The following is a 57,671-nucleotide window of genomic DNA, read 5'->3' as shown; positions in this document are numbered from 1 at the left end:
AAACTCGCCGATCGACCGATTACTTCTTCTCGACCAGATCGCCTTTCAGCGATTCGATATAGGCGGCGATGTCCTTCATGTCGTTCAGCGACAGGCTCTGCACCTGCGCCTGCATGATCGCGTTGTTGCGACCCAGGTGCGGATTGCCGGTGCCCATCTGATACTGGCGCAGCGCCCAGTAGATGTAGTCCGCGTGCTGCCCCGCGAGCTTCGGATATTCCGGCGTCACCGGATTGTTCAGCTTCGCGCCGTGACAGGCTGCGCAATTGTGGTTTTCAACCAGCGTCTTGCCGTTGTCCGCATCGGCCGCGTGCGCCGCATTCGATGCAACAGCGAAACCGGCCAGCGCAAACGACGCGCATGCAATCTTGAACTTCATGTGGAGGTCGTGTGGGTGCTTCTTCATGAATTCTCCTGGCCCGCGTAGCGGAATGACCGAGCGATCGTGCTAAACAACTGCATCAACAGTGCGCAGCCGGTCATTTGTCGGGGTTGTTCTTCGAAGTGGGAGTTTGCGCCGCGTAGTAGGCGGCGATATCCGCGATATCCTGGTCCGACAGCGAACTCGCGACCGCGCGCATCGTGTCGAAGTGGCGGTCGCCCTTCTTGTACGCATGCAATGCGTTGCTCAGATACGCTGCATTCTGGCCGCCGAGGATCGGTACCCGGTAGACCTCCGGGTAGGCCGTCCGGTAGTCGGGGATACCGTGGCAGCCGATACACATCGCGACCTTGCCCTGGCCCGCTTTCGCGTTGCCGACGACATCCGCTGCGTGCGCACTGGCCGCGAGGCCCGCAATGCCCGACAGCGCTGCGATCACGACGTGTTTGCCGACGAATTTTTTCATAGCTCTTGTAACCTGGCTTGAGGGGAAACGGCACAAAAACGAGGGCACAAAAAACGAGAGCCCAGTGCACGGCGTGCGGCGGCGACCTTATCTGCATGGACAGGGGGCGGCGCAAAAACCTCGACCCCGGTCGACAAGCACGTGCGGCGCACAACGTACAAGCCCCGAATCATGGCCTCAAAAAACGGGCGCACAGAAAAGCGGCGACCCGCGCCATCTTTTCTTGTTGATCGCCACGCAGGCCAAAAAAATCGGCCCAATTGTACCGCGACGCCGCGCCGGACGTCCACCGGACGGGCATCGGCGGATTGTGTCACGCCGCGCGCCGCATCGGGCCGGCATCCGGGCTTACATCTGGACCCCACGCTGCGGACCTGTCCCCCCGGTCTGCAACTGGGTCTGCATGTGGGCTTGCCTGCGTCAGACACCGCGTCTGGTCTAACACGCGCCCGTGGAAATTTCGCTGCGGCGGACCCGCGGCACACCGCTGCCCGCCTCCTTTCACGCCAATCGCGAGCCAATCGCGAGCCGAGCGCCCGACACGCGCGACCGCGCCACGAGGTGTGAGGCAGCACACCCAGCGCAACACCGGTAACGCGGGCGAAACGATAAGCCCGCAGCGCCAGGGCCGCCAGCCCATCTGCCTTATACTGGGATTTTCCCCGAACGAGCGTCCCGCCATGCGTTTCGAAGGCTCATCGCAGTACGTCGCCACCGACGACCTGAAGCTCGCGGTCAACGCCGCGATGACGTTGCGGCGGCCGCTGCTGATCAAGGGTGAACCCGGCACCGGCAAGACGATGCTGGCGGAGGAAGTCGCGGCCGCCCTCGGCATGCCGCTTCTGCAATGGCACATCAAGTCGACGACCAAGGCCCAGCAAGGCCTCTACGAATACGACGCGGTATCGCGGCTGCGCGATTCGCAGCTCGGCGACGAGCGCGTAAAGGACATCCGTCATTACATCGTGAAAGGTGTGTTGTGGCAGGCGTTCGAAGCGGACCAGCAAACGGTGCTGCTGATCGACGAAATCGACAAGGCCGACATCGAGTTTCCGAACGATCTGCTGCGCGAACTCGACCGGATGGAGTTCTACGTGTACGAAACGCGCGAGCTCGTGAAAGCGAAGCAGCGCCCGCTCGTGATCATCACGTCGAACAACGAAAAGGAATTGCCGGACGCGTTTCTGCGCCGGTGCTTTTTCCACTACATCAAGTTCCCCGAGCCGGCGACGATGCAGAGAATCGTCGAGGTGCACTATCCCGGCATCAAGCAGGAACTGCTGCGCGCGGCGCTCGAAAGCTTCTACGAACTGCGCAACGTATCGGGCCTGAAGAAAAAGCCGTCGACCTCCGAACTGCTCGACTGGCTCAAATTGCTGCTCGCCGAAGACATCCCGCCCGAAGCGCTGCATTCGAGCGATCACAAGCAGGTCGTGCCGCCGCTCGCCGGCGCGCTGCTGAAAAACGAGCAGGACGTGGCGCTGTTCGAGCGCCTCGTGTTTATGAACCGCAACAACCGTTGAAGTTGAGCGGGCGCCGCACGGCGGAGAATCCGGCATGCTGATCGACTTTTTCTATACGCTGCGCGCCGCGAAACTGCCGGTGTCGGTGAAGGAATATCTGACGCTGCTCGAAGCGCTCAAAGCCAACGTGATCGCACCGTCGCTCGACGAGTTCTACTATCTGTCGCGCATGACGCTCGTGAAGGACGAACAGTACTTCGACAAGTTCGACCAGGCGTTCGGCGAGTATTTCAAGGGCATCGAACAGACGGCCGCGCTCGCGCTCGATCTGCCCGACGACTGGCTCGTCAACAAAATGAAGCGCGATCTGACGCCTGCGGAAAAGGCGCAGATCGAAGCGCTCGGCGGCCTCGACAAGCTGATGGAACGCCTGAAACAGGTCTTCGACGAGCAGCAGGGCCGTCACGAAGGCGGCGGCAAATGGATCGGCACAGGCGGCACCTCGCCGTTCGGCAATGGCGGCTACAACCCGGAAGGCATCCGTATCGGCGGCGACGACGCCGCGGGCAATCGCAGCGCGGTGAAGGTGTGGGACGCGCGCGCGTATCGCGACTACGACGACCAGGTCGAGATCGGCACGCGCAACATCAAGGTCGCGCTGCGGCGCCTGCGCCGCTTCGCGCGCGAAGGCGCGGCCGAAGAACTCGATTTGCCCGACACGATCCGCAGCACCGCCGCGAACGCCGGCTGGCTCGACCTGAAGATGGTGCCGGAGCGGCACAACAACGTGAAAGTGCTGATGCTGCTCGACGTCGGCGGCTCGATGGACGATCACATCAAACGCACGGAAGAACTCTTTTCAGCCGCGAAGGCCGAGTTCAAGCATCTCGAGTTCTACTACTTCCACAACTGCGTGTACGACTTCCTGTGGAAGAACAATCGACGCCGCCACACCGAACGCACGTCGACGTGGGACGTGCTGCACAAGTTCACTACGGACTACAAGCTGATCTTCGTCGGCGACGCGACGATGAGCCCGTACGAGGTGCTGCAACCGGGCGGCTCGGTCGAATACAACAACCATGAAGCGGGCGCGATCTGGCTGCGGCGCCTCGCCGACCATTTCCCGCACTTCGCGTGGCTCAATCCGGAACCGGAAGGTCTGTGGGAATACCGGCAGTCGGTGTCGGTGATTCGCGAGGTGCTCAGCCACCGGATGTACCCGCTCACGCTCGCCGGACTCGAAGCGGCGATGCGGGTGCTCAGCAAGTAGATCGCCGCGCGGGCAGACCGTTGCGGATGCGGGCCATCGCGGGCGCGCGCCGTTGCGGAGTCCGGTGTGACGAACAGTCCCGCAGCAGGCTTGCCGCTGCGCGATTGTGCCGACCGACGCGGGCAAACCCTCGGTCCACCGCGCGCACAAACAGGACAAAACGCGACAGAATGCGGCAGAATGCCGCACTGAATTCGCGTCAAACCGTATCAATCACGCAACACAATAACGCAACATAACAATCTCTGAGACCTCGTTCGCATGAGTTCCCCCTCTCCCAATCTGTCGCCCGCCGCGCCCGCTCCATTGAGACCGCTTGCCGATACGTCGCTATCGGCATTGGTCGCCGGCTTCGTCGCGATGATGACGGGCTACACGAGCTCACTCGTGCTGATGTTCCAGGCCGGCCGCGCCGCGCATCTGACCGATGCGCAGATTTCGTCGTGGATCTGGGCGCTGTCGATCGGCATGGGGCTTTGCACGATCGGCCTGTCGCTGCGCTTTCGCGCGCCGATCGTGATCGCGTGGTCGACGCCCGGCGCCGCGCTGCTGGTCGCGTCGCTGCCGAACGTCGGCTATGCGCAGGCGATCGGCGCGTTTATCGCGTGCGCACTGCTGCTGACCGCGGTCGGGTTGACCGGCTGGTTCGACACGCTGATGAAAAAGATTCCGGCCGGCATCGCCTCGGCGCTGCTCGCCGGCATCCTGTTCGAGATCGGCATCGAAATCTTTCGCGCCGCGCAATTCCAGACCGCGCTCGTGCTCGCGATGTTCTTCACGTACCTCGCGGTGAAGCGGGTTGCGCCGCGCTACGCGATCGTCACGACGCTGCTGGTCGGCGCGGCGGTGGCCGGCGGCCTCGGCCTGCTCGAATTCAGCCACTTCCAGATCGCGCTCGCGAAGCCGGTGCTGACCGTGCCCGCGTTCTCGCTGTCCGCGATCGTCAGCATCGGCATCCCGCTGTTCGTGGTCGCGATGGCGTCACAGAACGTGCCCGGCATCGCGGTATTGCGCGCCGACGGTTACACGACGCCGTCCTCGCCGCTGATCGCGACCACCGGCCTCGCATCGTTGCTGCTCGCGCCGTTCGGCTCGCACGGCATCAATCTGGCGGCGATCACCGCGGCAATCTGCACCGGCCGCGACGCGCACGAAGACCGTACAAAGCGCTATACGGCCGCGCTCTGGTGCGGCGTCTTCTATCTGATCGCCGGCGTGTTCGGCGCGACCATCGCGGCGCTCTTCGCCGCGCTGCCCAAAGCGCTCGTCGTGTCGGTCGCGGCGCTCGCGCTGTTCGGCTCGATCATGAGCGGCCTCGCAAACGCGATGCAGGACGGCCGGCAACGCGAGGCGGCGCTCGTCACGTTTATGGTGACCGCGTCCGGATTGACGTTGCTGTCGATCGGTTCGGCGTTCTGGGGTCTGGTCGCGGGCGTGCTGACCCAGTTCGTGCTGAACGCACGCAAGCGATGACGCCCGCGCGCCATGCGGCGGCTGCATACGGCGCAACGCTCCGGCGCCCGCCGAGCGCCTGAATACACGCGCATGGCACGCCGGATGCGGCTTTCCGGCGACGCACAAGGCTCGCCGGACGCCCGCCGCATGCGGCCCGCACCACCAATCGAACCACGGGCAGCCGATCCGCCATAAAATGAACGGATCGGACGGTATTCCGTGCGACGCGTGGCGGCCATCTATCGGGAGGCCGTTGCGCGCCGGCATCGAATGCCGCGCCGCCCCGGCACTGCGGGACCTGCGGGATGACCGGTTCGCCGGCCAGCCGGCAACAGATCGGCACCACCGGCAGCGTCATCATTTTCTGACCACGGCGCGCACGCGCCTTAAAGGCTCGACATGACTACTGCACTCGATCAACTCAAGCAATTCACGACTGTCGTCGCCGACACCGGCGACTTCCAGCAACTCGCCCAGTACAAACCGCAAGACGCGACAACCAACCCGTCGCTGGTACTGAAGGCCGTGCAGAAGGACGACTACAAGCCTCTGCTCGAAAAAACCGTGCGCGATCACGCGTCGAAGCCGGTCGGCGCGATCATCGACCATCTGCTGATCGCGTTCGGCACCGAGATTCTGAAAATCGTCCCGGGCCGCGTATCGACCGAAGTCGACGCACGGCTGTCGTTCGACACGAAAGCGTCGCTCGACAAGGCGCGCGAGCTGATCGCGCACTACAAGAAAGCGGGCATCGAGCGCGAGCGCGTGCTGATCAAGCTCGCCTCGACGTGGGAAGGCATCCGCGCGGCCGAAGTGCTGCAGAAGGAAGGCATCAAATGCAACATGACGCTGCTGTTCTCGCTCGCGCAGGCGGCCGCCGCCGCTGAAGCGGGCGCGCAGCTGATCTCGCCGTTCGTCGGCCGCATCTACGACTGGTACAAGAAGAACGCCGGCAGCAACTGGGACGAGGCGCGCGACGGCGGCGCGAACGACCCGGGCGTGCAGTCGGTGCGCCGCATTTACGCGTACTACAAGAAGTTCGGCTACCCGACCGAAGTGATGGGCGCGAGCTTCCGCACGCCGGGTCAGGTTCTCGAACTGGCCGGCTGCGATCTGCTGACGATCAGCCCGGACCTGCTGCAAAAGCTGCACGACAGCACGGACAAGGTCGAACGCAAGCTGTCGCCGGATGCGAGCAAGAATGCGGAAATCGCGCGCGTGCCGGTCGATGAGCCGTCGTTCCGTTTCCTCGTCAACGATGAGGCAATGGCGACCGAAAAGCTGTCCGAAGGCATCCGCGTGTTCGCCGCCGATGCGGTCAAGCTCGAAAAGCTGATCGAATCGCTGCGTTAAACAGTGCGTTGTGGGCGCGGCGCGGGCGGTTGTCCGCAGCGTGTCCGGCAATGCGTGTCGTGGAAAACGGCGCGTACGGCTTTTCTGCCGTACGCGCTTTTTTATGATGCATCGTGTGATGTGCCGGCGTGCCATGTGCGCCATCCGTATCGTCTTGCGCCCAGCGCGCGCCAGGCAATCAAACTTTCACAGTCTCGCGAGACACGCGGACTAGAATCGTCAGCACAGCTTGTGTTTCGCCAATGACGCGCGCGACACGCTGATCCAGGGAGACAACGATGCTAGTCCAGCCTTACCTCTTCTTTAACGGCCGCTGCGCAGAAGCGCTCCAGTTCTACCGCGAGAAGCTCGGCGCCGACGTGCTGTTCCAGAAGTATTTCCGGGAGGCGCCGCCGAACCCCGAACGCCCGATCAAGCCCGGCACCGAAGACAAGATCATGCACTGCACATTTCGCATCGGCGCGACCGAGCTGATGGGGTCCGACGGCGACTGCGAACCGGGAAACGCTATGCCAAGCGGCTTCGGACTGTCGCTGACCGGCGACGACCGCGCGTCCGCCGAGCGGCTGTTCAACGCGCTCAGCGACGGCGGCAACGTGCTGATGCCCTGGCAGCCGACTTTCTGGACCGATGGCTTCGGTATGGTGACTGACCGCTTCGGCATCCTGTGGATGGTGACGAGCCCGCACTACGCCGGTCAGACGAATTGATTACCCTTTGGAGGGGGCCGTTGCATCGGGAATCGCTGAATCGAGATCGCCGACTCGGGGATCGTTGACTCGAGATCGCCGACTCGCGATCGCTGGCTCCGTTTGCTGAACTGGTCCGCTCAATCTCTCGCATGAATCAACCCGCCGCGGCGGCGCGTCATCACACCACGCGCCGCCGCGTCAATGCTGTTCCTGATGTTCGTGCCGGTGCGCGACCCGCGTGCGCCGTTCGATGTTCCAACCAGGCTCGGTTTCAACGAGCAGCGCACGCAAGCGCTCCACCTGTTCCGCGACCCGTTCGTTCAACCAGCACGGTCCTTGCAGCTCCGCGGCCGCGCCGGCGAATGCGGCAGGGTCCAGCAGCGCGGGCGGCAGCGCGTCGGGCATCCTGAAGTGCGGCATATTCGTAAAGCGCAGTGCACGCGCGAGGTCGAGCAGCACGGCGCGCACTGCGCTCGCATCCCGTCCGCACTGCCCGGCAAACCCGGCGCGCAGCGCCGCATCGCCACGCGTCAGCACACCGTTCGACATGATCTCCAACGCACTCAATAGCATGCGGTGCAGTTGCTGGATCTGATCGAGCCGCCCCGGCGCGACCTCGATCTCCTTCGCGACCCACGGCATCACCGCGCGCAATTGCACGAGCCGCCGCCCCATGCGCAGAAACGCCGCGTTCTGTTCTTCAGCGGAAAGCCAGTCGCCATGCGCCATCCGCGTATAGATGCGCGCGCATTCGCGCAGATTGTCGGAAAGCAGGTAGCGCCACGTGTAGGTCGCGTGCAGCGGCAGCGCGAATGAAAACGCGAGCGCGATAACCGTGCCGATCGCGACATCGGCCGCGCGCCACAAGCCGTCGGCCACCTGGTTGTCGCCGAAGCCGCCGACGATGCACATCGTGATCGCGGTCAGCAACGCCATATAGCCGTACGCGCCGATCGCAAACGACCCGCAGATGGCCGCGACCGCCGACATCAGAAGCGCCGTCGCGACGAACGAGCCGAACAGCGTGTGCTGGACGATCAGCGCCAGGCCGAGCGCGGCGCCGAGCAGCGTGCCGATGGTCCGCTCGAGCGCCTTGCGGCGAATATTGCCGTGATGCTGCAGGCCGCCGATTACGATCAGCACGGTAATCGATGCCCAGATGCCGTGCGGCACGTCGGTCGCGTAGATCAACACGATCGATACCAGCATCGCGATGCCGACACGCAGGCCGTGCAGCACTTTCGCGTTCCGGTAACGGTAGTACGGCGAGGTCAGCGTGCGCAGCAGACGGGCGACGCTCGAGCGTCGCCGCGCGCCTTGCGCGATGGCCGGGCCGCCGGGGGCGTGTTTCGAATCGTCCAGAGCCATAGACGCCTCGCAGTCGTTCGAATGGGGGGGCGCGTCAGTGCATGCTTGACACCGCACAGTATCGCGCACGTCGACGCAGCCCGGAAAGTGCCACGCCAAAGAAAATCGCCCGGCTAGCGCGCGCCGGGCGATTTTCCAGAGGTCGACCCGGCGTCGCCGCGCACCTTCACGCAGTGGCGCCGGGAAAAGCTGCACATTTCATCGGACCGTCGAAACTGCCCGCGGCGTCACATCGCACCGTACTGCCGGCACTGCACCGCACTGCTTTACTTTGCACCGCGCCACGGCACGGCACCGCACGGCGCCACAGCACCGCACTCCGCCACGGCACGCCACGGTATGGCACGGTATGGCACGGTATGGCACGGCATGCAAACAGCATCACCGGCTGCCGTTGCGGATGCGCCGCACCGCGTCGGCATCGACCGGCGGCGCCTGATTACCCCACGCACTGCGAATGAACGTGACGACGTCCGCAACCTGCTGATCGTTGAGCCGCTCGCCGAACGCGGGCATCGTGAACACGGTCGGCGCGCTCTGCGTGCCGGGCATCGATGCGCCGTGCAGCACGAGACTGATCAGCGAAGTCGGATCCTGCGCGTTCACCGTTGCGCTGAGCGCGAGCCGGGGAAAGACGCCGTCGTAGCCGTTGCCGTCCGAGCGATGGCAAGCCGCGCAATTGTCGAGGAAGGTTCGCGCACCCGGCGCGCCGGTCTGCCCCGCATGCAGCGCGAGCGCCGCCGTATCGTCGTACACCAGCGACGCCCGCTGACCAGCCGGCGCAAGCGATTGCAGATAGTCGGCGATCGACCTGAGGTCCGTGTCGCTCATGTACTGCGTGCTGTCGAGCACGACGTCGTGCATTCCGCCGAACGCGGCCGAGTGCGCATTGCGGCCCGCCTTCAGGAACGCGACGATATCCTCGCGGCTCCAGTCGCCGAGACCGTCCGCGCGATCGTCGCGCAGATTGTTCGCGAACCACTGCTCGACCACGCCGCCTTGCAGGAAGGCCGGGCCGCCGGTGTCGTTGAGCGCCCTTTCCTGCAACAGCATGCCGCGTGACGTGTGACACGCGCCGCAATGCCCGAGGCCTTCGACGAGATAGCGGCCGCGTTCGAGCGAGACCGTCGCATCATCCGCGGCTTGCGCATTCGCGCCGGCCGCGACGCCGGGCGCGAACGCGATGCGCCACAGCGCGAGCGGCCAGCGCATCGACAACGGCCAGCGAATACCGTTTGCCGTGCGCGGCTGATGAACCGCCGTGACGCCATGCATGAAGTACGCGTAGAGCGCCTTCACGTCATCCGGCTGGATGCGCGCATATGACGGATACGGCATCGCCGGATACAGCGTATAGCCCCCCTTCGACACACCGTGCCGCAGCGCGTTGTCGAAGTCCGCATATGTGTCGCCGCCGATGCCGGTTTGCGCGTCCGGCGTGATGTTGGTCGAGAAGACGGTGCCGATTGGCGTCTGCAGTGGCAGGCCGCCCGCAAACGGCTTGCCGCCCTCCGCGGTATGGCACGCGGCGCAGTCGGCGACGCGTGCGAGGTATTCGCCTCGTTTGATCAGTGCCGCGTCGTCAAAGCCGGTGCTCGTGCTCGTGCCGGTGCCGGTGCCGGTGCCAGTGCCAGTGCCAGCGCCGATGCTCGCGCTCGCGCCGCCGCTGATACCAGCGCCAACCGAAGCGCCAACCGAAGCGCCACCGGAGGACGCCGCCACCGCGAGCGCGCCAGCCCCACCAAACAATGTGAACGCAACGGCAAGCGCCGCCGCGCCCACCGCCCAGGAGCGAAGTTTAGTCAGCGCGCGTCTCATGCTTGCACCATCGGGCCGGGGTTCTTCAAATACTGTTCGCGAATCGCGCGCGCCGCCCAGTAGCTGAGCGCGCCGACCAGGCCGGTCGGGTTGTAGCCGAAGTTCTGCGGGAACGCGGACGAGCCCAGCACGAACACGTTGTGCACATCCCAGCTCTGCAGATAGCGGTTCACGACGCTCGTCTTCGGATCGCCGCCCGACACCGCGCCGCCCGTCGTATGCGTGCTCTGATAGACGCGCGTATCGAAGTGCGAGCCCAGTTTGCGCGCGTTCACATCGACGTGATCGGTCAGCACGCGCGCAACGCGTTCAGCCTGCGCGACCGTGTACTGCGTCATCTTCAACTCGTTCTCGTGCCAGTCGAACGTGACGCGCAACAGCGGCTGGCCGTAGGCATCCTTATAGTTCGGATCGAGACTCAGGTAGTTGTCGCGATAGGACATCACCGAGCCTTGCGCGACGATCGTCATCATCCGCTGGTAGCTGTCCTGCACAGCGGCCTTCCAGCCGCTGCCCCAGCCCTTCGTGCCTTTCGGCACGCCCGCTTGCCCGATCGGGCGGCCGCCGGTTCGATTGTGGCGAACGTTCGCGCCGCCGATAAAACCAAGCGGACCGTGATCGAAGTTGTCGCCGTTGAAATCGTCGATCGACTGACCGCCGCCGCCCGCGCCGATAAACGGATTGAGTTGCGTGCCCTGCGGCAGGAACGCATTCACGCCGCCGTTCATCTGATACGCGAAGTTGCGGCCGACCACGCCCTCGCCGGTCGCCGGATCGTACGGCTGGCCGATGCCCGACAGCAGCAGGAGCCGCACGTTGTGCATCTGGAACGCGCTCAGAAACACGATGTCGGCCGGCTGCTCGATCTCGCGCCCTTGCGCGTCGATATAGGTGACGCCGGTCGCGACCTTGCCGCTCGCATCGCGATTGACGCGCAGCACCTGGCAGCGCGTGCGCAGCTCGAAGTTCTTCTTCTGGTACAGCGCCGGATGAATCGCGGTCTGCGGCGACGACTTCGAATACATATAGCAGCCGAAGTCTTCGCAGTAGCCGCAGAAGTTGCACGGTCCCAGACGCACACCGTACGGATTCGTGTATGGCGTCGAGACGTTCGCGGCCGGAATCGGGAACGGCTCGTAGCCGAGCTCGCGCGCGGCACGCGCGAACAGCTGCGCACCGTAGACGTCCTTCAGCGGCGGCGTCGGATACTCCCTGCTGCGCCACGACTCGTGACGGTTACCGCCCGGCACGAGATTGCCGTTCAGGTTGCCCGCCTTGCCCGAGATGCCGGCCACTTCATCGAAGCGCGTGAAATACGGCTCGAGCTCGTCGTAGCTGACGCCGAAATCCTGAATCGTCATATCGTCCGGAATGAACGACTTGCCGTAGCGCTGCTCATAGTGGCTGCGCAATTGCAGGTCCGACGCGTGCGGACGCCACGTCAGTCCGTTCCAGTGAAAGCCCGCGCCGCCGACGCCGTTGCCAAGCAACATCGCGCCGTGCTGCCGGTAAGGCACCGCGAGACCGTCCGGCGCATGCCGGAACGTGAGCGTCTCCTTCGACAGATCCTGATACAGCTTGCCGCGAATCGCATACGAGAGTTCGTCCGCGATATTCGGGTATTTCGCGGTGTTCGCCGTGTCCTGCATCTCGCCGCGTTCGAGCGCGAGCACGTTCAGTCCCGCTTCGGTCATTTCCATCGCCATGATCGCGCCGGTCCAGCCGAACCCGACCATCACCGCATCGACCTTGTCTTTTTTGATCGCCATCGTTATGCCTGCTCTCCGAGAATCGACACCGGACCGAGCGGGTATTTCGCGCCCGGCTGATCGATCCAGTCCGCGTAGTCCGCGCGAGCGCCGGGAAAACCGATCATCTTCCAGCCGGACATGCCCTTGTTGCCGCCATACATCGGATCGGCGAAGTAACCCTCTTTGGTGTTCTTCAGCAGCGTGTTGAAGAAGAGCTTCGGCGGTACCGCGTCCAGTTGCAGCTTGCCCGCTTCGAGTTGCTCGAGCACCTGCACGCGCGTGTCGCGCGACAGCTCGGCAAACACCTTGCCGTGATCGCGCACGCACGCCGCGTTGCACGCTTCGATGCCATGCCGGTAGATATCGCGCGGCACGAGACCCAGCTGATAACCGAGTTCGGGCACCGCCTCCGGATGAAACGGGCCTTGCATATACCAGAGCCGGCCATGACCGTACGGCGTCTCCATCTGCCGGTCGATAAATTCCGGCACGCCGGCTTCGAGTGCGCCCGCGCCGGTGTGATCCGCGGGAATCAGTTCGTCGACCGCCGCATGCACGAAGTCCCACTCCGCGGCAGTGAAAAAGATCGGCGAGTACTTCGCGGCGGCGGCGGTGGCCGTGGCTGTGGCAGCCGGGGCCGTGGCGCTCGCGTTGTCCGTCGCGTGCGACGGGGTGCAGCCTTCTTGCGTGACGATCACCGGCGCAATGGCCGTGGCGGGAAGAATCGTGAATACCTGGCGCAGAAACTTTCTGCGTGGCTGGTCGTCGTTTTTCATCGGGGAACGGGGTTCGTCAATAGACAGGGAAAACGCACCGGTGCGTGGCCGATGCGTGTTGTTCGAATGAGGCGCGTCACATGAAGCGCCGCGAAGAAGCGCGCAGCACGCGCTGGATCGCAGCGCGCGTCGCGCGGATACAGCCGCGCCGAGGGTACGGCTAGAAGGTGGTCCAGTCGTCGCCGGCCTTGACCGGCTTGCTCGCGACAGGCTGCGGCGCGGCGGATTCCGCGGCAGCCGCAGGCGTGGCTGTCGGCGCGGCTTCAGCGGGTTCAACGGAAGCGCGGACCGTGGACGGAGCCACGCGGCGCGCCGCGCGCACGGACGAAGCGGCAGCCGGGGCCGAACCCGCCGGCACCGTGCTTGCCGCACGAGCCGGCGCCACAGCAGCAGTAGCAGCGGGACGCGCGACGCGTTGCACCGCCAGCGCCGCCGTGCCGCCCTGCTCGACCTTGAAGCTCACGACCGCCGCGCGCAGATGACCTGCCTGCTCTTCGAGCGACGTGGCCGCCGCGGCCGCCTCTTCGACGAGCGCGGCATTCTGCTGCGTCACGTGGTCCATCTGCGAGACGGCCTGATTGACCTGTTCGATACCGCGGCTCTGTTCAAGCGACGCGGCCGAGATCTCGCCGACGATATCGTGCACGCGCTCGATCGACTGGCTGATCTGCTCCATCGTGCTGCCCGCGCGCGCGACGAGCTCAGTGCCGCTGCGCACCCGGTCCACCGAGGTGCCGATCAGATCCTTGATCTCCTTGGCGGCCGAGCTCGAACGCTGCGCCAGCGAGCGCACTTCCGCGGCGACCACCGCGAAGCCTCGGCCGTTTTCGCCGGCGCGCGCCGCTTCGACCGCCGCGTTCAGCGCAAGGATATTCGTCTGGAACGCAATGCCTTCGATGATGCTGGTGATCTCGGCGATCTTGCCGGAGCTGTCGCCGATGCCGGTCATCGTGTCGACCACCTGGCCGATGATCTGATTGCCCTCCAGCGTCACGTGCCGCGCGGTCGCGGCGAGCTGGCTCGCCTGCTGCGCGTTGTCCGCGTTGTGCTTGACCGTCGATGTCAGCTCTTCCATGCTCGCCGCCGTTTCCTGCAGCGACGCGGCCTGCTGTTCGGTGCGCGCGGACAGATCCGCGTTGCCGGCCGCCATCTGCCGCGTCGCGGTGGCGATCGCCTCGCTGCCGCCGCGCATGTTGCGCACGGTCTGCAACAGACGCTCCTGCATGTTTGCGATGCCTTGCAACAGCTGGCCCATTTCGTCGCGCGACTTCACGTGAATCGAGCGTGTCAGATCGCCTTGCGCGATCCGCTCGAAATGCGACAGCGCGTCGGCAAGCGGACGCGAAATCGCGCCGCGCAGGCTCGCGAAGCTGCCGATCGCGGAGATCACGCCGAACACCATCGCAACCATCGTGATGATCCGGAACAGCGCAAACGTATGCTCTTGCGCGTTGAAGCTTTCCTTCGCCGACGAGTACTGATATGCCCTCAGCTTCGCGCTCGCATCGTGATACGTGGCATACAGATCGTTGTTCGTCAGCGCCGCCTTCATGATCTGTCCGGTGTCGCCGCCGAGCAGGGCATTGCCGAACGCGTCGAGCCCTTCGTCCATCGCAGTGCGCCGCTGCAACAAATCGCGCGCCAACTGATCTTCGTCAGACATGCGCGGCAGCTTCATGTAGTTGTCGAGCGCGGCGCGCGCTTCGGTGCGATAGTCGCGCGAGTGGCTGACGATGTCGCGCAGATCCGGCGCGGCCGGATTCAGCGCCGCACGGAACAGCGCGGAACGCTCGCGCTGCAAGCTGATCTCCGCGTCGCCAATGTACGTCGCGCTCGGCAGATCGTCGCTGTACGTCTCGCGGTTGGCATCGTTGCTGCTGGTCATCCCCGCGATACCCAGTGCGCCGATCACGAGCAGCAATATGGAAAGCAGCCCCAACGCCAGCGCGAGACGCGATTTGATCGAAACATGCATGTGCTAAACCCCGAAGCTTTATATGTATTTCTGCGATGCTTCTATTTACGGCGCATAGAAGAGACTTCTTTAGCAAATGCTTCAAACTGTGAGAAATGATGGGCGAATGAAATTGAAACGTAGGCTTTGTGTCGGCTGATGTTCCAGAAGCCGTCAGGCGCGCGGATCGCTCGTGACGATCGCGTCACGATAAAAATAAAAAGCCCGCATGCGCTTGCTGCGGGCTTCGGGTACTTCGGATTCAAGGTAAGGCGGATTCGATCTGCCGCGCTGCTAACCCTCGACCGGGTCAAGATAGTCTTCCGGCCGCGTGCGGTCTTCCGCGTGCTTCATGCCGGTCACGCGCACGAGCCAGCTCACCACCACCGCCACGACGAGGTTCACGACCAGCGACCACACGGCCGCGTAGCCCGGAATGGCGTACCCGCCAATATGAATCGTGTAGATCGAGCCGGCCAGCTTCAACGATACGGCCATCCATGTGCCGGTCGCGATACCCACCGCCCAGCCTAGCAACAGCCCGCGATAGTCGAGCATACGTGTATAGAGGCCGAGCACGATTGCGGGCAACGTCTGGATGATCCAGATGCCGCCCAGCAGCTGCAACTGAATCGCGTACGTGAGCGGCAAACCGAGAATGAACGCGACCGCGCCGACCTTGACGATCAGCGACACCAGCTTCGCGATGTTCGTCTCCTGCTCGTGCGTCATATTGCGATTCACGAACTCCTTATGGATGTTGCGCGTGTACAGGTTGGCTGCCGCGATCGACATGATCGCGGCCGGCACCAGAGCGCCGATGCCGATTGCCGCGAACGCGACGCCGACGAACCACGACGGGAAGAAGTGCAGGAACAGCGCCGGCACCGCGAAGTTCGGGCCGAATGCCTGGAAGTACGGCGCGAACTCGGGCATGTCCTTCACGCCAGCCGCAAGCGCCATGAAGCCGAGCAGCGCGAGCAGGCCCAGCACCAGCGAGTACGCGGGCAGCATCGCCATATTGCGGCGAATCGTATTGCCGGACGACGACGACAGGATCGCGGTCACCGAGTGCGGATAGAGGAACAGCGCGAGCGCGGAGCCGACCGCGAGCGTCGCATACGCGCTGTAGCCGTTCAGGCTCGACACGTCCGGCGCCTTCAGCAGCAGCTTCGCAGGCGGCACGGCGCTGAAGATATGGCCGAAGCCGCCGAGTTGCGGCGGAATCCAGATGATCGCCGCGCCGATCGTGACGTAGATCAGCACGTCCTTGACGACCGCGATCATCGCCGGCGCGCGCAGACCCGATGTGTACGTATACGCGGCCAGAATCGCGAACGCGATGATAAGCGGCAGGTCGCCGACAAAGCCTGTCGTATCGAAACCGAGCGCGCCGATCACCACTTCGATACCGACCAGTTGCAGCGCGATATACGGCATCGTCGCGACGATGCCGGTGAGCGCGATCGCAAGCGCGAGCATGCGGCTGCCATAGCGCGCATGGATAAAGTCGGCGGATGTGACGTAGCCGTGACGCTTCGCGATGGTCCACAGCTTCGGAAACACGACGAACGCGAACGGGTAGATCAGGATCGTGTACGGCAACGCAAAGAAGCCGGTCGCACCGGCGCCGAATACGAGCGCCGGCACCGCGACGAATGTGTAGGCGGTGTACAGGTCGCCGCCGAGCAGAAACCACGTGACGATGGTGCCGAAGCGCCGGCCGCCCAGACCCCACTCTTCGAGATGCGCGAGATCGCCGCGGCGCCAGTGCGCGGCGATAAAACCCAGAATGGTGACGCCGATAAAAAACAGCACGAAGACAAAGGTGGCGATGGCGTTCATCGTGCGCCCCCTTGCGGATGCGATTTCGTTTTTGTTTTTGATTTCGTCTTCGTCTTGAAGTAGACGAGCGCCGTGATGACGGCGCTGATCAATACCCACAGCAACTGGTACCAATAGAAGAACGGGAAATCGAACAGCTGCGGCTCGACCCTGTTATAGGACGGCACCCAGATCATCGCGATCCAGGGCAGCAACAATAGCCATAGCCAGCGCTTGCTGGACTTGTTGATGGTCGCGCTGGCGTTGGGGTCGGCGTCGTGAGCCATGACGTCTCCTCTTTTTGAATTTGTAATGTGGCCCGTGTTCGACGGGCGATGCCCAGCTAGAAGCGGCCATGTGCGGCCGGCCGCGGGCGCTCCGAAAGCCTCGAAAGAGTATAGGAGCGTTGAATGACCGGTCAAGCCGGGCGGACCCGAAGCACTGAACGGCATATCGACAAGGCAACGCTCAGGTGAGACGCATGCGCGGGGCGCGTCGCAGACGAACCAGGCACGTTACCGCGTGTGCCCGGCGCGTCTGCGAGCCTTGCGTCGAGCGGTCAGATGGTGAACGCTGTGCCGTTCTGCCCAGTCGAGGCTTGCAGTCCTTTCAGCCACTCGCGGGCTGGCAGGCCGAGAGACTTTTCGATCAGCTTCGCGCGCTGCTGCAGCATCGCAAACGACACGTGCAGCGACGGTCCCGAGAACGCGATGGCAATGCGGTTGCCCTCGTGCACTTCGGGCAGCGCGACGACGCGGCCGTCGAACGCTTCGTTCAGGCGCTTCATGTTGCGCACGAAGCTTGGATGGTCGCCGAACAGGTTGACCGTCGCGATGCCTGCGTGCGTGAGGCACGCGCGCACTGCGCGATAGAAGGCGACGCTATCGAGCACCGGGCCGCGTGCGGTGGCATCGTAGACGTCGATTTGCATCACGCCGATCGTGCCGTGATTCGCGCGATCGTTGACGAAGTCCCATGCATCGGCTTCGCGCACGGAAAGGCGCGCGTTGTCGGCCGGCAACTCGAACATCGTGCGGGCCGCGATGACCACCGCGGGGTTCAGTTCGACGGCTTCGACTTTCGCGCGCTTGAGGTAGCGATGCGCAAACTTGGTGAGCGATGCCGAGCCGAGACCCAGTTGCACGATGCGCTTCGGGGTTTCGAGAAACAACAGCCAGGCCATCATTTGTTGCGCGTATTCGAGTTCGATGTGATCGGGCTTGCGCAGACGCATCGCGCCCTGAACCCATTCGGTGCCGAAGTGCAGGTAGCGCACGCCGCCCTCTTCCGAGAATGTGACGGGGGCGAAGCGCGGTTTGCGCGGGGCGTCGATTTGCGGCGCGGCGTCGAGATAGTCGTCGGTGTCGGACGTCGCGTGGCGGTTCTTGCGATGCAGCTTTTGCCGCGACGCCTGTGCTGCGTCGTCACGGTCGTGGCGGAAGGCGCGCGCTTCGGCCGAGGCGCGTTTGATCAGTTTCGTCATTTACCTGTATTGCGCGGGAACGCGCGGGGGTTGGGGCGAACGAGAGGATAGCATTGGTGGGAGGGGCGAATGCGATAAGCGAAGCGGCCCCATGCAACATCAGACTAGCGTCTAATCCTTCGCTCAACAAAAACATCAATCAAGCAGTTGTTGCCAAAGCACCCGCTTCTTCTCAAACGACAACGTCGCATTCGCCGGACTCGACGACGGCAGCACGAGCGTGTCATACCCTGCCGCCGCAATGACCGGCGCAAACCGTCCCGAGGTCTTCCCGTTGAAGCACACCTTCCTGAGCTCCGGCGCGTGCTCGCGCAGCGAATCGAAATCGTTCGGCTGCGCATGGCGGATCGCCGAATCGAGACTGCCTTCGCGATGACACGCATCGAGCACATCCCAGATGCCGATGCCATGCGACAACACGCGAATCAATCGTTCGTCATACGGCGATTCGTGCAGCAACGGTTCTCCGATCACCGCACCGAGGAGCCGCCAGAACTGATTACGCGGGTGCGCGTAGTACTGTCCCGCCGCAAGCGATGCTTCGCCCGGAAAACTGCCGAGAATGAGCGTATGCGTATGAGCCGCGATGACCGGAGGGAACCCGCGCAGCATCAGCGTTTTGCCCCGCTGGCGGGACGATCGCCCGCACGGCTTGCAGGGGTGTCGCGCGAAGTATCACGTGAGGTGTCACGCCCGCCATGCGTGCCGACATGATGCGACCGCGCCGCCGCCGTATGCTCGAGCGGCCGCCCATGCTCGCGCGGAACCGGATGCTGCTGCGCCGCCGGCACGTCCGACCGCGCAGCAAGATGCGCCCACAGCGCGGGCAACATGCATTCGGTCACCATCAACGGCTCGCCGCGACGCGCGAACACCGAACGGCGTGCAAACAACGCATGCGGACGCCTTTCATCACGCGCGTCGATTTCCCGCACCGCAAGCGTGTACAACGGATGTCGCGCGGTGAGCCGCCGGTTCACCAGCGGCGAGCGCGCGACGCCGCTATCGCTGTACAACAGTTCGGCCAGCGGCCGCGTGCGCAAGCGCCGCATCGCCTGCCAGACGCCCGTGCTCGCGGCGACCGGCGCGATGCTATGCGCCGCGACGAACGGCACGCCGTCCACCGACAACACGACTTCGCGCACCCACACCGGCGCGCGCGGCGCGATACCGAGTGCGCGATGCTCATCGGCCCACGGCAACGCGACCGCCTCGCGGGTCACCCGCACCGCCACCGCACCGAGCGTGCGCAAATGCGCGGTCAGCGAGCCGCCGCGGGTCAGCCAGTCTTTCTGGCCGCAGGAAAAGCCGGGGAGTGGCGCGACGCGCCAGTGCGCGTCGGTGGGATCGAAACAGATAGGCATGCGCCAAATTATAGGGTGCGCGGAAAACCGGCGCAGTCACGCCGGCGGGATGCCACCTGACGGTTTCTGTTCACTTCACACAAGCGGCGCCCAGCCGGCACCGCGCGCCAGCCGCGCCGCGACCCGCTCGACCACCGGCGCCCACGCGCCTGCAAACGGCTGCCGGAACACTTCAAGCGAGTCGTACCAGCGCTGCGTCTCCGCGACGCCCCAGCACCAATGCGACACATGATCGAGCATCGCCAGCACCGGCTTGCCTAGCGCGCCGGCCAGGTGCAACGGCGCGCTATCGATGGTCACCAGCACATCGAGCGCCTCGATATGCGCGGCGACGTCATCGAAGCCGCGCTGATATTGCGCAGTCAGATTGCAGATGTTGAAACCCAGTTGGGCAAGCGATTCGGTTTCGACTTCCCTGCCAGGCGTCAGCGGATAGAACACGACGTTCTGCAACGCACGCAACGGCAGCAACGCTTCGAGCGGCATCGATCGCTGCGCATCGCGCCGATGCGTCGGACTGCCCGACCACACGAGGCCCGCATGCAGCACCCGCTCGCCGGCGCGTCCGCTTGCGGCCGCCGCGGCGCGCACACGTTCGCGCCACGCCGCGATCAACTCGCCGTCCGCCTGCAAGTACGCCGCGCCATTCACCTGCTCCGGCTGCAGACCGAGCGCGAACGGCACGCTCATCATCGGTAGCGCGTAATGCGCGGCGGCGGGCAGACCGTCTTCGATCGCGATACACGCATCAACGAACCGCGCGAACAGCGGATGCAACGCGCGCCGGCAGGCCAGCACCACGCGCCCGCCGTCATCGCGCACCTGCGCCGCAAGCCGCGGCAGAAAGCGCACCATCTGGATGTCGTCGCCATTGCCCTGCTCGCTATGCACGAGCAGCGTCTTGCCCAGCAACGGTTCGCCGCGCCAGCGGCGATAGTGCCGCTCGATCACCTTCACGATATTGCGCGCGTCGCGGTCGCCGCGCGCGAGCCGCACTTCATAACGTGGCCATGCGGCGGTCCAGTCATCGCGCCGCAATTCGAGTTCGGCGAGATCGACGGCCGCTTCCACATTTGCGGCGTCGAGCGCGAGCGCCGCGCGCAGCGCCGTTTCGCTATCGCGGTAGCGAGCCTGCTCGGCCAGATACATGCCGATCGCGGCCGCAACGGCGCTATTGCCGGGCGCGGCCGCGTCGACCGCGCGCATGGTCGCTTCGGCCGCCCGCGCATCGCCCGATTGCCATTGCGCGTGACTCAGTTGCCACGCCATTTCCGCATCGGCCGGGTTGCGCGACAGTGCCTCGCGCGCCATGTGCGCGAGCGCGTCCCAATCACGCATTTCCCGCAGCGCAAGCGCAACCTGCAACGGCAATTCCGGGTGCAGCGCCGGGTTCAGCGCATAGGCTCGCAGCAATGCCTCGCGACGCGCAACGCCCGCGCCCTCTTGTTGCGCGCCGGCTCCTTCACGCGCTTCGCGCGGCAGCAACTGCGCGAGCCACCACAGCGCACGCGCATCATCGGGCACGCGCTTGCCGTACGCTCGCAAAAGCGGGACCACGACGGCCGGCGCGTCGCATTGCTCGATCATCCACGCAATCCACGCGATCGCGCGTTCCGGTGCGCACGCCGCCAGCGCCTCGTCAGCCGCCGCGGCAGCCGCGGCGTGATGGCCCAGCGCGTCGGCAAACAGCGCGAGCCGCATAAAACGATCACCGGCGTCGGCCTCCGCGTTTGCCGCCGATGCGCTGTGATACGCGCGCTCGAACTGCCCCGCACTCGCGCACAGGTCCGCGTGGATTTGCGGCGAAACGCCGTCTTCGACCCATGCGCGGGCGCGCACCTCCGCTTCGCCGAACCCTCGGTCGCGCAACAGCGCCCAGACGGTCCGTAAGAAATCGCCAGCCAACGGCAACCCGGATGACAACATCAAAACACTCCCAGCTTCAAATTCAATTCAGACCGCACCCGAATCGCGCCGATCCGGCGACACATTCCTTAACATTGACTGACACAATTCATTGAAACCATTTACTTAGCAAACCATAATTAACCGGCGTTCAGCGTGGCCAATTTGAACGCACCCTCCCGAAATCAAGAAAAATCCCAAGGAGTATCAATTGATTAAGAATTCAAAAGAAACGTCCGATCGAATTGCGCATCTCGCCGCCGTGATACTAGCAAAACTAAGCGCATCGTCTATCGAAAAAGAGCTTGCCGGTTCCGCTCTCGCCCAGCATCACACGTCGAAGCACACCAGTGCCGCGATCGGCAAAGTGGCAGGCAAGGTGCTTGCCAGTCCGCAAGCATGCGAGGAAGCCAAAGAGCTGGCGGGCTCGGTGCTCGCGCAGGTGCGCAACCTGCACGAGCAGTCGCCGGCGAGATGACGGCGCGGTAGCATCCCGCGTACGAACTCGCTGCATCGCCCGCCGTCAAGGCGAAAAAAATGCGCTGCGAAAGCAGCGCATTTCAGTCTTCCTTCAGGTTGCTTCAAGCGCCGCGCGGCGCCCTCCCCGCTTTAACCGCCGCGTGCCAGCAGCAGCGCGTTGGTCCGCTTCACGAAACTCGCCGGGTCTTCGAGCGCGCCGCCTTCGGCCAGCAACGCCTGATCGAACAGCAGATGCGCCCAATCGTCGAAGTTCGCGCTATCGGTGTGCAACCCCTTGACGAGCGGATGCTCCGGATTCACTTCGAGAATCGGCTGCATGGCCGGCGCTTTCTGCCCCGCGGCCTTCAGCATGCGCTGCAGATAGCCGCTCATATCGCCTTCGTCGGCCACGAGGCACGACGGGGAATCAGTCAGCCGGAACGTCAGGCGCACATCCTTCGCCTTGTCCTTCAGCGCTTCCTTCAGGCGTTCGACGAGCGGCTTCAGTTCTTCGCCGATCTTCTCCTGCGCCTGCTTTTCCTCGTCATTCAACTCGCCGAGATCGAGATCGCCACGCGCGACGCTCGCGAGCGGCTTGCCGTCGAACTCGTTGAGGAACGACAGCATCCATTCGTCGACCCGGTCCGTCAGCAGCAGCACTTCGACGCCCTTCTTGCGGAACACTTCGAGATGCGGGCTGTTCTTCGCGGCCTGCCACGTATCGGCGGTCACATAGTAGATTTTCGACTGCTCGGGCTTCATGCGCTCGACGTACTGCGCAAGCGATACTTTCTGCTCATCCGTATCGTGATGCGTCGACGCGAAGCGCAGCAGCTTCGCGATGCGGTCCTTGTTCGCGAAGTCTTCGCCGATGCCTTCCTTCAGCACCTGGCCGAATTCCTTCCAGAATGCCGCGTACTTTTCCTTGTCGGCATCGGTTTCCGCTGCCGTTTCAAGATTCGCGATTTCTTCGAGCATCGACAGCGCGCGCTTGGTCACGCCTTCGCGGATCGCCTTCACATCGCGGCTTTCCTGCAGCAGTTCGCGCGACACGTTAAGCGGCAGATCGCTCGAATCGACGACACCCTTCACGAAGCGCAGGTAGACCGGCAGCAGTTGCTCGGCGTCGTCCATGATGAACACGCGCTTCACGTACAGCTTCAGGCCGCCGCGATGCTCGCGGTTCCACAGGTCGAACGGCGCATGCGCGGGCAGATAAAGCAGCTGCGTATACTCGCTGCGGCCTTCGACGCGGTTATGCGTCCATGTCAGCGGATCCTGATGATCGTGCGACAGGTGCTGATAAAACTGCTTGTACTGCTCTTCGGTGATGTCGTTCTTCGCGCGCGTCCACAGTGCGCTCGCCTGGTTGACGGTCTCGTCCTCATCCTGCGTGACCATCTCGCTCTTTTCCGCATCCCACTCTTCCTTTTTCATCAGAATGGGCAGCGCGACGTGGTCCGAGTACTTCTGGATGATCGACTTCAAGCGATGCGACGACAGCAGTTCGTCCTCATCGGCGCGCAGATGCAGCGTAATGGTCGTGCCGCGCGGTGCACGCTCGATCGTGTCGACCGCGAAGTCGCCCTCGCCCGCACTTTCCCAGCGCACGCCTTCCGCTGCGGGCAAGCCGGCACGCCGTGTTTCTACGGTGATCTTGTCCGCGACGATAAAGCCCGAATAGAAGCCGACACCGAACTGGCCGATCAGCGCCGCGTCCTTCTGCTGGTCGCCGGAGAGCTTGCCGAAGAATTCCCTGGTGCCCGAGCGTGCGATCGTGCCGAGATTCGCGATCGCTTCGTCGCGGCTCATGCCGATGCCGTTGTCGTCGATCGTCACCGTGTGCGCGGTCTTGTCGTATGACACGCGAATGCGCAGGTTCGGATCGTTTTCGTACAGCGCGTTGTCGCCGATCGCTTCGAAACGCAGCTTGTCGGCCGCGTCGGACGCGTTCGAAATCAGCTCACGCAGGAAAATTTCCTTGTTGCTGTACAGCGAATGGATCATCAGATGCAGAAGCTGCTTCACTTCTGCCTGAAAGCTCATGGTTTCTTGTGCCATGGTCGGACGTCCTCTCTATTTCGGGTTGATTCAATATTCGGGCGGCCGGCGGACCGCGCCGATCGCCCGCCGAAGTGGGGGCGCGGCGGAAAATTTCAAGGGCGCTCAGGATGCGCGGCGGATCACCGTATCCAGATACTCGCCGAGAAACGCGGGCAGCGCCGGGTCGCCGCAATTCGCCACATTAAAGCGCATCCAGGTGGTCGGCGACTGCTGCGGCGAAAAAAGACTGCCGGGCGTCAGCAAAAAGCCCGCTTCGTGGCCGGCGGCCGCGAGCGCATCCGCATCGACGCCGGTGTCGGCCCACACGAACATGCCCGCGGCGGGCGTCTGGAAGAGCCGCAAACCGGTCTTCTCGAGCATCCGGCACGCCTTGTCGCGCACGCCGTCCAGACGCGCGCGCAAGCGTTCGACGTGACGCCGGTAGTGGCCTTCGGTCAGGATCTTGTACAGCACGCGCTCGTTGAGCTCGGGCGTCGTCATGTTGACGAGCATCTTCTGGTCCGCTACCGCTTGCGCAAGTTGCGGCTCGCACGCGATAAAGCCGACCCGCAGGTTCGCGGCGAGCGTCTTCGAAAAGCTGCCGAGGTAAATGACGCGCTTCAGTTGATCGAGACTTGCGAGGCGCGTGGCCGGAAAGCCGGGCGGGCACAGGTCGCCGTAAATATCGTCTTCGACGACGACGAAGTCGTACTCCTCGGCGAGACGCAAAATGCGGAACGCCTGCGCGGCGGTCAGCGACGTGCCGGTCGGGTTCTGCAGCACCGAGTTGATGACGAGCATCTTGGGCCGCCAGGTTTGCACGAGCGCCTCGAGCGCGTCGAGGTCCGGGCCGTCCGGCGTATACGGCATGCCGACCAGATGCGCGCCCTGCGACGCGATGCGCCCGAACATCTGGAACCATGCCGGGTCGCCGACGACCACCGCGTCGCCCGCTTGCAAGTAGAGCCGCGCGAGAAGATCGATGGCCTGCGTGATGCCGGATACGAGCACGATGCTTTCCGGCGACGCGCCGATCTCGAGCTCCTCCAGGCGCGTCTGCAGTTGCTGGCGCAGCGGCAGGAAACCCTGCGGCGTGCCGAAACCGAGCATCTGCGCGCCGCTTTGCCGGCCGAGCGTGCGCAGCGCGCCGGAGATCAGCTCGCCGTCCAGCCAGCGCGACGGCAGGTAGCCGAGGCCCGGCCCGCGCTCGGGCTGCGTCGACGTATGCAGCATGTTGCGCAACAGCCAGACCACGTCGATCGTGCTCGGCGCCGGCGCCGCGTCGCTCGTCGCGCGGCGCTCGCCCGGCATCGGTGCGGCGAAGCGCTCGCGCACATAGAAGCCCGAGCCGCGCCGCGAATCCAGATAGCCCTGCGCGACGAGCCGCTCATACGCCTCGACGACGGTAAAGCGCGAGACGCCCTTGTCGATCGCGAGCTTACGGATGGACGGCATGCGCATGCCGGGACGGAACACGCGTTCGTCGACGCGGCGGCGCGCCCATTGGACGAGCTGGTCGACGAGTGTCAGCGCGGACGCATCGTGCGGCGCGGGGATCTGTTCGAGTGGAAACGACATGGCTGGCTCCAACTGTACCGAAGACTACCTGCGCGATTGTACCGTTACTGTGCCGGTCGCAGACGATACATTCAACCGGCCAGGGGTGGGCGCCAGGTGGGGCGATGTCGCATCGGCCAGGCGCCCGTGTGTTGCGACAACGCGGGCGCGTGCGCGGAAATACCGAAGCGGCCACGCCACGCCACGCATGGCGCGGCCGCGATGCCAGCGGGTATTCTTAAGCATTTCACCGCCAACGCGTGCGCAGGATGGCAACGCGCTGCGACGGCCCCCTCGCCGCTCAACTGTTTTTTCGATCTGACATGACTGTCCACTCGCTTCGCCTCGATCATCTCGTCGTCTCGGCCCGCACGCTCGACGAAGGCACGCAATATGTCGCCGATGCGCTCGGCGTCGCGCCGTCCGGCGGCGGCTCGCACCCGCTGATGCGCACCTGCAACCGGCTGCTGAATCTGTGGGACGGCGTCTATCTCGAGGTGATCGCGATCGATCCGGACGCGCCCGAGCCCGCGGCCGGCGCCGCCCGCCCGCGTCTTTTCGCACTCGACGATCTCGCCGTTGCCGCGCGCCTCGCGAACGGCCCGTATCTGTCGCATTGGGTCGCGCGTGTCGAGCGGCCGAAAAACCTGATGCGCTGGCAAGCCCAGTACCCCGAGCGGATCGCCCCGGTGGTACCGATGACGCGCGGCGATTTCACGTGGGGACTGTCGGTGCCCGACGACGGCGCATTCCCGAGCTGGCAGCACGCGGGCGACGGCATTCTGCCGACGCTGATCCAGTGGGACAACGCGTTGCATCCATCGGCGCGCCTGCCCGAAACGGGCATCGCGTTGAAGACGCTGAGCGCGGTGCATCGCGAAGCCGATCTGATCGCCGCGCAACTCGACTGGCTCGGCGCCGCGCATCTGATCAAACTCGCCGGCACCGACGGCGCGCCCGCGCTCGTCGCCGAATTTGAAACGCCAGACGGTATGCGCACGCTCAAATAAGCCGCGCCACCCGCTGCATGCTTGCAATCGAACATTAGAAACCGGAGACACCCACGCCATGAATTCGCGCGAATCCCAAGGCATGCTGCTCGGCCTGATCGGCGTGATGGTCTTCAGCCTCACGCTGCCGATGACGCGCATCGTCGTCGCCGAATGGCATCCGCTGCTCAACGGCCTGGGCCGCGCGCTGGTCGCCGCCGTGCCGGCCGCCGCGCTGCTCGCGTGGCGCCGTGAGCGCTGGCCGAACTGGGCGCAACTGAGGAGCCTCGCGGTCGTCTCGCTCGGCGTCGTGGTCGCGTTCCCGGTGTTTTCCGCGTGGTCGATGAAGTACGTGCCCGCCTCGCATGGCGCGGTCGTCAACGGTTTGCAGCCGCTGTGCGTCGCGATCTACGCGGCGTGGCTGTCGCATGAACGGCCGTCGAAGCTGTTCTGGACATGCGCGCTCGCCGGCAGTGCGATCGTCGTCGCGTTCGCGTTGCAGGCGGGCGGCGGCGCACCGCAGCCCGGCGATCTGCTGATGCTGGTCGCGGTCGGCATCGGCGCGCTCGGTTATGCGGAAGGCGCGCGGCTCGCGAAGCAGATCGGCGGCTGGCAGGTGATCTGCTGGGCGCTCGTGGTGTCCGCACCGTTTCTCGCGCCGCCGGTCGGCTGGCTCGCCTGGCATCAGCACGTGATGCACCCGGGGCCGGTCGCGCTGAAGACATGGCTCGCGTTCGCATACGTCGCGTTCTTTTCGCAGTTTCTCGGTTTCTTCGCGTGGTATGCGGGCCTCGCGATGGGCGGCATCGCGCGCGTCGGTCAGGTGCAGTTGCTGCAGATCTTCTTCACAATGGCCTTTTCCGCGCTGTTTTTCGGCGAGCACGTCGCGCCGTCGACATGGCTCTTCGCCGCCGCGGTCATCGCCACCGTGATGCTCGGCCGCCGCGCCACCGTACACGCGGCGCCTCGCGTGATGCGAGCGGGGTAACGCGATGCGGCGGCCGACGCGTTCCGTCAGCAATCCTTCGCACATCGCAGCGACGCTTTGCACCGACGCTTTGCATTGATCACATCACATCGATGCATCACGCCAATGCATCACGCCAGCGCATTGCATCAATGCATCACATCGACGCACTGCATGGCATTAAATCAATACAAGCAGACGAGGAGACGACCATGGACCGAAGCGACCCGCCCCACATGAGCGCACGCTCTTGGCAACTGTCCGCCCGCGCGCGCAAGCTGACGAGCTCCGCCATTCGCGAAATTCTCAAGGTAAGCGAACGGCCTGAAGTGATTTCGTTCGCCGGCGGTTTACCGGCGCCGTCCACGTTCCCCGCTGAACAGATGCGCGCGGCCGCCGACCGGATCTTGCGCGACACGCCGGCGGCCGCGCTTCAATACAGCGCGACCGAAGGCTATCTACCGCTGCGCGAATGGATCGCGGCGCGCCATTCGCAAGGCGGCACAACGATTCGCGCGACGCAGGTGCTGATCACGACCGGCTCGCAGCAGGCGCTCGATCTGCTCGGCAAAGTGCTCGTCTGTGCGCAAAGCCCGGTGCTCGTCGAAACGCCGACTTACCTCGGCGCGCTGCAATCGTTCTCGCTCTACGAACCGCACTACGTGCAGGTGCCGACCGACGACGCCGGCCTGATCCCCGCCGCGCTCACGCCCGAGCTGACCGCCGGTGCGCGGCTGTTGTACGCGCAACCGAATTTCCAGAACCCGACCGGACGGCGCCTGCCGATCGAACGCCGGCGCGAACTGGTCGCGTTCGCGCAGAACGCGGCATTCCCGGTGATCGAGGACGATCCGTACGGTGCGCTCGACTACCGCGGCGAGCCGCTGCCGACGATGCTGTCGATGGCGCCGGATCTTATCGTGCACCTCGGGTCGTTCTCGAAGGTGCTCGCGCCCGGCTTGCGGGTCGGCTACGTCATCGCGCCCGAAGAGCTGCACTTCAAGCTCGTGCAGGCGAAGCAGGCGACCGATCTGCATACGCCGAGCTTCACGCAGCGCATCGTGCACGAGGTCGTCAAGGACGGTTTCCTCGATACGCACGTGCCGACCATCCGCGCGCTGTATCGCGACCAATGCGCGGCGATGCTCGCGGCGCTCGAGCACTTCATGCCCGAAGGCGTGACGTGGAACCGTCCGGAGGGCGGCATGTTCGTGTGGGTGCAATTGCCGGCGGCCATCGATACGATGACGCTGCTCGAAGAAGCGGTCGCGCAGCATGTCGCTTTCGTGCCGGGCGCGCCGTTCTTCGCGCACGAACCGCAGCACAATACGCTGCGCCTGTCGTTCGTCACCGTGCCGCCCGAAAAAATCGAGGCCGGCATCGCGCAGCTTGCGGCGCTGATCCGCGCGCGACTCTGAACGCGGTTTCGGGCGCGGCTGCGGGCGCGGTTCCGGGCGCGCATCCGTGCCGCTGCGCGCAACCGTGTCCGGATCTCGCGGCGGCGCTACCATTCAGGTTTTCCACTCGCAAAAAGGACCCGTCATGGCTCAAGCAAATGTATACGACACACTCAAGGAACTCGGCATCGCACTGCCGTCCGCCGGCGCACCGGCCGCCGCTTATGTCATGAGCGCGCAAAGCGGCAACACCGTGTATCTGTCGGGACACATCGCGAAGAAAGACGGCAAGCCATGGGTCGGCAAGCTCGGCGACAACGTCACCACCGATGAGGGCAAAGCGGCCGCGCGTTCAGTCGCGATCGATCTGCTCGCGACGCTGCACGCGCATGTCGGCGACCTGAACCGCGTGACGCGTATCGTCAAGGTGATGAGCCTCGTCAACTCGACGCTGTCGTTCACCGAACAACATCTTGTCACCAACGGCGCGTCCGAGTTCCTCGTCGAAGTGTTCGGCGAGCGCGGCAAGCATGCGCGTTCCGCATTCGGCGTCGCGCAGATTCCGCTCGGCGCGTGCGTCGAGATCGAGTTGATCGCCGAAGTCGCTTGACCCGTCAGACAAGCCGTCGCGTCGCGCGTCGCATCAATCACGCGTGACGCGCGCGAGCGGCCTTCCGTGCGCCGCTCCGCTTGTCGCAGTTTCACGCCGCGCCGTGCGTGCGCCCCCGCCCTTTCCGAGGAAGCCCGATGCCCGCTCGCACTGTCCGCTTCAAGCAAGTCGACGTCTTCACCGCCGTGCCTTTCAAGGGCAATCCGCTGGCTGTCATATTCGACGCCGACGATCTCGACAGCGCACAGATGCAGACGATCGCACGCTGGACGAATCTGTCCGAGACCACGTTTCTTTGCAAACCGACCGACCCCGCGGCCGACTATCGCGTACGCATCTTCACACCCGGCCGGGAGTTGCCGTTCGCCGGCCATCCGACACTCGGCACCGCGCATGCGCTGCTCGAAAGCGGCTATCGGCCGCGGCAAGCGGGACGGCTCGTCCAGCAATGCGGCGTCGGCCTCGTCGAACTCGTCGCACTGAGCGCAGCCGGCTCAGCCGATGCCAGCCACGCGTCGCAGCGCAACGCATGGGCCTTCGCCGCACCGCCCGCGCGCGTCACGCCGCTGCCCGACGCGCAGTACGCGGCGCTCGCGGCCGCGCTGCGCACCGATGCCATCGACTTCAGCGCGCCACCGTGCGGCGTCGATAACGGTGCGCCGTGGCTCGTCGTACGGCTTGCGTCGGCTGACGCATGCCTTGCGCTCGATCCCGATGCCCGCGCCGTTGTGGAGATCGCCCATACCATCGGCGCAAATGGACTTGCCGTTTACGGTGCGCATCCGGCGGGCGGTCCCGCCACCTTCGAGGTGCGTTGCCTGATGCTGGGCGGCGCATTCGGCTACGGCGAAGACCCGGTGACCGGCAGCGCCAATGCCGCGCTTGCGGGTCTGCTCAGCGCGCAACAGCGGCGTCCAGGCGAACGCTATTCGGCCCGCCAGGGCACCGTGCTCGGCCGCGCCGGCGACGTCGCGGTCCACTATGACGACGCGGCCGGCAAGACATGGATCGGCGGCGCATCGGTCACGGTCGTCGACGGCACGTTCAGGCTCGACTGAGCCGCATCACGGCGGCAGCCCATCATCGCGCCTGCATGCGCATGCATCGATGCGAACGCGCGTCGACGCTGCGCTTGCGAGAAGCGAGGCCGACCCATCGCCGCGGGCGCGTGCCATCACGGAATTGAAATAAATCGAGGTACGTCCGGTACGGCGAATACGCATAGCACGCGCATGCAAAGGGCATCGTTTCCTTTCGTCTCATGCAACGTGTAATCGATCGTTCGCGGCACAAAGCAGACTTGTGGAGGCAGCCCTTCCTATTCATGCAAGCGGCTGGAATCGAGCCGTTCGAGCGCGCTTCAACCGCACTTCCCAACCTCGCTGAAACACCTGTCCATCGTGGCTTTCCACACGCCTCGTTCCATCAGTCGGAACACGCGACGCCGTGTGCCCGAAACCCGCGTATACCCGATGCCACAACTCTTTCGCAATCCCCAGGCATTCAGTAATATCGAACGGTAACCGATGACCACCGGATGGTTCGGCACGACGCACGCCGCTCTGCGCAGCACTTGCGGTACTTCGCTTACCATGCAGCCTGGCTGACGAAACAGCGCTCCCGTCGATCGACAATCAATCATTGCCGCAAGGCACAGCGTCACGGTCTACCCGATGAATCCGTTCCCTCACTCCAGCACACGCGACGCCCGGCACCGGCTCGATCCGGCCTCGTCGCGCCGCCGCGCGCTGCTCGCGATCCCCGCGCTCGGCGTGCTGGTGCTCATCCTGTTGTGGACGGTGATCTTCGCGCGGCTGTCGGTTGAAAAGGAATCCACTTACCGGGAGACGATGGCGTCGGCCGGCATCCTTTCAGCCGCGCTCGAGCAGCATACGGTGAAGGCGATTCACCAGGTCGATCAGATCACGCGCTTCGTCAAATACGAATTCGAAAAGTCGCCCGGCCGCTTCGATCTGGCGGGCACCGTCGAGAAAGGCGTCGTGCAAAGCGAGACGCTCGTGCAGGTGTCGTTGATCGACGAGCACGGCACGCTGATCGCCACGACCGCTGAAGCGAATCCGCGGCCCATCGATCTGTCGGACCGCGAGCACTTCAAGGTGCACGAGCACGAAAACGACGACCAGCTCTACATCAGCAAGCCGGTGCTCGGCCGCGTGTCCGGCCACTGGACATTGCAGATGACGCGCCGCCTCAATCACCCGGATGGCTCATTCGCGGGCGTCGTGGTGGTCTCGGAAGATCCGAGCTACTTCACGAGCGACTTCTATAACAACGCGGCGATCGGCCACGACGGCGTGATCTCGGTCATCTCCGACAACGGCACCGTGCTCGCGCGCCGCACGGGCAACGGCGAGCGTGCATCGGGCGTCTTCACCGCAAGCGGCACGTATCCGACCTCCGAGCACGTGTCCGGCACGTATATCGATCCGATCGACAACGTCACGCGCATCGTGTCGTACCGGCATATCGACGGCTATCCGCTCGGCGTGCTGGTCGGCCTTTCGCATGCCGAAGAATTCGCCGACTACAACCATACGCGCAACGTCTATCTGCTGATGGCGACCTTCATCTCGCTTGCGATGCTCGGCTTCTTCGCGGTCGCGACCGGGTTGATCGGCAAGCTGCTCGGCCGCGAGCGCGAGATGACGCATCTGGTCGAATACGATCTGCTGACCGGTCTGCGCAACCGCTACTCGACGCTGCAGATTCTCCATCATGAGGTTGCGCAGACATCGAATGTCGGGCGCCTCGCGATTCTGTTTATCGATCTGGACAACTTCAAAACCGTCAACGACACGCTCGGCCACAACGCCGGCGACATCGTGCTGCAAATGACCGCGGCCCGCCTCGCCGATGCGGTAGCCGAGATGGGCACGCTGTCGCGCATCGGCGGCGACGAGTTCGTCGTGATCGTCAAGGGCGACGACGTCGAAGAGCGCGCGGTCGCGGCGGCCGAAGCGGCGTCCGAAGTGTTCGCGAAACCGTTCGAAGTGCGCGGCAGCACCTTCGTGCTGCATGCGAGCATCGGCATCGCGCTCTATTCGATCGCCAACGAAAGCGAGATCGACTTGCTGAAGAAAGCCGATCTCGCAATGTATAGCGCAAAGGACGCGGGCAAGAACTGCTATCAGTTCTATTCGCCGCAGTTGTCGCACCGCGCGGACCATCTGATGAAGTGGGAGCAGCAGTTGCGCATCGCGCTCGCCGATGGGCAGCTGTTTCTCGCCTATCAGCCGAAAATCGACCTGACGCGCCGCTGCATTACCGGCTTCGAAGCGCTGGTGCGCTGGAACCATCCGCAGCACGGACTGATTCCGGCAAACGAATTTATTCCGGTGGCCGAATCGACCGGCCTGATCGTGCCGATCGGCGACTTCGTGATCCAGACCGCGTGCCGCCAGCTTGCGCTGTGGCAGCAGCAGGGTTATGAATCGCTGTCGCTCGCGGTCAATATCTCGGCGGTGCAATTCTGGCGCGGCGATCTGTTCGACACGATCGCGCGCGCGATCGAAGATAGCGGCATTCCCGCGCGCCGCCTCGAACTGGAGATTACCGAGACCGCGATGATGGAGTACCCGGATCTCGTCTCGGAGAAAATTTTCGCGTTGAAGCGCCTTGGCGTACGCATCGCGCTCGACGATTTCGGCACCGGGTACTCGTCCCTGTCCTACCTGAACCGCTTCTCGGTCGACACGCTGAAGGTGGACCGCTCGTTCGTCCAGGCCATTCCGGGCGACCGCAGCGTATGCGTGATGGTGACGGCGATCGTCAATCTCGCGCGCTCGCTCGGCTTGACGGTGGTCGTCGAAGGCACCGAGACCGAGGAACAGATTGCGTGGCTGGCGGCGCTCGGTCATATCGAAGCACAAGGGTTCCTGTTCTCGCGGCCGGTTCCGAGCGACGGCATTCCGGCGCTGCTCGAACGCTTCGGCGTATGCGGCACGCGCACGCGGCAACCGGCGCGTGCACGAAGCGACGACGACACCAGCGACGCACCGAGCACGAGCGGCCAGTCCGCCTGATATCCGCTTACCGTCCTCCCTTTCGAAACATCGATCGTTTTGCGCCCTCGCGCCTGGTCAGCCGCGATGACCCCATCGCGCGCGGGGCGGCAACAATGAACCGATTGCGCTGGTCAACGCCGCGTGGCTGATGGCGATGCGCACGCGCCCGAGCCCGCGTGCCGTGCGCGCAGGTTGCACGGCGCCGCACAACCGCCGCACAACCGCCGCACAACCGCCGCACAACCGCTGCACAACCGCCGCACAACCATTACGCAACAGGCGCACGACAGACGCACAGCCGGCCGACAGGAATAAGCGACCTCTTCAGGTGTTGTCAGGAAGACACGCCTGAACGTCCGAGGGCCGCTTATGAACGATTCGATTACCAGCAGCCGCGCGTCGATCCGACCCGGCAAAACGTTGCGCACGCTAGGCGTATTCGAAGAGTACTTCTGGCTGCTGCAGCAACGCGTGCCGCGCACCGTCGTGGTAGCCGCGGAAATACAAGGCCGAACCACAGTCGAGCAATGGCACGCCGCGCTCGATGCGGTGCGCACGCATCATACGATTCTATCGGCGCGGATTCATCAGAAGCCGGGCTTTCGGCCATGCTTTGAACTCGCCACCGATGTTCCGCTCGCGTTGCGCGTGGTGCCGGGCGAATCCGGCATGCGCGTTTTCGAACTGATCTCCGACGAACTGACGACCGCTTTCGCACCCGGCGATGCGTTGCTGCGCGCATCGATCCTGTATGGCCGCGATCGCACGACGCTCGTGCTGGGCGCCGATCACGCGGCGCTGGACGGCACCTCCCTGATCCTGCTGATTCGCGACCTGCTGCGCGCGCTGGGCGCCGAGCCGCTCGGCGGTGTGCGCGCGATGCCGCCTTCGCACGATGGATGGCTCGGGCTGCATACGAACGAACGATATGCGCCGTTCGCCATGCCGCTGCGCGTCAACGCGGATAACCGCGGTCCGGCGCTGGGCGCCGTGCTCGGCTCCGCAAGCGGGTCGTCGCTTGCATCGGCCGACGAACAGCCGCTGCTTCAGCAGATCTGGCTCGAGCCTTCGGTGACGTCGCTGGTCGCAAGACGCGCTCACGACGAACAGACGACCGTGCATGGCGCACTGAGTGCAGCGGTGATGCTCGCGGGCCGCGCGTTGTCGAAGTCGTGGCGGGATCATACGGTGCGTTGCGCGACCTCGATCGACACGCGCGCGATGCTCGGCGCGAGCGAGCGCCTCGGGCTCTTTCCCGCGCAGCGCCACACGGAGCTCGAGCCGTCTTATACGCCGTCGTTCTGGGATCTCGCGCGCGCGGTCAGACAGGCGCTCGCGGTGCGATGTACCGCGGCTGAAGCGGCCGGCGGATTTTCGTCGCCGCTGCTCGAGATGATCTCCGCCGGCACGGACCCGGACCGGCTGGTGATCGGCAGCCGTCAGCGTGCGCCGACGCTGTGGATCGACAACCATGGCCCGTTGCCGATTCCGACGCAGTATGGGCGCCTGCGCATCAGGTGGGTGACGCCCGTCGCGATGAACGGCGCGCCGCATACGCAGAGCCTCTCCATCGCGACCACGGATGGCCTGCTGTGCATGACCAATGTCAGCGCCGAGCCGGTGCCGTCGCTGCTCGGCAATGCGCGGCGTCTGTTGCTCGCGCAACTGGAATGAACGCTTCTTGCGCGCCGTCGGGCCGATCGATCGCGGCTTGCGGCGCCGTTCATCCGGCGCGCGCCGCGCTCAGGTCAATACGTCAGTAGCTGAATGCCGGCCGACGTGCCGCTCAAAACCCGCGCGACATCACCGCGACGCCGATCGTCACGACGCCCAGCACGAGATTCACGACGACGAGCCGCCGCACGGTCGCGACCGCATTCGCGCCGTCAGGCCACTTCTGCGCCTGCACCGCGCGGCGGATGCGCGGAAACACCGCGAAGCGGATATGCCCGAAGATCAGCATCATCACGATGCCAAGGCCTGCCATCGTATGCAGTTGCCACGTCGCGTGCGCGCCGCCGTATTGCGACAGCAGGAAGCCGCCGGACAACAGAATGACGATCACGGACGCGCTGACCCAGTTGAAAAACCGGCCGAACACCGACTCCCACAACGGCAACCGCAGTTGCGGAGACAGGTCGCCGAGCGCCGGCCGCAGGCAGAAATGAGCGAACACCATGCCGCCGATCCAGACGGCAACGCCAAGCAGGTGGAGAAAGAGCGCGATTTCGATCGCTTTGGTCACGGTTGTGTTCCTCTGTCGTATAGGTGCGGCGATGGGTGCGGCGGCGGCCGGACTGCGCATTCGACCGCCTGCGCGCCGCGCAGTTCATCGCTTGATCGCCTGAGATGATTGGTTGTCGCGCCGGCAGCGGGCCGCGCCGGCTTGCGGCAGGTGACGTCGCCTCGTGCCCGCATGAGGCTTCATATCGAACGGCACCCGAGCGACGTTAACAGTTGCGGCGTGCCGCGCATTCCGTCGGATGCGCATGACACGCCGCCTGATTGCCGGTTCACCAGCCGGCTCATCGATTCACCGGTTCACCGATTGGCCGGTCCCGGCCACCCACGCCGGAGCCGTTCGCCGTCAGCCTTCGAGCGCCGGCCGCAGCCCCACGACCTTCAGCTTCGTGTCCGGCTTGCGGCCCTTGCGCGCACGCTTGCCGACGTGCTCGGCGAGCGCCGCGCGCGCGAGTGTCTCCTCGCCGGGTTTGCCGCCGCGGCCCGTGCCGAGCAGCACGACGCCGGCGCGGCCGATGGCGAGCGCCTGGGTCAGCGTTTCGTTCGGATCGAGCGCCATCAACGTGACGCCGCGGCCGCCGCCGGACAGCGTCTTCATCTCGTCGAGACCGAACACGAGGATGCGCCCGGTGCTCGACAGACACGCGACCTGCGTCGCATCCGGCAGCATCGGCATCGGCACGAGCGGCGCCGCGCCTTCGTCGATCGTCATGAACGACTTGCCCGCCTTGACGCGGCTCACCATGTCGCCGAGCTTCGCGATAAAGCCGAAGCCGTTGCTCGACGCGAGCAGCAGCGCCTGATCGGCGCTCGCCGCGTAGTAATGCATCAGATGCGTGCCCGATTCGAGCTCGATCATCGTGGTGACCGGCACGCCGTCGCCGCGGCCGCCCGGCAACGGGCCAACCGCGACCGAGTAGACGCGCCCATTGCTGCCCCACGCGATCAGCGTGTCCGGCGTGCGGCACTGGAACGCCGCATAGAGGCCGTCGCCCGCCTTGAACGTGAAGCCGGCCGGATCGAGCCCGTGGCCCTTCAGCGCGCGCACCCAGCCCTTCTGCGACACCACCACCGTCACCGGTTCGTCGACCACGCGCGCTTCGAAGACGGCGCGCTTTTCCTGCTGGATCAGCGTGCGGCGCTCGTCGCCGTACTGCTTCGCATCGGCTTCGATTTCCTTGATGATCAAGCGCTTCATTGCGCTTTCGCTGCCGAGCAGTTCCTCGAGCTTCGCCTTTTCGTCGCGCAGCTCGGCCAGTTCCTTCTCGATCCTGATCTTTTCGAGCCGCGCCAATTGACGCAGCCGGATATCGAGAATGTCGTCGGCCTGGCGCTCCGACAGGCTGAATGCGGCAATCAGCGCGGCCTTCGGCTCGTCCGACTCGCGGATGATGCGAATCACCTCGTCCAGATTCAGGAAGACGATCATCCGGCCTTCGAGAATATGAATGCGGTCGTCGACCTTCGTCAGCCGGAATTGCGTGCGGCGCGTGACAGTCGCGAAACGGAAGCCGACCCACTCCTGCAGAATCTCGCTGATGCCCTTCTGTCGCGGCCGGCCGTCGGCGCCGACCATCACCAGATTCAGCGGCGCGTTCGATTCGAGGCTCGTATGCGCGAGCAGCGTGTTGACGAATTCGGTCTGGTCGATGCGGCTCGACTTCGGCTCGAACACCACGCGCACCGGTGCGTCCTTGCCCGACTCGTCGCGCACCGCATCGAGCAGCGCGAGCAGCGTCTGTTTGGTTTGCAACTGTTCGGGCGTGAGCGACTTCTTGCCGAGCTTGATCTTCGGGTTGGTCTGCTCCTCGATTTCCTCGAGCACTTTCTGGCACGACGTATTCGGCGGCAGTTCGTTGATGACGAGCTGCCACTGGCCGCGTGCAAGCTCTTCAATCTTCCAGCGCGCGCGCACCTTCAGGCTGCCGCGGCCGGTTTCATACGCGGCCGCGATTTCCGCTTCGCTCGAAATGATCTGGCCGCCGCCCGGGAAGTCGGGCCCCGGCACAAGCTGCATCAACTCCGCATGCGTGATCTTCGGATGACGGATCATCGCGACCGCCGCGGCGGCGACTTCGCGCAGGTTGTGCGACGGAATTTCCGTCGCGAGGCCGACCGCGATGCCCGATGCGCCGTTGAGCAGCACAAACGGCAGCCGAGCGGGCAGCAGCTTCGGTTCTTGGAACGAGCCGTCGTAGTTCGGCATGAAATCGACCGTGCCCTGGTCGATTTCGTCGAGCAGCAGTTTCGCGATCGGCGTCAGGCGCGCTTCGGTGTAGCGCATCGCCGCGGCGCCGTCGCCGTCGCGCGAGCCGAAATTGCCCTGGCCGTCGATCAGCGGATAGCGCATCGAAAAGTCTTGCGCGAGACGCACCAGCGCGTCATACGCGGACTGGTCGCCGTGCGGATGGTACTTGCCGAGCACGTCGCCGACCACGCGCGCCGACTTCACCGGCTTCGCGTTGTCCGACAGGCCCATTTCGTTCATCGCGTACAGGATGCGGCGCTGCACGGGTTTTTGCCCGTCGCTCACATCGGGCAGCGCGCGGCCCTTTACGACGCTCACCGCATAGCCGAGATAGGCCTGCTCCGCGTAGTTGCCGAGCGTCAGGAAATCGCCCGGCGGGGATGCCTGCTCGAAAAGATCGGGAGTGTTGTCTGCCATCTATGTTCCGTGTCCGTGATCGCTGTGCACGCCGCGCCGACCGCCTGGCCGGGTCTTACCCGGCGCGGCGGCGCGCTTGCAAAGCTCAGATATCCGCTTCGACTTCGTTGCCCTTTTCTTCGAGCCAGCTGCGCCGCTGCGCCGCTTCGCCCTTGCCCATCAGCATCGTCATGCGTGCGACGGTCCTGTCGAAATCGAGTTCGCCGAGCGCGATCGGCGACAGGCGCCGCGTGTCCGGATTCATCGTGGTGTCCCACAACTGCTCGGCGCTCATTTCGCCCAGGCCCTTGAAGCGACTGATCGACCACTGCGATTCGCGCACGCCGTCCTTGCGCAGCTTGTCGAGAATCGCTTCGAGCTCGCCTTCGTCGAGCGCGTATAGCTTCTGCGCGGGCTTCTTGCCGCGCGCCGGCGCATCGACGCGAAACAGCGGCGGGCGCGCGACGAACACGTTGCCGCGTTCGATCAGCTGCGGGAAATGCTTGAAGAACAGCGTGAGCAGCAACACCTGGATATGCGCGCCGTCGACGTCGGCATCCGACAGGATGCAGATCTTGCCGTAACGCAGGTTCGACAGATCGACGGTGTCATCCGGGTTGTGCGGGTCGACGCCGATCGCCACCGAGATGTCGTGCACCTCGTTGTTCGCGAACAGACGGTCGCGCTCGGTCTCCCACGTATTCAGCACCTTGCCGCGCAACGGCAGGATCGCCTGGAATTCCTTGTCGCGGCCCATCTTCGCGGAACCGCCGGCGGAGTCGCCTTCGACGAGGAACAGCTCGTTGCGATCGATCTCCGTCGATTCGCAGTCGGTCAGCTTGCCCGGCAGCACCGCGACGCCCGAGCTCTTGCGCTTTTCGACCTTCTGACCCGCGCGCGTGCGCGCCTGCGCCTGCTTGATGACGAGATCGGCGAGCTTTTTGCCGTGCTCGACGTGCTGGTTCAGCCACAGCTCGAGCGCCGGCCGCGTGAACGACGACACCAGTTTCACCGCGTCGCGGCTATTCAGCCGTTCTTTGATCTGGCCCTGGAACTGCGGGTCAAGCACCTTGGCCGACAGCACGAACGACACGCGCGCGAACACGTCTTCGGCGAGCAGCTTCACGCCTTTCGGCTGCAGGCTGTGCAATTCGACGAAGCTCTTCACCGCCTGGAAGAGACCGTCGCGCAGGCCGGCCTCGTGCGTGCCGCCCGCGGGCGTCGGGATCAGGTTCACGTACGACTCGCGCGTAAGCGGCCCTTCCTCGCTCCACGCGACGACCCACGCGGCGCCTTCGCCCTCGGCAAACGTCTCCTCGTTCGAGCGCGAGCTTTCCGCATAGCGCGCGCCTTCGAAGAGCGGGATCAGCAGATCGCTGCCGGCCATCCCTTCGAGCAGATAGCCGCGCAGACCGTCTTCGTATTTCCAGCTTTGGCGCTCGCCGGTCTTTTCGTTGACGAGCACGACTTCGACGCCCGGCAGCAGCACCGCTTTCGAGCGCAGCAGACGTTGCAGCTCGCCGATCGGCAGATTCGGCGAATCGAAGTATTTCGGGTTCGGCGCGACCGTTACACGCGTGCCGGACTTCTTGTCGCCGCGGTCGGCCGTGCGCACCTTCAGCGGTTTGACGACGTCGCCGTTCGCAAAGCCCAGCTCGGCGAGCTTGCCGTCGCGCCAGACGGTCACGTCGAGCCGCGTCGACAGCGCGTTCGTCACCGAGACGCCGACGCCATGCAAGCCGCCCGAGAACGTATAGGCGCCGCCGGCGGCCTTGTCGAACTTGCCGCCCGCGTGCAGCCGCGTGAACACGATTTCGACGACCGGCACGCCTTCTTCGGGGTGCAGGCCGAATGGAATGCCGCGGCCGTCGTCTTCGACGGATACCGACTGGTCGGCGTGCAGCGTCACGGTGATCTGTTTGCCGAAGCCGCCGAGCGCCTCGTCCGACGAGTTGTCGATGACTTCCTGAATGATGTGCAGCGGGTTCTCGGTGCGCGTGTACATGCCGGGCCGCTGCTTGACCGGCTCGAGGCCCTTCAGCACCTTGATCGACGCTTCGCTATACCCAGCGTTTGCAGCGTTTGACTTCTTCGTAGACATGGCTTGCTCGGGTCCGTCGGTTCATCGTTGTCCACAAGTCCTGTGGACATCTACGTGGACAATGCGTTGAATTTTCAAAAAAAGCGAAACGAAACAACGGAATGGAACGTTTGCTCGCCGCACAGGCAGTGTGCCGGCAAGTGCCGCGGCCCGCCCGCAGCGCCTGCCGACGCCTGCGGGGCGGCGCCTGCGGCCTGCGAGGGTCCGCAGCAGATTCGCGGGTATTGTACTGATTTCGATGCGCGCGGCAATTTGGCGTGGGCAGGGTTGGCTGATTGGGGGATGTTTCGGGTCCTACATTGGGTGGTTCGGCGTGCGCAAGCGAGGCCGGATCGTTGCCATGGCCCTGTCGTCGGCTGGCCTCGCTGGTTACGCATATATAATCGACTTCATTTCCCAGTCCCTTGCCGGAGTGCGGTTGTGAGACCATCCGAAGCGCTGGGCGCCCATCGCGCCGAAATCAGGAAGATCGTTGCAGATCATCACGCGGCGAACGCACGCGTGTTCGGCTCGACCTTGTCCGGCGAAGACGTGGAAGGCAGCGACCTCGATCTGCTGGTCGACCCGACGCCGCAAACAACGCTGTTCGATATTGCTCGCATTCAGCGGCGCGTTGAAGCGTTGCTGGGCGTTTCGGTCGATGTGCTGACGCCGCTCGCTCTACCGGAATCGTTCCGCGCAAGAGTCGTTAGTGAAGCGGTGCCTGTGTGAAGAGAAAGAATGAGCTTCGGGTCGCAGACTACCTCGACCACATTGCACAAGCGATAGAACGCATCCAACGTTATACCGAAGGGATGACCGGCGACGCTTTGCGCTCGACTCGCTCGTGCAGGATGCGGTGATACGCAACCTCGAAATCATCGGCGAAGCCGCGCGCAATATCGAACGCGATCATCCGGAATTTGCGGCAGCGCACCCGGAGATTCCGTGGGAAGACATGTATCTGATGCGCAACCGTGTCTCGCACGGCTACTTCGCGGTGGATGCGGGCGTGGTATGGCAAACACTGTGACGCGACTTGCCGGAACTGCAAAGCCAGCTGGCCCGGATACCACGGCCTCAATGAATGTCCGGGCCGACCGCTCGCTCGTATCGCCACGCCTCACTTCCCCTTGCTCTCCAGCTCATCCCACCGCTCCAGCGCCGCGATCAATTCTTCATCGATCTGTGCGTAGCGCTGCGTGAGACGCGTGCCTTCCTGCGCGTCCTTCGTGAAGATCGAGCCGTCTTCGAGTTGCGCGGCGATGGTTTTCTGCTCGCCTTCGAGCGCCGCGATGCGTTCGGGCAGCGCCTCCAGTTCGCGTTGCTCCTTGTACGACAGTTTCACCGACCGTTGAGCATTGCGGCCCGCGGCGCTGTCCTTCGGCGCCGCGTCCTTCAGCGGCTCCTTCGGCGCGTCGCGCTGCGCGAGCTGCCCGGCACGCTCGCGCTGCGTCTGCCAGTCGGTGAAACCGCCGACATACTCGCGCCACATGCCGCCCTCGCCCTCCGACGCGATCACCGACGTCACGACATTGTCCAGGAACGCCCGGTCGTGGCTCACCAGCAGCACGGTGCCGTCGTAATCGGTCAGCAGTTCTTCGAGCAGTTCGAGGGTCGGGATATCGAGGTCGTTGGTCGGCTCGTCGAGCACCAGCACGTTCGCGGGCCGCGCAAACAGCCGCGCGAGCAGCAGGCGGTTGCGCTCGCCGCCCGATAGCGACTTCACCGGCGAGCGGGCGCGCTCCGGCGCGAACAGGAAATCGCCGAGATAGCTCATCACGTGCTTCTTCGCGCCGTTGATCTCGACCCAGTCGCTGCCCGGACTGATGGTGTCCGCGAGACTCTTGTCCTGATCCAGTTGCGCGCGCATCTGATCGAAGTACGCGACCTGCGGATTCGTGCCGACCCGCACGCGCCCTTCATCCGGCTGCAGTTCGCCGAGGATCAGCTTGAGCAGCGTCGTCTTGCCCGCACCGTTCGGGCCGATAAAGCCGATCTTGTCGCCGCGCATCAGCGTCGCCGAGAAACGGTCGACCACCGTGCGCGCGCCGAAACGCTTCGTCACGTCGGTCAGCTCCGCGACGATCTTGCCGGACTTCTCGCCCTGCGCGACGTCGAGCTTCACGTTGCCCTGCACATTGCGCCGTTCCGCGCGCTCGTTGCGCATCTGCACGAGCCGCGCAATGCGGCCGACACTGCGCGTGCGGCGCGCTTCGACGCCCTTGCGAATCCACACTTCTTCCTGCGCGAGCAGCTTGTCGAACTTGTCGTTCTCGACGCGCTCCACTTCGAGCTGTTGCGCCTTGCGGGTCTGATACGCGGAGAAGTTGCCGGGGTACGACAGCAACCGTCCGCGATCGAGTTCGACGATGCGCGTAGCGATGCGATCGAGAAACGCGCGGTCGTGCGTGATGAACAGCAGGCCCGCGCGTTGCGCGAGCAACAGTTCTTCGAGCCAGCGGATGCCGTCGAAGTCGAGGTGGTTGGTCGGCTCGTCGAGCAGCAGCACGTCCGGTTGCAGCACCAGCGCCCGCGCAAGCGCGACACGCTTTTGCATGCCGCCCGACAGCGCGTCGACCTGCGCATCGCCATCGAGGCCGATTTGCGCGAGCGTGGTGGACACACGCGTGCGCCAGTTCCATGCGTCGGCCGTGTCGAGCGACGATTGCAGCGTGTTCATCCGCGCGAGCAGCGTATCGTGCTGCGCGCCCTCCGGCGTTTCCGCGAGCGAGTGCGCGACCCGGTCGTATTCGTCGAGCAATTCACGCGCATGGGCGAGCGCGCCCGCAACCGTGTCGAACACCGACTCGCCCGCTTCGAACTCGGGCTCCTGCGGCACATAGACCGTCACAAGATTCTGTTGACGCGTGACAAGCCCGTCATCGGGTTTCGCGAGGTCCGCGACGATTTTCAGCAACGACGATTTGCCCGCGCCGTTGCGGCCGATCAGACCGACGCGCTCGCCGGCTTCGAGGGAAAAGTCTGCGTGATCGAGCAATGCGACGTGACCGAACGCCAGTTGCGCGCCGGTGATGGTGTAAAGCGACATAAGGGAGTGAACGACCCGCGATAAGGCGAAGCGCTCATTGTACCGGGCGGTTTGCGCGACGCTGGGGCAGAAGGACGGAATGCGGGGGGATCGGGCGCTCGCTACGTGCCGCACGCGCGTGTGCGGCACGTAGCGCACGGCGACGTGGCCGTGCCGCGTGCGTTACTTGACATGCACAGTGATCGTCTGGCTCCACTCGGGACCATACGAGCGATGCGCGCCATCGCCGAATTGCAGCGTCAGCGTGTGGTCGCCGGGCGGCAGCGTGAGCTCGGTTTCGGTTTGCCCTTTGCCGAAGTGCAGCGACTTGTCGTTCGCCGGAATCACGGTGCCCTTCGGCACCGGCTGGCCGTCGATCAGCAGATGATGATGGCCGGTGCCTTCGGTCATCGTGCCGGCTGGCGCGATTTTCATGCCTTCGACCGCGAATTTCACATGCACCGGATTGGTTACCGTCGCGCCGTCTTTCGGCTCGATGAACGACACGCCCGCTGCTCGCGCCACCCCCGACGCGAGCAGTAGACCCGCGCACAGCGCGCCGGCCATCCATCTGGACCCTCTGTTCGTGAACATCGTGCTCTCCTTGAGAAAGCGGCCCGATACACGGCAACGTGGCGCGGAAGGGCCGCGCCGTAGAGCATACACCGGCGATATGTCGGCGCCATGCGCGGCTCCTTGCCCGCGGATTTGCCCGCGGATTTGCCGATTGTTGCGGTCGTCGCTCGCGGAGGTCGACTTGCTGCTGCGCGATGGTGTCATGGCCGATGTGCGACGCTATGCCGGGCGGCGCGCGAATGATTTCCGGTAAAATTGCATGTTTTCCGCGCATCACCTCTTTCGAACAAAGGGACAACGCGCGGCTCGAGTGTTTTGAACCGATGGATGAGTGCGTCGTGAGTGAAGTCGTCGAATATAAAAGCTGGGTGTGCCTGATCTGCGGCTGGATCTATAACGAGGAAGAGGGGCTGCCCGAAGATGGCATTCCCGCAGGCACACGCTTCGCCGCTATTCCGGAAGATTGGCGTTGCCCGTTGTGCGATGTAAGCAAGGCGGAGTTTGCTGTCGTGGAGTTTTGAGCGGTTCTGGGCGTGCCGGGTTCTGAGCGTGCATTAAGGTTCACACTGCGGGTTCACACCGCGGGTTCGCGCCGCGCGTGATGCGGCGGTGGCCGGTCACACCCCGGCCCGATCGGCTTTGTTATACTCTGCCCCCTGCGGCGCGCAATGCGCCGTCAATGGTCCTCTCCCCGTAGTTCAATGGATAGAACAAGTGCCTCCTAAGCGCTAGATACAGGTTCGATTCCTGTCGGGGGGACCAGCTTTCACGCTCCGTCATTCGGCTCGGCGGAAATTCACCGCCCCGTCTTGTGCGCCATATGCGCATCGATCGACGATATGGCGTGCGTGATTGACTTCGCGCCAACTTCGCGCGAGTTGATGAATGCGCAAACGTCATCGCAATCCAGATGTTCCAAATGCAAAGAGACCCGCACCGTTCAATCGATGCGGGTCTCTTTTTCTGGCCGACGTGTCGGGCGCTTTTCTCAAGCAAAGGCGAAGTTCATTGCTCGACTTTCGCGCTCGACTTCATCGACTTACGAGCGAGCGTACGGCGAACCCAGAAACTGGTCATACACCGGCCCACGCGCGCCCGATTGCGACGTACCAGCCGTCGAAGGACCATAACCGGTGGTGTTCTGGATCACACGCGCTTCGGCTTTCTGCACGCCAGCCGGATAATGCGCGTCGCTCGAATCGAACGGGCTATAGCCTGCCTGTTCCAGTTGCACCAGTTCCGCACGCACTTCAGCGCGCGTCACAGGCTGGTTCGATTGGGCGAACGACACGGCGGGCACAGCCAACACAGCGGCGAGCGCAACAGCCTTGATCAGCGATTTCATGATCACTACCTCCAGGATTGGTTTCGATTTGCGACGGCCTGATAAGTCAGCACCGTTGAAAGCAGTTTAAGTATTAAGCGCCTTAGTAGAAACCCTGATCAGAGGAAATCATTGTTGCCGCACCCGTGACAATCGTTTGGGAATACGCCGCTTCGGCGCACGAGGCTAAAGTTCAGGCCGCAGACTGCCGACAACCCGGCCATGGAATCCGATGAACAACACCTCCCGCTCAGGCGAGGCACGTCCCGCTACGACGAAGCCATTGCGCTTGAAAACTCCGTGCGAGTGATCCGTAAAGCGCGTGGCAGATCCAATCCGGAAGATTTTGCCGAAGGCACGCCAGAGTGGCATGCCGTCGTCGAAAGCTTTCTGATCGATTTATTGTGGGCATCCGGTAACGATCTGCACGATATCGGCGAATAGCCATCGCGGTTCGTGCCCGCTTCGTACGCGCGAGGCACGCACTAGAACCGTATCTTGCGCGCGCTGCCGCGCACATCGTCGACCACGGGTACGACCGCCAGCGTCAACAACACGATTGCGAGCGGCAACGTCGCCACGAAGCCCAAGTGCTTGAAGCCCGCCGCGCCCGCCAATGCTCCGGCCAGAAACGACGCGAGCAGCGATCCCAGCAACGCGAGCTTGGGTCGATCGGCACGCACCGCGTCTGCGTCCGCGTCGGCCGCAGTCCGACGGCCGTTCCAGTACAACAGCTTGCCCAGTTCGATGCCGATGTCGGTGACGAGTCCGGTCATGTGCGTGGTGCGAATTTCCGCACGCGAGATCTTCGTGATCATCGCGTTTTGCAGGCCCATCACGAAACACAGCAAGCACACTGTCACCGGCAGGAAAAACAGCCGGTGATGCTCGAGGTTCGAACCCAGCAAGCCGAAACACAGCAGCAAGGCCGCTTCGATTGCGAGCGGTGTCGCGTACACGCTGCGCAATCCGTGCCGGCGTCCCCAATTGATCAGAATGGCGGATGACGCCGCTCCGGCCATAAACGACACGAGCGAGCTCAGCCCCGCAACGACCAGCGCGATGTCGCCGAGCGCGAGGTTGTCGGCGAGCGACGAAACGACGCCCGACATATGCGATGTGTACTGCCCGACCGCGAGGAACCCACCGGCATTGGCCGCGCCCGCAACGAACGCAAGCGAACGGCCAAGGCGCCGGTTGGTCGCGTCGGTTCGTTCAGGTGCGGTGAAGCCGCGCAGATAGTTGATCGGCATGCTGGCAGAGCGGTCGAGGGAAATGCGTGCGATCGGCGCACTGACTGGCTGCGCTTTCGTCCATCCAGTATGCGTCGAGGCGCGCATGGAATCGTAGCATGCTGCGCACTGTGCGCTTCGCGTGCGAAAAAACGTCGCAGCGGCAGCCGTGATTCTGCCGGCACATGGTGGGCCGTGCGAGAAAAAATGCCCAGCGGTGCGGCTGGGCAAAATCGCCGTGGGGCCCGGCGATGGAGGTTCTATTCACTAATGGGTCGCGACGGATGAGCCAGATATGCGGGGCGGCCAATCCGTCGCGTGCGTCGCGATACCGGTACGGGCGCGATTCGTCTGCGCTTCGTCCGATACGCGCCCAGTTTAGTGGTGCTGGTAGATCGGCGGCGAATACGTGCTCAACGTGATGTCGTGATGGCCCGCGTCCGATGTGCCGGCCGTCGCGGAGCCGTAGCCGCCGTTTTGCGCGACCTCGTTGCTGGCGCTCACGCGCGCCTCAGCTTGCTGGACCTGTGCCGGATAATGCGCATCGCTCGAATCGAACGGGCTGTAACCTGCCTTTTCCAGTTGTACCAGCTCGCCGCGCACTTGCGCGCGCGTGATCGGCTGATTCGGATTCGATTGGGCGAACGACAAGGCGGGAACCGCAAGAACAGCAGCAAGCGCAACAGCTTTGATAAGCGATTTCATGATCTCTACCTCCGTAATTGATTTCGATCTGGTTGCGTCGTTTTGCGTGCAACCGTTGAAAGCAGTCTAGAGGCGAGAGAGTTTAGGGTAAACGCCTAAAACCCCAATTCATTGTTTCGCAAGATGGGTTAAATAGAAGGGAGTGAATCAGCAGACGTGAACCGACGCGCGCCGTCCGACGCGCGCAAGAACGCCGGCACACGCGAACGCCGTCCGGAAAGCAGCGGCCGCAGGCCGAGTGTCGTTCAATGGCGGTGGCGCCAGTCCCCGTGATACGTGTCGAGCCAGCGCAAGCGTCGCGCGCGCGAATCGCGATGCCCGGCTTTGTTGTGATGATGCGCGGCGATCCATAGCACGGCGCACACGAAAATCATGACTGATGGCCCCAGCAGATAGGCCAATGTCGACTCGCTCATCGCAGCCTCCATCCCGACAACACTCTCTTCACTCATTCTAGGCAATGCGCGGCGATGTTTCGAAGCCGGAAATCATATTCCTGACCGCGATCAATCCAGTAGGCGCTCTGCCACATTTGCCGCGTGATTTGCGCGGTATTTGCGTTGTGCTGCCGGTCTATCCGACGAATCGTGCGGCGCCCGCAACGCGTGCGACCCGACTCGCGCGCCGCCACGCTTACGCATCCCCGACGGCCTGTGTGCGCCCGCCCACTCACGCGCACAAGTCGGATGCGCCAGACGTATTCCAACCTTTTATTATTGCGTCACCGCCCAGCCTCACCCGACTGCCATGCCCTATCCGTACAACATTGCGCTCGCCGCAGGCCTCATGTTGATCGTGCTGTCGTCCGGTCTTGCGCTCGTTCTGACCTGACGAGGCAATTCACTCCACCGTCCGCGCACGTCCCGCATCCGAGCCGTTCGCACGCGCCCGCGAGAATTTTTCGCACCTTGGCTAAAGTTGTTCCGGTCCGCGCCGTTAACACGACGTATGGACCGCCGCCCGCACACTCCACCCGCCCTCTCGATGTCGATGCTGATCGACCAGGAGATCACGCATATCGGCCGCGTCATGCGTCCGTCGCTGCACGGCGACCTGGGTGGTGCGATCCTGCCGGCCTCGTACTGGCGCAAACGGCTGAATGAACTGCTCGCGCGCGAGCATCTGTCCAGGCCGCAGCTTTGCGCGATCGACAGCCTGCTGTTGCTGCTCGATCAGCTCGACGCGACCGAGCTCGAGCCGCTGCCGTTCGCGAACACCCCGACGAATCGCACGCCGTCGCCGAAAAGCCGCGCGACCGTGCGTGACCGTACGCGTCACGCCAGTTGACACGGTGCGGCCCAGCGGTCCGCTGATCCCTCACGCGCTGACGTCTCGCGCCACCCGCTAACAGGTCACCCGCGTTCCCGATCAGGCGTCAACCCCTCGCCGCCACTGTCGCGCCGATGCGCCACCGGCGGAAATAGGGCGCGCGATACGTCATAATGTCCGCAAAAATACCCAGCAAGGACATCCTGTGACCCAGGCCTCACCGCTTGACCTGTTGAAACAGGCGCGCACCCGCTTCACACAACGAGAAATCGCCGCGCATATCGGCAAGGACATCAAGACGGTACGCCGCTGGGAAAAGGGCGAAACACCCTGCCCCGCGCGCATGGCGCCTACGCTGCAGGCGTTGCTGCAAGCACCCGCGCCGGCTGGCGACATGCAGCGCGAGACCGCGTCGCGCTTTCGCTTTATCGATCTGTTTGCGGGCATCGGCGGCATCCGGATGGGTTTCGAGGCGCACGGCGGCGCATGCGTGTTCACGAGCGAATGGAATCCGTTTTCGCAGAAAACCTATCGTGAGAACTTCGGCGGCGACTTCAGCGCAAGCATCGCCGACGTGATCGACGCCGATGTCGCCACGCGAGTGGCGTCGGCCGGCCACACGCTGATCGGCGATATCGTGTCGTTCCCCGAACACGCAATCCCCGCGCACGACGTGCTGCTCGCAGGCTTTCCGTGCCAGCCGTTCTCCATCGCCGGCGTCAGCAAGAAAAATGCGCTGGGCCGCCCGCACGGCTTCGAATGCACGACCCAGGGCACGCTGTTCTTCGATGTCGCGCGCATCATCGCCGCACGTCGCCCGGCCGCCTTCGTGCTCGAAAACGTGAAGAACCTGCTGTCGCACGACAAAGGCCGCACGTTCGATGTGATCCTGCAGACGCTGCGCGACGAGCTCGGCTATGAAGTGCACTATCGCGTGATCGACGGCCGGCATTTCACGCCGCAGCATCGCGAGCGGATCATCATCGTCGGCTTTCGCGGAGCGACGTCTTTTTCGTGGGACGACCTGCGCTTGCCGGACGAGAGCCCGCGGCTCGCGTCGATCCTGCACCGCACCGACGGCAGCGAACCGTTCCTGCCGTGGGACGCCGAACGCTTTTTCGATCATCGCGCGCGCGCGGTGCAGCCGAAGTACACGCTGACGCCGAAGCTCTGGGCGTACCTGCAAAGCTACGCGGAAAAGCATCGCGCGGCGGGCAACGGGTTCGGCTTCGGACTCGCGTTTGGCGACAGCGTGACGCGCACGCTATCCGCGCGCTACCACAAGGACGGCTCCGAAATTCTCGTGCATCAGGGCGACGGCCTGCGGCCGCGCCGGCTCACGCCGCGCGAATGCGCGCGTCTGATGGGCTTTCCCGACACCTACCGCATTCCGGTCAGCGATACACAGGCGTACCGTCAGTTCGGCAACAGCGTCGTGATGCCGGTGATGCGCGAAGTCGCGCGCATCATGCTGCCGCACGTGCATGCGTTACACGCGCCCGGCGTCGCGCCGTTGTCCGCGAAGATGCAGCCGCAGGCGAACAGGCCCATGCAGCCGCCAGCCCGCGCGCGAGTAGCCTGATGGTCGACATCGTCGATGCGGCCACGCGCAGCCGGATGATGTCCGGCATCCGCGGCCGCAACACGAAACCCGAGATTCTGATCCGCAGCCTGCTGCACCGGCGCGGCTTTCGCTTCCGCCTCGATGCGCGCGACCTGCCGGGCCGACCCGATATCGTGCTGCCGCGCTATCGCGCGGTCGTATTCGTGCACGGCTGTTTCTGGCACGGTCACGATTGTCATCTCTTCAAATGGCCGCAAACGCGCGTCGAATTCTGGCGCGAAAAAATCGGCCGCAACCGCAGCAACGATGCCAAGGTGACCGCCGCGCTGCGCGAGCGCGGCTGGCGCGTCGCAACGGTCTGGGAATGTGCATTGCGAGGCGCTAACCGGGACCTCGACGGCGTGTTGCAACGCCTCGTCGACTGGCTGCAAAGCGACGCACCCACGCTCGACGAACGCGCATGACGGCACTCGCGGCGATATCTTTCAGCTGTCCGCAGACCTGTTTGCATGGCCGTTTCACGCGCTTTCACACGCGCAGCGACGCGAAGCCTGTAAGCATGCGGTGATAGACTCGATTGGCTAGCCGGCATGTGTCTGCGGCGCCCGTCCTTCTCCTGAACTCACATGAAGGAGGCATACGATGGCTGATTTCCGAATCTGGTCGGACGACTTTCCCGCGAACGGCTTTATGCCGAAAGCAACCGAGTTCAACGACAAATCGTTCGGCGTCGACGGCGAAAATATCTCGCCCGCGTTGCAGTGGGACGCACCGCCCGAGGACGCGCAAAGTCTTGCGCTGACCGTGTACGATCCCGATGCGCACACCGGCAGCGGGTTCTGGCACTGGGTGATCGTCAACCTTCCGCTCGACGCGCGCGCGCTGCCGCGCAACGCGGGCAAGGCGGACGGCAGCCTGCTGCCGCATGGCGCGGTACAGGTGCGCAACGACTACGGCACGCCGGGCTACGGCGGCGTGGCGCCGCCACGCGGCGACAGGCCGCACCGCTTTATCTTCAGGCTGTATGCGCTCAGGGCGCCGCAACTGCCGGTCACGCCGGATACGACCCACGCGGTGGCGCGCCTGCTCATGCATCAGAACGAGATCGACTCGACGATCTATACGGGGCTGTACGAATTGAAGTAGACGGCCCGCAGCATCAAGCCAGCGCGTCGCATCGCCCCGGATGCGCATGCATATGGCGTAGCGGCGTCGCGCAATTCACGGCAAGGCCGGCTCGCCAGCCGGCCTTGCCCTTGTTCAAACGTGGTTTGAGCGGCCGCAAGGCCGTCAAACCAAACCGGACGCAATACCGCTACCGCCGATGCGCGCACATTCTTCCCGCGAACCCGCTTCCCCCGCCTCCGTTACTCCCGCTTCACGCAGCCCTGCTCCACACGACAACGAACTGGGCCTGCCTTTGCCGCAACGCTATTGGGCGATCCTCGTCGTCGCGTTAGGCATTTCGATATCGGTGCTCGACAGCGCAATCGCAAACGTCGCGCTGCCGACCATCGCCCGCTATATGCATACGAGCGCGGCCAATTCGATCTGGGTGGTCAATGCGTATCAGCTGGCGGTCACGATTTCGCTGCTGCCGCTGTCGTCGCTCGGCGACCGGATCGGCTACCGGCGCGTCTATCAGAGCGGCATCGTGCTCTTCACATTCGCATCGCTCGGCTGCGCGCTCGCCGATTCGCTGCCGACGCTCGCGCTTGCACGCGTGATCCAGGGTTTCGGCGCGGCGGGCATCATGAGCGTGAACACCGCGCTGGTGCGGATGATCTATCCGCCCGCCTCGCTGGGCCGCGGCGTGTCGATCAACGCGATGGTGGTCGCGGTGTCGTCGGCGCTCGGGCCGACCGTCGCGGCGGGCGTGCTGTCGATCGCGCCGTGGCAGTGGCTGTTCGCGATCAACGTGCCGATCGGCATCGCCGCGTTCTCGATCGGCATAAGGGCGCTGCCCGGCAATGTGCGGCGCGACTCGCCGTACGACTACGTGAGCGCGGTGATGAACGCATTCGTATTCGGTCTGCTGATCTTCGCGGTCGACGGGCTCGGTCACGGCGAGCGGCCCGTATACGTCGCGCTCGAAGTGGTCGCGGCGCTCGTGGTCGGCTACTTCTTCGTGCGGCGCCAGTTGTCGCAGCCCGCGCCGCTGCTGCCGGTCGATCTGCTGCGCAATCCGCTGTTCGCGCTGTCGATCGGCACGTCGGTATGTTCGTTTACCGCGCAAATGCTGGCGTTCGTGTCGCTGCCGTTCCTGATGCAGAACGCGCTCGGGCTCACGCAGGTGCAAACCGGCCTGCTGATGACGCCCTGGCCGCTCGTCATCATCGTCGCCGCGCCGATCGCCGGCGTGCTGTCGGACCGGATGTCCGCGGGCCTGCTCGGCGGCATCGGTCTCGCGCTGCTGACCTGCGGCCTGCTGCTGCTCGCGGCGACGCTCGGCACTCACCCGCAGCCGTTCGATATCGCGTGGCGCATGGCGCTATGCGGCGCGGGCTTCGGCATTTTCCAGTCGCCGAACAACCGCACGATTCTCTCGTCGGCGCCGCGTTCGCGCAGCGGCGGCGCGAGCGGCATGCTCGGCACCGCGCGCCTGACCGGCCAGACGCTGGGGGCCGCGCTTGTCGCGTTGATCTTCGGGGTCGTGCCGCAGCATGGACCCGTAGTCGCGCTATATGTCGCCGCGTGTTTTGCCGCGGTCGCGGCGATCATCAGTTCGCTGCGCGTCACGCGCAGCGGCGCGCCGGCTTCGGCGTAGCCGACCCGGCGCTGCATGCGTGCCGTTCACGTGATGCCGGGCTATCCGCATATCCGCTCGACGCGGCACAGCCGACGCGCGCGGCCGGTGACGCCGATGACGCCGATATCGAGCGAGCGCGAGAGCGGTCACCTGCGCCAAGGCGGCTTGACTGACCCAGCCGCCAGCCTGACGGACGGCAGCGTAAAACGAAAACGGCAGCCTCGGCTGCCGTCGACGATTGCGTGCACAACGATATGCTGGCTGACAGGCTGTGCTTCTGAGGCTGCACGTCCGTGCACGCGCGAGATCTCCATGCCGACCACGGACAGGCCGGCGACTACACGCCGCGCCAATCCGCGCGCCGCAGCACACAGCACAAAAGACCAACACGCGACGACGTGACAGCCGGCTGCTAGACCGTCACGTCAACGCGCTTTACCGCTTTTTCGGTCACCGACGACGCGGTCGACACATGCCGCAAATCGGCGAGGAACGTATCACGCCACACGGACAGATTGTTCTCGCGCAGCGGCGCCATCATGTCCGCATGACGCGCCTGCCGCTCGGCGAGCGGCATCGACAGCGCGCGCTCCAGCGCTTCAGCCATCTGCGACAAATCAAACGGATTGACCACCAGGGCGCCCGGCAACTGCTCGGCAGCGCCCGCGAACTGCGACAGCACGAGCACGCCCGGGTCCGCCGGATCCTGCGACGCGACATATTCCTTCGCGACCAGGTTCATCCCGTCGCGCAACGGCGTCACGTAACCCACCTGCGACTGGCGGAACAGCGCCATCAGCAGATTGCGCTCGTACTTGCGGTTCAGATACTGGATCGGTGTCCAGTCGAGCTGCGCAAACCGGCCGTTGATGCGGCCCGCCTCGCCTTCGAGGTTCTGGCGGATACGCTGATAGGTCTGCACATCGGAACGCGTCGGCGGCGCGATCTGCACGAGCGACACGCGGCCATGCCAGCCGGGTGCGTTGAGCAGCAGCCGCTCGAACGCCTGGAACCGCTCGACCAGTCCCTTCGAATAATCGAGCCGGTCGACGCTCATGATCAGCTTGCGATTGCGCATCGCATCGCGCAGGCTTTTCACCGCCTTGCGGTCGGTGAATTGCACGGATGCCTTTGCAATCGCATCCGGATAGATCCCGATCGGATACGCGGCGACCTTCAGGAAGCGGTTGTACGCATGCACCATGTTGTCGTCGCTCGCGGTGCCGTGACGGCCGCGCTCGATATAGTCGACGAACGACTGGCGATCGGCATCGGTCTGAAAGCCGACCACGTCATAGCTGCACATGTCCTTTACGAGTTCTTCGTGCGGCGGCACGGTAAACAGCACCTGCGGCACCGGAAACGGAATGTGCAGGAAGAACCCGATCGGGTTCTTCACACCCAGTTCGCGCAGGCAACGCGCGAACGGCAGCATGTGATAGTCGTGCACCCAGATGATGTCGTCCGGGCGAATCATCTCTTTCAACTGCTTCGCGAGCGACGCGTTCACGCGCAGATAGCCCGCGTATTCCTGCCGGTCATAGCGCGACAGGTCGTTGCGATAGTGGAAGGTCGGCCACAGCGTCGCGTTCGAAAAGCCGCGGTAATACTGGTCGTAGTCGCGCTTGGAAAGCGCCACGGTCGCGTAGGTGACGTTGCCCTGCTTTTCGATCACAGGGGCCGACGGCTCGCCGGCGATCTCCCCGCTCCAGCCGAACCAGACACCGCCGGTTTCCTTCAGCGCGTCCAGCACGCCGATCGCCAGTCCGCCCGCGGCGGGACGGCCTTCCTGCGTCGGCGCAACCCGGTTCGACACTACGATCAATCGGCTCATACAGCTCCCCCTTCTTTCAGTTGACGTTCCGTGCGACAGTGCGCCGAAACAGTGCATGCAAGACCTATGCCGCATTGCGGCAATTTCGAATGGAAAAATGTATGTAAATGTGACAAACGAGCGAAAACGCTCACGCGCGGCCGCCGGGCGGAGTGTTTCCTTCTACTGGCGCATCGAACGGGAGAACTCAGGCGTCCTGTTCGGAACCGAGGTCGCGCTGGTAGTCGAGACTTTCCTTGCGCGCGCCACCCTGGTTGTGCTCGCCGTCCGGCGGGGTATCGGGCGCGGCACGGTTTTGCGCTGCCGGGTCCGGTGCATCGGGCGAGCTGGCTGGAACACTGCCGGGGCGCGGTTCGCGCTTCGAGTGGCGCGCGGAGCGCCGCAATGCAGGGTGTCTCATGTCGATGCCTCCAGGGGAAGGCCGCCACCGAGTGGTGGCATCACAACAGTCTAGGCTTCGGCAACGTAAATTGCCGGTAAAAAGTTCGTCGGTTTTGTAACGAGTACATCAAGCTGAACGGGAAGCCGTGTGGCGCGCCGATTTATATGATCGATACGCGCAAGGCCTGCGGCGGGCGCGGTATGAACATGACACGACGCGACAATACGCGCCCAACCGGGCCGGCGAATGCGCGCGGCGAATGCACGCGCATGAGTCGCGCAATGGGTCCGCAATGAGTCGCGTAGCGGATCGCGTCGACCGTCGCAGACGTCAGCATGTCAGCGCTCTGTGGCGCGTGATCTGGAGGCGGGTCGCCGATCGGCAATGGAGTCGGCTCGCCCGGCAACCGTTCGGGGTCGGGCGGCGCATCGTCATCTTCATCGGGTTGGTCCGGTCCGGGTGGTTCGTTCGGCTCCGGACGATGCAGCGAGACGTCGATCGCGCAGGCGCGCCCTGGCGCCTGCGCGGCTCGCAAGATTGATACAGCGACCACGTCGCGTTCCGGCATGAAGGCCTCCTCATTGCGTCCGTTGGAGACGCAGCAAAGGCTGTGCCGTTTCTGGCTGCAATCTGCTGGCTGCAATTTGCCCGCTGCAATTTGCTGGCTGCGATGCGGTTCGCTGGCTGCGGTTTTGCCGGTCGCGATGCAGTGCTTGCGATTTGCCGTCGCGCTTTCCAGCAGTGTTACGCGTCGGCCTTGCCGAATGCCTGCGGCTCTTCCGCGCCGTCGCCGTCATCGGCACGGCCCGCAGCATCGTTGCCGTATTCGACGAGCCGGTTGTACAGCGTCTTCAGGCTGATGCCGAGAATCTCGGCGGCGCGCGTCTTCACGCCCGCGCATTGTTCGAGCGTCGCGAGAATCAGCTGACGGTCCGCCTCGGCGAGCGACGTGCCAAACGGAATCGTGATGGCCGTGCCCGCAGCCGGCTTCGACAACGTGATCTGCAGCGGCACGGTCGCCGTGCTGTCCGAATCCGTGCCCGACATGATGTGCGCGCGCTGCACGTAGTTCTTCAGTTCGCGCACATTGCCCGGCCACGGGTACGTCAGCAGCATTTCCTTGACCGCCGGCGGAAAGTGCTTGCGCGAGCCGTGCGTTTCGTTGAGCTCGTCGAGAAACGACTGCGCGAGCAGCTCGACATCCTTGCCGCGCTCGCGCAGCGGCGGCAGGCTGATCGGGAACACGTTGAGCCGGTGATACAGGTCCAGACGCAGCTTGCCCTCGAGCACCGCCTGCTCCGGATCGCGATTGGTCGCGGCGATCAGGCGCACGTCTGTCTCGATCTCTTTGGTCGTGCCGACGCGCATGAACATGCCGGTTTCCAGCACCCGCAGCAGCTTGACCTGCAACTCGATCGGCATCTCGGTGATTTCGTCGAGAAACAGCGTGCCGCCGTTCGCGCGCTCGAAATAGCCTTTGTGCTGACGATCCGCGCCGGTGAACGAGCCGCGTTCGTGACCGAACATCTCCGATTCGATCAGGTTCGGCGAAATTGCACCGCAATTCACCGCGAGGAACGCATGTTTGCGACGCAAGCTCAGCTGATGCAGCGTCTGCGCGGCAACTTCCTTGCCGGTGCCGGATTCACCGACCAGCATCACCGACGCCGCGGTCGGCGCGACCCGGCTGATCTGGTCATACACCTGCTGCATCACCTGCGAATTGCCAAGCATCAAACCGAAGCGGCCCATGCGTCGCAACTCGCCGCGCAGCGTGCCGATTTCGGCTTTGAGGTCGCCCGCGCGCGGCAGGCGGCTCAGAATCGCCTTCACGCGTTGCAGGTTGATCGGCTTGACCAGGTAGTCGGCGGCGCCCATCTTCAGCGCGCTGACCGCGGACTCGACCGTCGCATGTCCGGTGATCACGATGAATTCCACGCCGGAGCGCGGATCGAGATCTTCGAACAGATCGACGCCGGTGCCGTCCGGCAGCTTCAGATCGGTGAATACGACGTCCGGCATTTGCCGGACGAGCTGGATGCGGGCCTCGCGCAAATCGCCTGCGGTCGCAGTGGTCAGTCCATCTTCAGCGATGATCGCGGCTAGCGCTTCGCGGGTACCCGGATCGTCATCGACAATCAGTGCATGTGGCATCGCGTTTCCGAAAACCTAAAGTGCGGGTGGTCGACAGCCCCGACGGGCACGCAACAGGGTCTGCCGCGCCCGGCCGTCAACGAAGCCTCGAGTGGCACCGATCACGGTCCGACAGCGCGCCTGCCCCGCTACCGCGCACGGTCGCGAGCGTACGTCAATGCTATGCGCGAAACGGCCGCTGAGGGCGGCCGCTTATGAAAAAATTACCAACTTAGCGCAATCTCGCAACAATTGCCGTTCAACCAAGCGCCGAAACGGTCTATTGTTGTCGATTTGCTTATTATACGGCCTTATTGAGATAAAACCATACTCAGGCCACTGCTTTTGCCCAGACGCGCTTCGGCATAGCGTCGTCCGCCACGCGTCGTGCAAATCGCGATACCCGCGATATCTATACCTGGCGACGCATTCGTCAACTGCGCCGTCAACTGCGCGGAAACGGCCACGCGCCGCCGGCTGCGCCGTGATCGGCGCCGTTGGCCCCGCGCGGCTGCGTGCCGCCCGGCAGCGCC

49 protein-coding genes and 1 tRNA gene are annotated in these 57,671 nt (G+C 64.4%); 23 read left to right on the top strand and 27 right to left on the bottom strand.

Annotated elements, in window-relative coordinates:
- Window positions 1-19: 19 nt before the first annotated feature.
- Window positions 20-379, bottom strand: a complete 360-nt coding sequence (locus HV675_RS22240) for a c-type cytochrome (RefSeq protein WP_246270477.1) — start codon at window positions 377-379, stop codon at window positions 20-22.
- Window positions 380-479: 100 nt separating this feature from the next.
- Window positions 480-848, bottom strand: coding sequence for a c-type cytochrome (locus HV675_RS22235; RefSeq protein WP_175113253.1), 369 nt, complete (start codon window positions 846-848; stop codon window positions 480-482).
- 680 nt (window positions 849-1,528) lie between these two features.
- Here HV675_RS22235 and HV675_RS22230 point away from each other — a divergent pair.
- From HV675_RS22230 to HV675_RS22210, 5 genes are all read left to right on the top strand, one after another.
- Window positions 1,529-2,371, top strand: coding sequence for an AAA family ATPase (locus HV675_RS22230; protein ID WP_175113252.1), 843 nt, complete (start codon window positions 1,529-1,531; stop codon window positions 2,369-2,371).
- Window positions 2,372-2,405: 34 nt separating this feature from the next.
- The gene (locus tag HV675_RS22225) at window positions 2,406-3,584 is read left to right on the top strand and encodes a vWA domain-containing protein (protein ID WP_175113251.1); all 1,179 of its coding nucleotides are present in this window, start codon (window positions 2,406-2,408) and stop codon (window positions 3,582-3,584) included.
- A gap of 261 nt (window positions 3,585-3,845) precedes the next feature.
- A complete protein-coding gene (locus tag HV675_RS22220) occupies window positions 3,846-5,057 on the top strand; it encodes a benzoate/H(+) symporter BenE family transporter (protein WP_175113250.1) in 1,212 nt (403 codons plus the stop codon).
- A 381-nt stretch (window positions 5,058-5,438) separates the two neighbouring features.
- Window positions 5,439-6,392, top strand: coding sequence for a transaldolase (gene tal, locus HV675_RS22215; RefSeq protein ID WP_175113249.1), 954 nt, complete (start codon window positions 5,439-5,441; stop codon window positions 6,390-6,392).
- 278 nt (window positions 6,393-6,670) lie between these two features.
- Entirely contained in the window at window positions 6,671-7,102 is a 432-nt protein-coding gene (locus HV675_RS22210; RefSeq protein WP_175113248.1) for a VOC family protein, read from the top strand.
- A gap of 180 nt (window positions 7,103-7,282) precedes the next feature.
- Here HV675_RS22210 and HV675_RS22205 read toward each other — a convergent pair whose 3' ends face one another.
- The 11 genes from HV675_RS22205 to HV675_RS22155 all read right to left on the bottom strand — a co-directional run bounded on the left by HV675_RS22205 (window position 7,283) and on the right by HV675_RS22155 (window position 21,348).
- A complete protein-coding gene (locus HV675_RS22205) occupies window positions 7,283-8,452 on the bottom strand; it encodes an FUSC family protein (protein ID WP_175113247.1) in 1,170 nt (389 codons plus the stop codon).
- Between the two features lie 381 nt (window positions 8,453-8,833).
- Window positions 8,834-10,270, bottom strand: a complete 1,437-nt coding sequence (locus tag HV675_RS22200; RefSeq protein WP_175113246.1) for a cytochrome c — start codon at window positions 10,268-10,270, stop codon at window positions 8,834-8,836.
- A complete protein-coding gene (locus tag HV675_RS22195) occupies window positions 10,267-12,039 on the bottom strand; it encodes a GMC family oxidoreductase (RefSeq protein WP_175113245.1) in 1,773 nt (590 codons plus the stop codon). The genes HV675_RS22200 and HV675_RS22195 overlap by 4 nt, the downstream gene beginning before the upstream one ends.
- 2 nt (window positions 12,040-12,041) lie before the next feature.
- A complete protein-coding gene (locus tag HV675_RS22190; protein ID WP_175113244.1) occupies window positions 12,042-12,797 on the bottom strand; it encodes a gluconate 2-dehydrogenase subunit 3 family protein in 756 nt (251 codons plus the stop codon).
- A 160-nt stretch (window positions 12,798-12,957) separates the two neighbouring features.
- Complete coding sequence (locus HV675_RS32795) at window positions 12,958-14,772, bottom strand: methyl-accepting chemotaxis protein (protein WP_175113243.1); 1,815 nt, start codon at window positions 14,770-14,772, stop codon at window positions 12,958-12,960.
- Between the two features lie 273 nt (window positions 14,773-15,045).
- Window positions 15,046-16,596 (bottom strand): monocarboxylate uptake permease MctP, encoded by a 1,551-nt coding sequence (gene mctP, locus HV675_RS22180; protein ID WP_175113242.1) that lies wholly within the window; start codon window positions 16,594-16,596, stop codon window positions 15,046-15,048.
- Window positions 16,593-16,862 carry a DUF3311 domain-containing protein gene (locus HV675_RS22175; RefSeq protein ID WP_175113241.1) on the bottom strand — a complete coding sequence of 90 codons (270 nt, stop codon included), beginning with the start codon at window positions 16,860-16,862 and terminating at the stop codon, window positions 16,593-16,595. The genes mctP and HV675_RS22175 overlap by 4 nt, the downstream gene beginning before the upstream one ends.
- 272 nt (window positions 16,863-17,134) lie before the next feature.
- Complete coding sequence (locus HV675_RS22170; protein WP_175113240.1) at window positions 17,135-18,058, bottom strand: class I SAM-dependent methyltransferase; 924 nt, start codon at window positions 18,056-18,058, stop codon at window positions 17,135-17,137.
- Window positions 18,059-18,193: 135 nt separating this feature from the next.
- Window positions 18,194-18,670: a DNA-deoxyinosine glycosylase gene (locus HV675_RS22165; protein ID WP_175113239.1), complete on the bottom strand. Its 477-nt coding sequence runs from the start codon at window positions 18,668-18,670 to the stop codon at window positions 18,194-18,196.
- Window positions 18,670-19,422, bottom strand: a complete 753-nt coding sequence (locus tag HV675_RS22160) for a chorismate--pyruvate lyase family protein (RefSeq protein WP_175113238.1) — start codon at window positions 19,420-19,422, stop codon at window positions 18,670-18,672. Before HV675_RS22160 ends, HV675_RS22165 begins: the two co-directional genes overlap by 1 nt.
- 75 nt (window positions 19,423-19,497) lie before the next feature.
- Window positions 19,498-21,348, bottom strand: coding sequence for a glycosyltransferase family 9 protein (locus HV675_RS22155; protein WP_175113237.1), 1,851 nt, complete (start codon window positions 21,346-21,348; stop codon window positions 19,498-19,500).
- A 190-nt stretch (window positions 21,349-21,538) separates the two neighbouring features.
- On the opposite strand from HV675_RS22155, the gene HV675_RS22150 reads away from it, so the two are divergent.
- Window positions 21,539-21,805, top strand: a complete 267-nt coding sequence (locus tag HV675_RS22150) for a hypothetical protein (protein WP_175113236.1) — start codon at window positions 21,539-21,541, stop codon at window positions 21,803-21,805.
- 131 nt (window positions 21,806-21,936) lie between these two features.
- On the opposite strand, the gene htpG is transcribed toward HV675_RS22150, so the two are convergent.
- Together htpG and HV675_RS22140 are read right to left on the bottom strand one after the other, a co-directional pair.
- Window positions 21,937-23,847, bottom strand: coding sequence for a molecular chaperone HtpG (gene htpG, locus HV675_RS22145; protein ID WP_175113235.1), 1,911 nt, complete (start codon window positions 23,845-23,847; stop codon window positions 21,937-21,939).
- 105 nt (window positions 23,848-23,952) lie between these two features.
- Window positions 23,953-25,407 (bottom strand): aminotransferase-like domain-containing protein, encoded by a 1,455-nt coding sequence (locus HV675_RS22140; RefSeq protein WP_175113234.1) that lies wholly within the window; start codon window positions 25,405-25,407, stop codon window positions 23,953-23,955.
- Window positions 25,408-25,709: 302 nt separating this feature from the next.
- On the opposite strand from HV675_RS22140, the gene HV675_RS22135 reads away from it, so the two are divergent.
- The 7 genes from HV675_RS22135 (at window position 25,710) to HV675_RS22105 (ending at window position 35,048) form a co-directional block, all read left to right on the top strand.
- Entirely contained in the window at window positions 25,710-26,396 is a 687-nt protein-coding gene (locus HV675_RS22135) for a VOC family protein (RefSeq protein WP_175113233.1), read from the top strand.
- Between the two features lie 58 nt (window positions 26,397-26,454).
- Window positions 26,455-27,363, top strand: coding sequence for a DMT family transporter (locus HV675_RS22130; protein ID WP_175113232.1), 909 nt, complete (start codon window positions 26,455-26,457; stop codon window positions 27,361-27,363).
- Between the two features lie 191 nt (window positions 27,364-27,554).
- Window positions 27,555-28,760, top strand: coding sequence for an aminotransferase-like domain-containing protein (locus tag HV675_RS22125; RefSeq protein ID WP_175113231.1), 1,206 nt, complete (start codon window positions 27,555-27,557; stop codon window positions 28,758-28,760).
- A gap of 124 nt (window positions 28,761-28,884) precedes the next feature.
- Complete coding sequence (locus tag HV675_RS22120) at window positions 28,885-29,349, top strand: RidA family protein (RefSeq protein ID WP_175113230.1); 465 nt, start codon at window positions 28,885-28,887, stop codon at window positions 29,347-29,349.
- Between the two features lie 137 nt (window positions 29,350-29,486).
- Window positions 29,487-30,407, top strand: coding sequence for a PhzF family phenazine biosynthesis protein (locus HV675_RS22115; protein ID WP_175113229.1), 921 nt, complete (start codon window positions 29,487-29,489; stop codon window positions 30,405-30,407).
- 615 nt (window positions 30,408-31,022) lie between these two features.
- Entirely contained in the window at window positions 31,023-33,392 is a 2,370-nt protein-coding gene (locus HV675_RS22110) for a bifunctional diguanylate cyclase/phosphodiesterase (protein WP_175113228.1), read from the top strand.
- A gap of 351 nt (window positions 33,393-33,743) precedes the next feature.
- Window positions 33,744-35,048 carry a phthiocerol/phthiodiolone dimycocerosyl transferase family protein gene (locus tag HV675_RS22105; RefSeq protein WP_175113227.1) on the top strand — a complete coding sequence of 435 codons (1,305 nt, stop codon included), beginning with the start codon at window positions 33,744-33,746 and terminating at the stop codon, window positions 35,046-35,048.
- A 112-nt stretch (window positions 35,049-35,160) separates the two neighbouring features.
- On the opposite strand, the gene HV675_RS22100 is transcribed toward HV675_RS22105, so the two are convergent.
- The 3 genes from HV675_RS22100 to HV675_RS22090 all read right to left on the bottom strand — a co-directional run bounded on the left by HV675_RS22100 (window position 35,161) and on the right by HV675_RS22090 (window position 40,360).
- On the bottom strand, window positions 35,161-35,619 hold the full coding sequence (locus HV675_RS22100; protein WP_175113226.1) for a CopD family protein: 459 nt from the start codon (window positions 35,617-35,619) through the stop codon (window positions 35,161-35,163).
- Window positions 35,620-35,961: 342 nt separating this feature from the next.
- Window positions 35,962-38,280: a DNA topoisomerase IV subunit A gene (parC, locus tag HV675_RS22095; protein ID WP_175113225.1), complete on the bottom strand. Its 2,319-nt coding sequence runs from the start codon at window positions 38,278-38,280 to the stop codon at window positions 35,962-35,964.
- An 85-nt stretch (window positions 38,281-38,365) separates the two neighbouring features.
- Window positions 38,366-40,360 (bottom strand): DNA topoisomerase IV subunit B, encoded by a 1,995-nt coding sequence (locus HV675_RS22090; protein WP_175113224.1) that lies wholly within the window; start codon window positions 40,358-40,360, stop codon window positions 38,366-38,368.
- Between the two features lie 420 nt (window positions 40,361-40,780).
- Between HV675_RS22090 and HV675_RS22085 the strand changes: the two genes are divergently transcribed.
- Window positions 40,781-41,071, top strand: a complete 291-nt coding sequence (locus HV675_RS22085; protein WP_175113223.1) for a nucleotidyltransferase family protein — start codon at window positions 40,781-40,783, stop codon at window positions 41,069-41,071.
- A 127-nt stretch (window positions 41,072-41,198) separates the two neighbouring features.
- Entirely contained in the window at window positions 41,199-41,372 is a 174-nt protein-coding gene (locus tag HV675_RS32595) for a HepT-like ribonuclease domain-containing protein (protein WP_246270473.1), read from the top strand.
- 90 nt (window positions 41,373-41,462) lie between these two features.
- Here HV675_RS32595 and HV675_RS22075 read toward each other — a convergent pair whose 3' ends face one another.
- Both HV675_RS22075 and HV675_RS22070 read right to left on the bottom strand, forming a co-directional pair.
- Window positions 41,463-43,391, bottom strand: coding sequence for an ATP-binding cassette domain-containing protein (locus HV675_RS22075; protein WP_175113222.1), 1,929 nt, complete (start codon window positions 43,389-43,391; stop codon window positions 41,463-41,465).
- A gap of 162 nt (window positions 43,392-43,553) precedes the next feature.
- Window positions 43,554-43,964 (bottom strand): DUF4399 domain-containing protein, encoded by a 411-nt coding sequence (locus HV675_RS22070; RefSeq protein WP_175113221.1) that lies wholly within the window; start codon window positions 43,962-43,964, stop codon window positions 43,554-43,556.
- A 305-nt stretch (window positions 43,965-44,269) separates the two neighbouring features.
- On the opposite strand from HV675_RS22070, the gene HV675_RS22065 reads away from it, so the two are divergent.
- Together HV675_RS22065 and HV675_RS22060 are read left to right on the top strand one after the other, a co-directional pair.
- Window positions 44,270-44,467, top strand: coding sequence for a rubredoxin (locus HV675_RS22065; RefSeq protein ID WP_175113263.1), 198 nt, complete (start codon window positions 44,270-44,272; stop codon window positions 44,465-44,467).
- Between the two features lie 166 nt (window positions 44,468-44,633).
- A tRNA-Arg gene (locus HV675_RS22060) sits at window positions 44,634-44,708 on the top strand.
- Between the two features lie 277 nt (window positions 44,709-44,985).
- Here the strand turns inward: HV675_RS22060 and HV675_RS22055 are convergent.
- Window positions 44,986-45,291, bottom strand: a complete 306-nt coding sequence (locus tag HV675_RS22055; protein WP_175113220.1) for a DUF4148 domain-containing protein — start codon at window positions 45,289-45,291, stop codon at window positions 44,986-44,988.
- A gap of 201 nt (window positions 45,292-45,492) precedes the next feature.
- On the opposite strand from HV675_RS22055, the gene HV675_RS22050 reads away from it, so the two are divergent.
- Window positions 45,493-45,714 (top strand): hypothetical protein, encoded by a 222-nt coding sequence (locus HV675_RS22050; RefSeq protein WP_175113219.1) that lies wholly within the window; start codon window positions 45,493-45,495, stop codon window positions 45,712-45,714.
- Between the two features lie 41 nt (window positions 45,715-45,755).
- Here HV675_RS22050 and HV675_RS22045 read toward each other — a convergent pair whose 3' ends face one another.
- The 3 genes from HV675_RS22045 to HV675_RS22035 all read right to left on the bottom strand — a co-directional run bounded on the left by HV675_RS22045 (window position 45,756) and on the right by HV675_RS22035 (window position 47,623).
- The gene (locus HV675_RS22045) at window positions 45,756-46,523 is read right to left on the bottom strand and encodes a YoaK family protein (RefSeq protein WP_175113218.1); all 768 of its coding nucleotides are present in this window, start codon (window positions 46,521-46,523) and stop codon (window positions 45,756-45,758) included.
- A 357-nt stretch (window positions 46,524-46,880) separates the two neighbouring features.
- Window positions 46,881-47,207, bottom strand: coding sequence for a DUF4148 domain-containing protein (locus HV675_RS22040; RefSeq protein ID WP_175113217.1), 327 nt, complete (start codon window positions 47,205-47,207; stop codon window positions 46,881-46,883).
- Window positions 47,208-47,452: 245 nt separating this feature from the next.
- Window positions 47,453-47,623, bottom strand: coding sequence for a hypothetical protein (locus HV675_RS22035; protein WP_175113216.1), 171 nt, complete (start codon window positions 47,621-47,623; stop codon window positions 47,453-47,455).
- Between the two features lie 532 nt (window positions 47,624-48,155).
- On the opposite strand from HV675_RS22035, the gene HV675_RS22030 reads away from it, so the two are divergent.
- From HV675_RS22030 to HV675_RS22010, 5 genes are all read left to right on the top strand, one after another.
- On the top strand, window positions 48,156-48,494 hold the full coding sequence (locus HV675_RS22030) for a hypothetical protein (protein ID WP_175113215.1): 339 nt from the start codon (window positions 48,156-48,158) through the stop codon (window positions 48,492-48,494).
- Window positions 48,495-48,681: 187 nt separating this feature from the next.
- Entirely contained in the window at window positions 48,682-50,058 is a 1,377-nt protein-coding gene (gene dcm / locus HV675_RS22025; RefSeq protein ID WP_175113214.1) for a DNA (cytosine-5-)-methyltransferase, read from the top strand.
- Window positions 50,058-50,504, top strand: coding sequence for a very short patch repair endonuclease (locus HV675_RS22020; RefSeq protein ID WP_175113213.1), 447 nt, complete (start codon window positions 50,058-50,060; stop codon window positions 50,502-50,504). Before dcm ends, HV675_RS22020 begins: the two co-directional genes overlap by 1 nt.
- A gap of 178 nt (window positions 50,505-50,682) precedes the next feature.
- Window positions 50,683-51,186, top strand: coding sequence for a YbhB/YbcL family Raf kinase inhibitor-like protein (locus tag HV675_RS22015; RefSeq protein WP_175113212.1), 504 nt, complete (start codon window positions 50,683-50,685; stop codon window positions 51,184-51,186).
- 178 nt (window positions 51,187-51,364) lie between these two features.
- A complete protein-coding gene (locus HV675_RS22010; protein ID WP_175113211.1) occupies window positions 51,365-52,807 on the top strand; it encodes an MFS transporter in 1,443 nt (480 codons plus the stop codon).
- 394 nt (window positions 52,808-53,201) lie between these two features.
- On the opposite strand, the gene otsA is transcribed toward HV675_RS22010, so the two are convergent.
- The 3 genes from otsA to HV675_RS21995 form a co-directional block, all read right to left on the bottom strand.
- Window positions 53,202-54,623, bottom strand: a complete 1,422-nt coding sequence (otsA, locus tag HV675_RS22005) for an alpha,alpha-trehalose-phosphate synthase (UDP-forming) (protein ID WP_175113210.1) — start codon at window positions 54,621-54,623, stop codon at window positions 53,202-53,204.
- Between the two features lie 187 nt (window positions 54,624-54,810).
- Entirely contained in the window at window positions 54,811-55,023 is a 213-nt protein-coding gene (locus HV675_RS22000) for a hypothetical protein (RefSeq protein ID WP_175113209.1), read from the bottom strand.
- Window positions 55,024-55,749: 726 nt separating this feature from the next.
- A complete protein-coding gene (locus HV675_RS21995) occupies window positions 55,750-57,159 on the bottom strand; it encodes a sigma-54-dependent transcriptional regulator (RefSeq protein WP_175113208.1) in 1,410 nt (469 codons plus the stop codon).
- Window positions 57,160-57,671 lie beyond the last annotated feature (512 nt).

Source organism: Paraburkholderia solisilvae (assembly GCF_902859875.1).
In the GTDB taxonomy this organism is placed as follows: domain Bacteria; phylum Pseudomonadota; class Gammaproteobacteria; order Burkholderiales; family Burkholderiaceae; genus Paraburkholderia; species Paraburkholderia solisilvae.
Note: the sequence above shows the minus strand (reverse complement) of the source record. Positions and strands in the feature narration are given on the sequence as shown.

Coding starts and splice junctions, on each gene's coding strand:
- HV675_RS22240 (WP_246270477.1), bottom strand. CDS start 379: ATGAAGTTCAAGATTGCATGCGCGTCGTTTGCGCTGGCCGGTTTCGCT.
- HV675_RS22235 (WP_175113253.1), bottom strand. CDS start 848: ATGAAAAAATTCGTCGGCAAACACGTCGTGATCGCAGCGCTGTCGGGC.
- HV675_RS22230 (WP_175113252.1), top strand. CDS start 1,529: ATGCGTTTCGAAGGCTCATCGCAGTACGTCGCCACCGACGACCTGAAG.
- HV675_RS22225 (WP_175113251.1), top strand. CDS start 2,406: ATGCTGATCGACTTTTTCTATACGCTGCGCGCCGCGAAACTGCCGGTG.
- HV675_RS22220 (WP_175113250.1), top strand. CDS start 3,846: ATGAGTTCCCCCTCTCCCAATCTGTCGCCCGCCGCGCCCGCTCCATTG.
- tal (WP_175113249.1), top strand. CDS start 5,439: ATGACTACTGCACTCGATCAACTCAAGCAATTCACGACTGTCGTCGCC.
- HV675_RS22210 (WP_175113248.1), top strand. CDS start 6,671: ATGCTAGTCCAGCCTTACCTCTTCTTTAACGGCCGCTGCGCAGAAGCG.
- HV675_RS22205 (WP_175113247.1), bottom strand. CDS start 8,452: ATGGCTCTGGACGATTCGAAACACGCCCCCGGCGGCCCGGCCATCGCG.
- HV675_RS22200 (WP_175113246.1), bottom strand. CDS start 10,270: ATGAGACGCGCGCTGACTAAACTTCGCTCCTGGGCGGTGGGCGCGGCG.
- HV675_RS22195 (WP_175113245.1), bottom strand. CDS start 12,039: ATGGCGATCAAAAAAGACAAGGTCGATGCGGTGATGGTCGGGTTCGGC.
- HV675_RS22190 (WP_175113244.1), bottom strand. CDS start 12,797: ATGAAAAACGACGACCAGCCACGCAGAAAGTTTCTGCGCCAGGTATTC.
- HV675_RS32795 (WP_175113243.1), bottom strand. CDS start 14,772: ATGCATGTTTCGATCAAATCGCGTCTCGCGCTGGCGTTGGGGCTGCTT.
- mctP (WP_175113242.1), bottom strand. CDS start 16,596: ATGAACGCCATCGCCACCTTTGTCTTCGTGCTGTTTTTTATCGGCGTC.
- HV675_RS22175 (WP_175113241.1), bottom strand. CDS start 16,862: ATGGCTCACGACGCCGACCCCAACGCCAGCGCGACCATCAACAAGTCC.
- HV675_RS22170 (WP_175113240.1), bottom strand. CDS start 18,058: ATGACGAAACTGATCAAACGCGCCTCGGCCGAAGCGCGCGCCTTCCGC.
- HV675_RS22165 (WP_175113239.1), bottom strand. CDS start 18,670: ATGCTGCGCGGGTTCCCTCCGGTCATCGCGGCTCATACGCATACGCTC.
- HV675_RS22160 (WP_175113238.1), bottom strand. CDS start 19,422: ATGCCTATCTGTTTCGATCCCACCGACGCGCACTGGCGCGTCGCGCCA.
- HV675_RS22155 (WP_175113237.1), bottom strand. CDS start 21,348: ATGTTGTCATCCGGGTTGCCGTTGGCTGGCGATTTCTTACGGACCGTC.
- htpG (WP_175113235.1), bottom strand. CDS start 23,847: ATGGCACAAGAAACCATGAGCTTTCAGGCAGAAGTGAAGCAGCTTCTG.
- HV675_RS22140 (WP_175113234.1), bottom strand. CDS start 25,407: ATGTCGTTTCCACTCGAACAGATCCCCGCGCCGCACGATGCGTCCGCG.
- HV675_RS22135 (WP_175113233.1), top strand. CDS start 25,710: ATGACTGTCCACTCGCTTCGCCTCGATCATCTCGTCGTCTCGGCCCGC.
- HV675_RS22130 (WP_175113232.1), top strand. CDS start 26,455: ATGAATTCGCGCGAATCCCAAGGCATGCTGCTCGGCCTGATCGGCGTG.
- HV675_RS22125 (WP_175113231.1), top strand. CDS start 27,555: ATGGACCGAAGCGACCCGCCCCACATGAGCGCACGCTCTTGGCAACTG.
- HV675_RS22120 (WP_175113230.1), top strand. CDS start 28,885: ATGGCTCAAGCAAATGTATACGACACACTCAAGGAACTCGGCATCGCA.
- HV675_RS22115 (WP_175113229.1), top strand. CDS start 29,487: ATGCCCGCTCGCACTGTCCGCTTCAAGCAAGTCGACGTCTTCACCGCC.
- HV675_RS22110 (WP_175113228.1), top strand. CDS start 31,023: ATGAATCCGTTCCCTCACTCCAGCACACGCGACGCCCGGCACCGGCTC.
- HV675_RS22105 (WP_175113227.1), top strand. CDS start 33,744: ATGAACGATTCGATTACCAGCAGCCGCGCGTCGATCCGACCCGGCAAA.
- parC (WP_175113225.1), bottom strand. CDS start 38,280: ATGGCAGACAACACTCCCGATCTTTTCGAGCAGGCATCCCCGCCGGGC.
- HV675_RS22090 (WP_175113224.1), bottom strand. CDS start 40,360: ATGTCTACGAAGAAGTCAAACGCTGCAAACGCTGGGTATAGCGAAGCG.
- HV675_RS22075 (WP_175113222.1), bottom strand. CDS start 43,391: ATGTCGCTTTACACCATCACCGGCGCGCAACTGGCGTTCGGTCACGTC.
- HV675_RS22070 (WP_175113221.1), bottom strand. CDS start 43,964: ATGTTCACGAACAGAGGGTCCAGATGGATGGCCGGCGCGCTGTGCGCG.
- HV675_RS22065 (WP_175113263.1), top strand. CDS start 44,270: ATGGATGAGTGCGTCGTGAGTGAAGTCGTCGAATATAAAAGCTGGGTG.
- HV675_RS22055 (WP_175113220.1), bottom strand. CDS start 45,291: ATGAAATCGCTGATCAAGGCTGTTGCGCTCGCCGCTGTGTTGGCTGTG.
- HV675_RS22050 (WP_175113219.1), top strand. CDS start 45,493: ATGGAATCCGATGAACAACACCTCCCGCTCAGGCGAGGCACGTCCCGC.
- HV675_RS22045 (WP_175113218.1), bottom strand. CDS start 46,523: ATGCCGATCAACTATCTGCGCGGCTTCACCGCACCTGAACGAACCGAC.
- HV675_RS22040 (WP_175113217.1), bottom strand. CDS start 47,207: ATGAAATCGCTTATCAAAGCTGTTGCGCTTGCTGCTGTTCTTGCGGTT.
- HV675_RS22035 (WP_175113216.1), bottom strand. CDS start 47,623: ATGAGCGAGTCGACATTGGCCTATCTGCTGGGGCCATCAGTCATGATT.
- HV675_RS22030 (WP_175113215.1), top strand. CDS start 48,156: ATGGACCGCCGCCCGCACACTCCACCCGCCCTCTCGATGTCGATGCTG.
- HV675_RS22020 (WP_175113213.1), top strand. CDS start 50,058: ATGGTCGACATCGTCGATGCGGCCACGCGCAGCCGGATGATGTCCGGC.
- HV675_RS22015 (WP_175113212.1), top strand. CDS start 50,683: ATGGCTGATTTCCGAATCTGGTCGGACGACTTTCCCGCGAACGGCTTT.
- HV675_RS22010 (WP_175113211.1), top strand. CDS start 51,365: ATGCGCGCACATTCTTCCCGCGAACCCGCTTCCCCCGCCTCCGTTACT.
- otsA (WP_175113210.1), bottom strand. CDS start 54,623: ATGAGCCGATTGATCGTAGTGTCGAACCGGGTTGCGCCGACGCAGGAA.
- HV675_RS22000 (WP_175113209.1), bottom strand. CDS start 55,023: ATGAGACACCCTGCATTGCGGCGCTCCGCGCGCCACTCGAAGCGCGAA.
- HV675_RS21995 (WP_175113208.1), bottom strand. CDS start 57,159: ATGCCACATGCACTGATTGTCGATGACGATCCGGGTACCCGCGAAGCG.